This window comes from Cellulomonas sp. P4_A2, assembly GCF_056402515.1.
Window position 1 is genome coordinate 1 of the sequence record NZ_JBFUHG010000020.1, and the last position, 57,671, is coordinate 57,671.

49 protein-coding genes (1 of these 49 running past the window's edge) are annotated in these 57,671 nt (G+C 71.8%); 31 read left to right on the forward strand and 18 right to left on the reverse strand.

The window, feature by feature from the left end:
- Together AC1DUE_RS16670 and AC1DUE_RS16675 are read right to left on the reverse strand one after the other, a co-directional pair.
- The coding region (locus tag AC1DUE_RS16670) for a glycosyltransferase family 2 protein (protein ID WP_477040533.1) at nucleotides 1–1,065 on the reverse strand (1,065 nt) is incomplete at its 3' end.
- A gap of 67 nt (nucleotides 1,066–1,132) precedes the next feature.
- Nucleotides 1,133–1,462, reverse strand: coding sequence for a WhiB family transcriptional regulator (locus tag AC1DUE_RS16675; protein WP_028050199.1), 330 nt, complete (start codon nucleotides 1,460–1,462; stop codon nucleotides 1,133–1,135).
- 246 nt (nucleotides 1,463–1,708) lie between these two features.
- Here AC1DUE_RS16675 and AC1DUE_RS16680 point away from each other — a divergent pair, with 246 nt between their 5' ends.
- Nucleotides 1,709–2,431 carry a TIGR03089 family protein gene (locus AC1DUE_RS16680; protein WP_477040534.1) on the forward strand — a complete coding sequence of 241 codons (723 nt, stop codon included), beginning with the start codon at nucleotides 1,709–1,711 and terminating at the stop codon, nucleotides 2,429–2,431.
- Here the strand turns inward: AC1DUE_RS16680 and AC1DUE_RS16685 are convergent.
- Nucleotides 2,428–3,483 (reverse strand): glycosyltransferase family 4 protein, encoded by a 1,056-nt coding sequence (locus tag AC1DUE_RS16685; RefSeq protein ID WP_477040535.1) that lies wholly within the window; start codon nucleotides 3,481–3,483, stop codon nucleotides 2,428–2,430. The two genes, AC1DUE_RS16680 and AC1DUE_RS16685, sit on opposite strands and share 4 nt — an antisense overlap.
- Nucleotides 3,484–3,539: 56 nt before the next feature.
- On the opposite strand from AC1DUE_RS16685, the gene AC1DUE_RS16690 reads away from it, so the two are divergent.
- Nucleotides 3,540–4,505 (forward strand): lysylphosphatidylglycerol synthase transmembrane domain-containing protein, encoded by a 966-nt coding sequence (locus AC1DUE_RS16690; protein WP_477040536.1) that lies wholly within the window; start codon nucleotides 3,540–3,542, stop codon nucleotides 4,503–4,505.
- 64 nt (nucleotides 4,506–4,569) lie between these two features.
- Nucleotides 4,570–6,675: a hypothetical protein gene (locus AC1DUE_RS16695; protein ID WP_477040537.1), complete on the forward strand. Its 2,106-nt coding sequence runs from the start codon at nucleotides 4,570–4,572 to the stop codon at nucleotides 6,673–6,675.
- Here AC1DUE_RS16695 and AC1DUE_RS16700 read toward each other — a convergent pair.
- Both AC1DUE_RS16700 and AC1DUE_RS16705 read right to left on the reverse strand, forming a co-directional pair.
- The gene (locus AC1DUE_RS16700; protein WP_477040538.1) at nucleotides 6,650–7,594 is read right to left on the reverse strand and encodes a glycosyltransferase family 2 protein; all 945 of its coding nucleotides are present in this window, start codon (nucleotides 7,592–7,594) and stop codon (nucleotides 6,650–6,652) included. The genes AC1DUE_RS16695 and AC1DUE_RS16700 overlap by 26 nt on opposite strands.
- A gap of 70 nt (nucleotides 7,595–7,664) precedes the next feature.
- A complete protein-coding gene (locus tag AC1DUE_RS16705) occupies nucleotides 7,665–8,651 on the reverse strand; it encodes a GDP-mannose 4,6-dehydratase (RefSeq protein WP_477040539.1) in 987 nt (328 codons plus the stop codon).
- A gap of 100 nt (nucleotides 8,652–8,751) precedes the next feature.
- Here AC1DUE_RS16705 and rfbA point away from each other — a divergent pair, with 100 nt between their 5' ends.
- Entirely contained in the window at nucleotides 8,752–9,621 is an 870-nt protein-coding gene (gene rfbA / locus AC1DUE_RS16710) for a glucose-1-phosphate thymidylyltransferase RfbA (protein ID WP_477040540.1), read from the forward strand.
- A 3-nt stretch (nucleotides 9,622–9,624) separates the two neighbouring features.
- On the opposite strand, the gene manA is transcribed toward rfbA, so the two are convergent.
- Nucleotides 9,625–10,809, reverse strand: coding sequence for a mannose-6-phosphate isomerase, class I (manA, locus tag AC1DUE_RS16715; RefSeq protein ID WP_477040541.1), 1,185 nt, complete (start codon nucleotides 10,807–10,809; stop codon nucleotides 9,625–9,627).
- A 164-nt stretch (nucleotides 10,810–10,973) separates the two neighbouring features.
- Here manA and gmd point away from each other — a divergent pair, with 164 nt between their 5' ends.
- From gmd to AC1DUE_RS16745, 6 genes are read left to right on the forward strand one after another with little or no spacing between them, the layout of a single operon-like run.
- A complete protein-coding gene (gmd, locus tag AC1DUE_RS16720) occupies nucleotides 10,974–12,011 on the forward strand; it encodes a GDP-mannose 4,6-dehydratase (RefSeq protein ID WP_477040542.1) in 1,038 nt (345 codons plus the stop codon).
- Nucleotides 12,008–12,820 (forward strand): glycosyltransferase, encoded by an 813-nt coding sequence (locus AC1DUE_RS16725; protein ID WP_477040543.1) that lies wholly within the window; start codon nucleotides 12,008–12,010, stop codon nucleotides 12,818–12,820. Before gmd ends, AC1DUE_RS16725 begins: the two co-directional genes overlap by 4 nt.
- Entirely contained in the window at nucleotides 12,810–13,757 is a 948-nt protein-coding gene (locus AC1DUE_RS16730; protein WP_477040544.1) for a GDP-L-fucose synthase family protein, read from the forward strand. The genes AC1DUE_RS16725 and AC1DUE_RS16730 overlap by 11 nt, the downstream gene beginning before the upstream one ends.
- 57 nt (nucleotides 13,758–13,814) lie before the next feature.
- The gene (locus AC1DUE_RS16735; protein WP_477040545.1) at nucleotides 13,815–15,128 is read left to right on the forward strand and encodes a DegT/DnrJ/EryC1/StrS family aminotransferase; all 1,314 of its coding nucleotides are present in this window, start codon (nucleotides 13,815–13,817) and stop codon (nucleotides 15,126–15,128) included.
- Nucleotides 15,121–16,329 (forward strand): glycosyltransferase family 4 protein, encoded by a 1,209-nt coding sequence (locus AC1DUE_RS16740; protein WP_477040546.1) that lies wholly within the window; start codon nucleotides 15,121–15,123, stop codon nucleotides 16,327–16,329. The genes AC1DUE_RS16735 and AC1DUE_RS16740 overlap by 8 nt, the downstream gene beginning before the upstream one ends.
- Nucleotides 16,326–17,243, forward strand: coding sequence for an NAD-dependent epimerase/dehydratase family protein (locus AC1DUE_RS16745; protein WP_477040547.1), 918 nt, complete (start codon nucleotides 16,326–16,328; stop codon nucleotides 17,241–17,243). Before AC1DUE_RS16740 ends, AC1DUE_RS16745 begins: the two co-directional genes overlap by 4 nt.
- Before the next feature lie 3 nt (nucleotides 17,244–17,246).
- Here the strand turns inward: AC1DUE_RS16745 and AC1DUE_RS16750 are convergent, their stop codons facing one another.
- Entirely contained in the window at nucleotides 17,247–18,527 is a 1,281-nt protein-coding gene (locus AC1DUE_RS16750) for a hypothetical protein (RefSeq protein WP_477040548.1), read from the reverse strand.
- Between the two features lie 136 nt (nucleotides 18,528–18,663).
- On the opposite strand from AC1DUE_RS16750, the gene AC1DUE_RS16755 reads away from it, so the two are divergent.
- Nucleotides 18,664–19,410, forward strand: a complete 747-nt coding sequence (locus AC1DUE_RS16755; RefSeq protein ID WP_477040549.1) for a glycosyltransferase family 2 protein — start codon at nucleotides 18,664–18,666, stop codon at nucleotides 19,408–19,410.
- Complete coding sequence (locus AC1DUE_RS16760) at nucleotides 19,407–19,817, forward strand: DUF2304 domain-containing protein (RefSeq protein WP_477040550.1); 411 nt, start codon at nucleotides 19,407–19,409, stop codon at nucleotides 19,815–19,817. The genes AC1DUE_RS16755 and AC1DUE_RS16760 overlap by 4 nt, the downstream gene beginning before the upstream one ends.
- Here AC1DUE_RS16760 and AC1DUE_RS16765 read toward each other — a convergent pair.
- Entirely contained in the window at nucleotides 19,793–21,820 is a 2,028-nt protein-coding gene (locus AC1DUE_RS16765; RefSeq protein ID WP_477040551.1) for a DUF7657 domain-containing protein, read from the reverse strand. The two genes, AC1DUE_RS16760 and AC1DUE_RS16765, sit on opposite strands and share 25 nt — an antisense overlap.
- A gap of 178 nt (nucleotides 21,821–21,998) precedes the next feature.
- Between AC1DUE_RS16765 and AC1DUE_RS16770 the strand changes: the two genes are divergently transcribed.
- Complete coding sequence (locus AC1DUE_RS16770) at nucleotides 21,999–24,707, forward strand: peptidoglycan recognition protein family protein (RefSeq protein WP_477040552.1); 2,709 nt, start codon at nucleotides 21,999–22,001, stop codon at nucleotides 24,705–24,707.
- Nucleotides 24,708–24,714: 7 nt separating this feature from the next.
- On the opposite strand, the gene AC1DUE_RS16775 is transcribed toward AC1DUE_RS16770, so the two are convergent.
- Nucleotides 24,715–26,688 carry a hypothetical protein gene (locus tag AC1DUE_RS16775; RefSeq protein WP_477040553.1) on the reverse strand — a complete coding sequence of 658 codons (1,974 nt, stop codon included), beginning with the start codon at nucleotides 26,686–26,688 and terminating at the stop codon, nucleotides 24,715–24,717.
- 236 nt (nucleotides 26,689–26,924) lie between these two features.
- Here AC1DUE_RS16775 and AC1DUE_RS16780 point away from each other — a divergent pair, with 236 nt between their 5' ends.
- Nucleotides 26,925–27,473 carry a hypothetical protein gene (locus AC1DUE_RS16780; RefSeq protein ID WP_477040554.1) on the forward strand — a complete coding sequence of 183 codons (549 nt, stop codon included), beginning with the start codon at nucleotides 26,925–26,927 and terminating at the stop codon, nucleotides 27,471–27,473.
- Complete coding sequence (locus AC1DUE_RS16785) at nucleotides 27,470–29,569, forward strand: hypothetical protein (protein WP_477040555.1); 2,100 nt, start codon at nucleotides 27,470–27,472, stop codon at nucleotides 29,567–29,569. Before AC1DUE_RS16780 ends, AC1DUE_RS16785 begins: the two co-directional genes overlap by 4 nt.
- Before the next feature lie 7 nt (nucleotides 29,570–29,576).
- Here AC1DUE_RS16785 and rfbD read toward each other — a convergent pair whose 3' ends face one another.
- Complete coding sequence (gene rfbD / locus AC1DUE_RS16790) at nucleotides 29,577–30,428, reverse strand: dTDP-4-dehydrorhamnose reductase (RefSeq protein WP_477040556.1); 852 nt, start codon at nucleotides 30,426–30,428, stop codon at nucleotides 29,577–29,579.
- 105 nt (nucleotides 30,429–30,533) lie between these two features.
- On the opposite strand from rfbD, the gene AC1DUE_RS16795 reads away from it, so the two are divergent.
- Nucleotides 30,534–31,154 carry a dTDP-4-dehydrorhamnose 3,5-epimerase family protein gene (locus AC1DUE_RS16795; RefSeq protein ID WP_477040557.1) on the forward strand — a complete coding sequence of 207 codons (621 nt, stop codon included), beginning with the start codon at nucleotides 30,534–30,536 and terminating at the stop codon, nucleotides 31,152–31,154.
- Here AC1DUE_RS16795 and AC1DUE_RS16800 read toward each other — a convergent pair.
- A complete protein-coding gene (locus tag AC1DUE_RS16800; RefSeq protein ID WP_477040558.1) occupies nucleotides 31,151–32,275 on the reverse strand; it encodes a glycosyltransferase family 4 protein in 1,125 nt (374 codons plus the stop codon). The two genes, AC1DUE_RS16795 and AC1DUE_RS16800, sit on opposite strands and share 4 nt — an antisense overlap.
- 96 nt (nucleotides 32,276–32,371) lie before the next feature.
- Between AC1DUE_RS16800 and AC1DUE_RS16805 the strand changes: the two genes are divergently transcribed.
- Nucleotides 32,372–33,472: a glycosyltransferase family 4 protein gene (locus tag AC1DUE_RS16805; protein ID WP_477040559.1), complete on the forward strand. Its 1,101-nt coding sequence runs from the start codon at nucleotides 32,372–32,374 to the stop codon at nucleotides 33,470–33,472.
- A 3-nt stretch (nucleotides 33,473–33,475) separates the two neighbouring features.
- On the opposite strand, the gene AC1DUE_RS16810 is transcribed toward AC1DUE_RS16805, so the two are convergent.
- The gene (locus AC1DUE_RS16810) at nucleotides 33,476–36,007 is read right to left on the reverse strand and encodes a glycosyltransferase (protein ID WP_477040560.1); all 2,532 of its coding nucleotides are present in this window, start codon (nucleotides 36,005–36,007) and stop codon (nucleotides 33,476–33,478) included.
- 171 nt (nucleotides 36,008–36,178) lie between these two features.
- Between AC1DUE_RS16810 and AC1DUE_RS16815 the strand changes: the two genes are divergently transcribed.
- Both AC1DUE_RS16815 and AC1DUE_RS16820 read left to right on the forward strand, forming a co-directional pair.
- Nucleotides 36,179–37,084 (forward strand): ABC transporter permease, encoded by a 906-nt coding sequence (locus AC1DUE_RS16815; RefSeq protein ID WP_477040561.1) that lies wholly within the window; start codon nucleotides 36,179–36,181, stop codon nucleotides 37,082–37,084.
- Nucleotides 37,084–38,280 (forward strand): ABC transporter ATP-binding protein, encoded by a 1,197-nt coding sequence (locus AC1DUE_RS16820; RefSeq protein WP_477040562.1) that lies wholly within the window; start codon nucleotides 37,084–37,086, stop codon nucleotides 38,278–38,280. The genes AC1DUE_RS16815 and AC1DUE_RS16820 overlap by 1 nt, the downstream gene beginning before the upstream one ends.
- A gap of 9 nt (nucleotides 38,281–38,289) precedes the next feature.
- Here the strand turns inward: AC1DUE_RS16820 and AC1DUE_RS16825 are convergent, their stop codons facing one another.
- On the reverse strand, nucleotides 38,290–39,888 hold the full coding sequence (locus tag AC1DUE_RS16825) for a glycosyltransferase family 2 protein (protein WP_477040563.1): 1,599 nt from the start codon (nucleotides 39,886–39,888) through the stop codon (nucleotides 38,290–38,292).
- Between the two features lie 110 nt (nucleotides 39,889–39,998).
- Nucleotides 39,999–41,033: a class I SAM-dependent methyltransferase gene (locus AC1DUE_RS16830; RefSeq protein ID WP_477040564.1), complete on the reverse strand. Its 1,035-nt coding sequence runs from the start codon at nucleotides 41,031–41,033 to the stop codon at nucleotides 39,999–40,001.
- 102 nt (nucleotides 41,034–41,135) lie between these two features.
- Here AC1DUE_RS16830 and AC1DUE_RS16835 point away from each other — a divergent pair, with 102 nt between their 5' ends.
- From AC1DUE_RS16835 to AC1DUE_RS16855, 5 genes are all read left to right on the forward strand, one after another.
- On the forward strand, nucleotides 41,136–42,236 hold the full coding sequence (locus tag AC1DUE_RS16835) for a glycosyltransferase family 4 protein (protein WP_477040565.1): 1,101 nt from the start codon (nucleotides 41,136–41,138) through the stop codon (nucleotides 42,234–42,236).
- Complete coding sequence (locus AC1DUE_RS16840; protein WP_477040566.1) at nucleotides 42,233–43,297, forward strand: glycosyltransferase family 2 protein; 1,065 nt, start codon at nucleotides 42,233–42,235, stop codon at nucleotides 43,295–43,297. Before AC1DUE_RS16835 ends, AC1DUE_RS16840 begins: the two co-directional genes overlap by 4 nt.
- 76 nt (nucleotides 43,298–43,373) lie before the next feature.
- Nucleotides 43,374–44,369: a dTDP-glucose 4,6-dehydratase gene (gene rfbB / locus AC1DUE_RS16845; RefSeq protein ID WP_477040567.1), complete on the forward strand. Its 996-nt coding sequence runs from the start codon at nucleotides 43,374–43,376 to the stop codon at nucleotides 44,367–44,369.
- A 162-nt stretch (nucleotides 44,370–44,531) separates the two neighbouring features.
- Entirely contained in the window at nucleotides 44,532–45,701 is a 1,170-nt protein-coding gene (locus AC1DUE_RS16850; RefSeq protein WP_477040568.1) for an LCP family protein, read from the forward strand.
- A 605-nt stretch (nucleotides 45,702–46,306) separates the two neighbouring features.
- Nucleotides 46,307–47,212, forward strand: coding sequence for an LCP family protein (locus AC1DUE_RS16855; protein ID WP_477040569.1), 906 nt, complete (start codon nucleotides 46,307–46,309; stop codon nucleotides 47,210–47,212).
- A 6-nt stretch (nucleotides 47,213–47,218) separates the two neighbouring features.
- On the opposite strand, the gene purE is transcribed toward AC1DUE_RS16855, so the two are convergent.
- Both purE and AC1DUE_RS16865 read right to left on the reverse strand, forming a co-directional pair.
- Nucleotides 47,219–47,758, reverse strand: a complete 540-nt coding sequence (purE, locus tag AC1DUE_RS16860; protein ID WP_477040570.1) for a 5-(carboxyamino)imidazole ribonucleotide mutase — start codon at nucleotides 47,756–47,758, stop codon at nucleotides 47,219–47,221.
- A 108-nt stretch (nucleotides 47,759–47,866) separates the two neighbouring features.
- Nucleotides 47,867–49,012, reverse strand: coding sequence for a 5-(carboxyamino)imidazole ribonucleotide synthase (locus tag AC1DUE_RS16865; protein ID WP_477040571.1), 1,146 nt, complete (start codon nucleotides 49,010–49,012; stop codon nucleotides 47,867–47,869).
- Nucleotides 49,013–49,244: 232 nt separating this feature from the next.
- Between AC1DUE_RS16865 and AC1DUE_RS16870 the strand changes: the two genes are divergently transcribed.
- The 3 genes from AC1DUE_RS16870 to AC1DUE_RS16880 all read left to right on the forward strand — a co-directional run bounded on the left by AC1DUE_RS16870 (nucleotide 49,245) and on the right by AC1DUE_RS16880 (nucleotide 51,241).
- Nucleotides 49,245–50,285 (forward strand): NAD(P)/FAD-dependent oxidoreductase, encoded by a 1,041-nt coding sequence (locus AC1DUE_RS16870; protein WP_477040572.1) that lies wholly within the window; start codon nucleotides 49,245–49,247, stop codon nucleotides 50,283–50,285.
- A gap of 3 nt (nucleotides 50,286–50,288) precedes the next feature.
- Complete coding sequence (locus tag AC1DUE_RS16875) at nucleotides 50,289–50,630, forward strand: 4Fe-4S dicluster domain-containing protein (protein ID WP_477040573.1); 342 nt, start codon at nucleotides 50,289–50,291, stop codon at nucleotides 50,628–50,630.
- A gap of 83 nt (nucleotides 50,631–50,713) precedes the next feature.
- Nucleotides 50,714–51,241, forward strand: a complete 528-nt coding sequence (locus AC1DUE_RS16880; RefSeq protein ID WP_477040574.1) for a GtrA family protein — start codon at nucleotides 50,714–50,716, stop codon at nucleotides 51,239–51,241.
- On the opposite strand, the gene AC1DUE_RS16885 is transcribed toward AC1DUE_RS16880, so the two are convergent.
- Nucleotides 51,238–52,557 carry an ATP-binding protein gene (locus AC1DUE_RS16885; RefSeq protein ID WP_477040575.1) on the reverse strand — a complete coding sequence of 440 codons (1,320 nt, stop codon included), beginning with the start codon at nucleotides 52,555–52,557 and terminating at the stop codon, nucleotides 51,238–51,240. The two genes, AC1DUE_RS16880 and AC1DUE_RS16885, sit on opposite strands and share 4 nt — an antisense overlap.
- Before the next feature lie 3 nt (nucleotides 52,558–52,560).
- Nucleotides 52,561–53,262 (reverse strand): response regulator transcription factor, encoded by a 702-nt coding sequence (locus AC1DUE_RS16890; RefSeq protein WP_477040576.1) that lies wholly within the window; start codon nucleotides 53,260–53,262, stop codon nucleotides 52,561–52,563.
- 132 nt (nucleotides 53,263–53,394) lie between these two features.
- Between AC1DUE_RS16890 and AC1DUE_RS16895 the strand changes: the two genes are divergently transcribed.
- The 4 genes from AC1DUE_RS16895 to AC1DUE_RS16910 form a co-directional block, all read left to right on the forward strand.
- Entirely contained in the window at nucleotides 53,395–54,594 is a 1,200-nt protein-coding gene (locus AC1DUE_RS16895) for a sensor histidine kinase (protein WP_477040577.1), read from the forward strand.
- On the forward strand, nucleotides 54,591–55,292 hold the full coding sequence (locus AC1DUE_RS16900; RefSeq protein ID WP_477040578.1) for a response regulator: 702 nt from the start codon (nucleotides 54,591–54,593) through the stop codon (nucleotides 55,290–55,292). Before AC1DUE_RS16895 ends, AC1DUE_RS16900 begins: the two co-directional genes overlap by 4 nt.
- Nucleotides 55,293–55,409: 117 nt before the next feature.
- Nucleotides 55,410–56,186 (forward strand): ABC transporter ATP-binding protein, encoded by a 777-nt coding sequence (locus AC1DUE_RS16905; RefSeq protein WP_477040579.1) that lies wholly within the window; start codon nucleotides 55,410–55,412, stop codon nucleotides 56,184–56,186.
- Nucleotides 56,186–57,671, forward strand: partial view of an ABC transporter permease gene (locus tag AC1DUE_RS16910; protein WP_477040580.1) — the 5' portion only. 1,037 nt of this gene lie beyond the right edge of the window; only the first 1,486 of its 2,523 coding nucleotides appear in the window; the start codon lies at nucleotides 56,186–56,188; its stop codon lies off the right edge, out of view. The genes AC1DUE_RS16905 and AC1DUE_RS16910 overlap by 1 nt, the downstream gene beginning before the upstream one ends.

Consider the following 57,671-nt stretch of genomic DNA (forward strand, 5'->3'; position numbering starts at 1 on the left):
GGCGCGGGCGCGGGCCCGGACCACGCCGGCCGGCCGGGCCACGGCGACCAGGGCCGAGCGCAGCTCGTCGACGGCGAGCCCGGGCTGCTTCGCGGCCAGCTGCCACAGCGACCGGACCACGGCCCCGACCAGCGCGAGGATCGCCACGACGGGCACGAGCAGCACGGGCGCCGAGACGAGCCGGCTGTGCACGAGCGCCCGGCGGCGCGCGTCGAACGAGCGGCGTGGGTCGGCGGCGTCGTCCTCGCCGTCCCCGTCGAGGTCGGTCGGCACGCTGATCGCGCCGGCCCCGTCGGTGGTGCGCAGCCCGAGGTAGCCGGCCTGTGCGTGCCGCACCACGGCCGTCGGCACCACGATCACGCGGTGCCCCGCCAGGCGGGCCCGCCGCGAGAGGTCGAAGCCGTCCCCGAAGGGTCCGAGCAGAGGGTCGGTGCCGCGCAGGTCGTCCCAGACGTCGCGACGCACCAGGGCGCCGGCCAGGCCGACCCCGAGCACGTCGTCGCGACCGTCGTGCTGGCCCTGGTCGAGCTCGCCCGGCTCGACGTCGGTCATCCGACGGCCGGACCGCGACGTCCGCAGACCGACCTCGAGGAGCCGCTCGGGGTCCGTCCAGGTGCGCTGCTTGACGCCCGCGACGGCGACCGACGGTGCGCGACCGACCGCGCGGAACAGCTCGGCGAGCGCGGTCTCGGCGGGTGCGCTGTCGTCGTGCAGGAGCCACAGCCAGTTCGTCGTGGGCCCGACCTCGCTCGCGAGCGCGCGACGCACGGCGTGCCCGAAGGTGCGCGCGCCGGGGGCGTGCACCAGGTGGAGCGCTGGCGTGGGCGAGTCCACCACGGCGCCGAAGATGCGCCGGAACGCCGGTTCGACCGCCTCGTCGGGAACCTGGGCGACATCGACCAGGAAGACGCGCAGCGGACGACGCGTCTGAGCCGCGAGCGCGGTCAGGGTCGTCTCGAGGTACGGGGTGCGGCCGTGGGTGACGACGACGGCCGACACCGGCGTCGTCACCGGTGTCGAGGAGGTCGCCGTGGGGACGTCCACGGGCTGGAGCGTGTCAGTCATGCTCGGAACATCGTGCGGCAGCGCCTGCGTGAGCCCGGGAGCGACACGCGCCGACGACCTGTGAAGGTCAGACGACACGCCGCTTGAGCTTGCGCCGCTCCCGCTCGGACAGGCCGCCCCAGATGCCGAAGCGCTCGTCGTTCTGCAGTGCGTACTCGAGGCACTCGGAACGGACGTCGCACCCGGTGCAGACCTTCTTGGCCTCGCGCGTCGAGCCGCCCTTCTCAGGGAAGAACGCCTCCGGGTCGGTCTGAGCGCACAGCGCGCGCTCCTGCCATCCCATGGGTCCCTCGTCCTCGAGGGCACCGAAGATCGGCAGCACGTTGGAGGCCTGCGTCTGTGCAGCCTTCCGTGCGTCCGACGGGAAGATCTCGTCGTTGTCGAGCAGGTTCCACATGCGTGCCTCCGTGCGGTGTTCTGTGTGGTGCTGGGTGCTGCTGCGGATGGAACTGCTGTGTGGATGGACTCGTCGTGCCGGGTACGACCAACGGATGTGACGAACTGATGTCTCGATTGAATCCGTTCTATGGAATTACACGCGTGTCGTTCGCGTTGGTCAAGCGGGCAGGTGGTATTTGCCCGGTTCTGCCGGGTGAACTTCGGCGATTCCGGCCCTCCGGGCGTGTCGCCGTAGGGTTGCGGCGTGCCTCCGACGACCATCGCCGACCTTCTCGCCCTGCTCACCCGCGAACCCGGTCGGCCCAGGATCACCTGGTACGCGGCCGACGGAGACCGGGTCGAGCTGTCCGGAGCCGTGCTGGAGAACTGGGTCTCGAAGTCCACGAACCTGCTGGTCGAGGAGCTCGACGTCGAGCCCGGGACGCGGGTGCTGCTCGACCTGCCGACGCACTGGCGCACGGTCGTCTGGCAGCTCGCCGTGTGGCGCGCGGGCGGGTGCGTGGTCCTGCCGGGTGGCACGGGCGCCGAGGTCGTCGTGACGGACTCCCCCGGCGAGCACGCCGACGGTGCCCAGCTCGTCGCGGTCAGCCTGCCGGCGCTCGCCCGGCGCTTCGCGGGCGACCTGCCCCCCGGTGCGATCGACGCGGCCGCGGCCGTCATGACCTACGGCGACGTCATCGGCTGGGCGCCCACGCCGGCGCCCTCCGACCCGGCCCTCGACCCCGGTCCGACGCACGGCGAGCTCGTCGCGTGGGCGCTGGACGGTCAGCCCGAGGGGGCCGGCGAGCGTGTGCTGGTCGCGGCCGGGCCCGGTCGCACGTCCGCGCAGGACGTCGCCCGCGTCCTGGGCGTCCTCGCCCGGGGCGGGTCGGTCGTCCTCGTCGACGACGCCCTCGCGCACGCCCTGGCGGCGGACCCCGACCGCGCGGCCCGCCTGGTGGCGTCGGAGCGCATCACCGTCTCCTAGGAGACGCCGATCAGCCGCCGGAGCTCGGCACCCATCCGGTCCCGGCTGTACAGGTCGCGGCACCGGCTCGCGAACGACTCGGCCAACGGCTCCAGCCGGTCCCCCTCGACGAGCGCGCCGATCTCGCGCACCCACGCGTCCGCGTCCTGCGCCGCCACGACGATGCCGGTCTCGCCGTCGACGACCGCGTCCCGCAGGCCCTCGAGGTCCGAGACGACGACCAGGGGTCCGCGCATGCCCGCCTCGACAGCGACGAGCCCGAAGCCCTCCATGTCGCCGTCGACCGGGATGTTGGGCTGGGCGAACAGGTCGCAGCCGCGCAGCAGGAGCTCGCGCCCCGCGTCGTCCACGCGCCCGAGGAGCCGGACCCGGTGCGGATCCGCGAGCGCGGCACGGGCCGCGACCACGTCCGCCCGGTCCTCGCCGTCGCCGGCGACGACGTAGACGCACCCCTCGGGCAGCCCGGGGAGCACCTCGCGGATGAACCACGCCACACCCTTGCGGCGGACCAGCCGGCCGAGCGTCGCGATCACGACCGTCCCGGGGTCGACCCCGAGCCTCGCGTGCAGCTCGCGGCGGGCCGTGGCCCGGTCGGTCGCCGGGGGGACCTCGACGCCGAGGCGGACCACCTCGACACGATCCCGCGGGACACCCGCGTCGAGCGTCGCGGCCGCCGTCGCCTGGCTGATCGCGACCACCTGGTGCGCGTCCGGCAGCCACCGTCGCACGAGCCACTGGTACGGGCGCGGCGACCACACGACGTCCTTGCCCATCGCCATGGATGACAGCCGCAGCCGCCCGGTCCGGACGAACGGGCGCAGGGCCAGGAACATCAGCACGTCCCCCGCGAGCACCAGGTCGACGTCCCGCCGGGCGCGTCTCGTCGCGAGCACCGCCCGCACGAGGAACAGCGGCAGGGCGCGGTTCGACCCGCCGTGCGCGACGAGCCGTGCGTCGTGGCCGTCCAGCGCGTGCCAGACGTCGGCCGCGAGGGTCTCCATCCCGCCGACCGACGGCGGGAACTTCCTCGTCACGAAGAGCACGCTGGACATGGACCGGACAGTACCGGCGGCACGGGTGCCCGTTCCGCCGCCCCTACGATCGTCGGGTGCAGCCGACCCCGACCCCTCGCCGGACCCGCGCGTGGTGGGTCAAGGCGGCGGCCGTCGCGCTCGTCGTCGGGTTCGTCGTCGTCTTCGTCGTCGGGCAGTGGTCCGAGATCGTCGACGCGGTCCGGCGGCTCGACGCGGCCAGCATCGCCGCCTCGCTCGGGTTCGTGCTCGTCGGGCTGGTGGCCGCGGCCCTGTCCTGGCGTGCGGTCCTGACCGGCCTCGGGTCGCACCTGCCGGTCCCCGCCGCCGCGCGCGTGTTCTTCCTGAGCCAGCTGGGCAAGTACATCCCCGGGAGCGTGTGGCCGGTCCTCGCGCAGGCGGAGCTGTCGACGGAGTACGGCGTCCCGCGCAGCCGGGCCGCGTCCGCCGCTCTGACGCAGCTGGTGGTCGGGCTCGTCGTCGGCATCGCCGTCGCCGGGTCGACCCTGTCGATCGCGTCGGCCGACGCCGTCCGCGCGTACTGGTGGCTCCTCTTCGTCGCCGTCGCGGGCATCGTCATGCTGGTCCCGGCGGTGTTCAACCGGGTCATGGCACTCGCGCGTCGGGTGCTGCGCCGCCCCGGCGGGGACGAGATCTCCGGCGCGACCCTGCTGCGGTCCGCTGCGTGGGCGCTGGTCATGTGGGTCGCGTTCGGGGCGCACCTGTGGCTGCTCGCGGCCGGCTCGGGCGTCTCGGCGGCCAACCTCGGCCTGCTGACCACGGGCGCGTACGCGCTCGCCTGGGTGGTCGGGTTCGTGATCGTGTTCCTGCCGGCCGGCGCGGGTGCGCGCGAGGCCGCCCTCGTGCTCGCCCTGGCCCCCGTCATGGACCGGTCCACCGCGCTCGCGCTCGCGCTGGTCAGCCGCGCGCTCATGATCGCCGGCGACTTCCTGTCCGCCGGGGCGGCGGTGCTCGCCGAGAAGCGGCACCGCACGGTCCTGGCTCGGCGAGCACCGAGCCGACCGCTCGGCGATGATCAATGAGCCCACAGACAGCGCCGATAGGGTCGCGGGTGCCGAGCCGCCGACGAGAGACGAGACCCCGTACGTGAACGTTTCGAGCACGAGCACCGCCGAGCCGCAACGGCTCGCGAGCCCGCCCGCGCCCGTTCCGCCGGAGCCCGCCCGCTGGGCCCGGGTGGTCGTCGGCCTGCCCGACCGGATCGTCATGCTCCTGTTCTGGACGGCGCTGGTCGTCTCGGTCTGCGTCCTCGTCTCCCAGTTCCGGCCCTACGTCGTGCTCCCCCTGCTCGCCGTCGTGATCGTCGCGACGTGGCGCTTCACGCCCGCGGCGCTCCCCGCGACACGCGCGCACCTCGTCGCGTCCTGCGCCGCGCTCGGTGCGGCCGTCGTGTGGCTGGGCCTCAACATCCCGTTCGCGTCGACGTTCATCACCGTCTGGCGCGACCCCGGCTTCCTCACCCTCGAGGGCCTCTGGCTCACCGGCCACGCCTCCCCCGACATCCCGATCGGCACGGCCGCGAGCGTCCAGCACGTGATCCCGGGGCTGTCCGCGGCGACGGGTGCGTACGACCAGGTGGGCGGCACGCTGCAGGTGCAGGGCGCGAAGCTGCTGCCCGGGATGCTCGGCCTGGCCGGCTGGGCCGGCGGCGAGCCGGCGGTCATGCGCGCCAACCTCGTGATCGGTGCGGTCGGCCTGCTGGCCGTCTTCGCCCTGGCGCGCCGGATGGTCCGCCCCGCGCTCGCGCTGGTCCCGGTCGTCGCCCTCGCGCTGTCCATGCCGATGGTCGTCTTCTCGCGCGCCGCGTACACCGAGCCGCTCGCGATGGCACTGCTCTTCGGTGGGCTGACCATGGCGTGGTCGGCGATCGAGACGCGGTCGTCTCCCCGCTACGCGATCGCCGGCGCGATGATCGGTGCGACCGCCCTGGTCCGCATCGACGGCGCCGCGTCCGTAGTCGGTCTGGTCGCCGGGATCGGGCTGACCGCCGCCGCCGCCGTCCCGCCGCGCACCCGGCGGCGCCAGCTCGTCGCCCTCGGGCTCGTCGCCGGTGCCGCGCTGTCGATGGTCCTGCTCGGCTATCTCGACCTGCGCCTCTACAGCGAGGAGTACCTGTTCGAGCACTACGAGCAGTTCACCTCGCTCATCGGCGTGCTCGTCCTGGCCGTGGTGGTCGTCGTCGCGCTCGGCCTCTTCGCGCGGCTCGATCCTGCACGCCGCTGGGTGCTCGCGCACAAGCAGGGGCTCGCGGGCGCCGGGGCCGCCGTCGTCGGCGTCGTGGCCGTCTTCTTCGCGAGCCGCCCGCTGTGGATGGTCAACCACAACGTGCCCGCCCACACGGGCTACTCCCACCACGTCCAGACGCTGCAGGAGAACGCCCACATGGCGATCGACTCCACCCGCAGCTATGACGAGTCGTCGCTGTCGTGGCACGCCTGGTACTACGGGTGGCCCATGGTCGTCCTGGCGGCCGTCGGCCTGGCGATCGTCCTGCACCGCGTCGTGGCCCGACGCGACCCCCGGCTCGCGCTCGTGTTCGGCGTCGTCGTGGCGCCGTCGCTACTCTACCTGTGGGCCGTGAACATCACCCCCGACCAGATCTGGGCGATGCGGCGGTTCCTGCCGGTGACGATCCCCGGGTTCCTGATCGCCGCAGCCGTGACGCTCGACGCGCTCTGGTCCATGCGGTCCCAGTTCCTGCGCATGTGCGCGGTGGTCGGCGCGGTCGTCGTCGCCGTCTTCCCCGCCCTCACCTGGGGGCCGGACATCGTGTCGGTCGAGCAGGACGGACGGCTCCCCGAGCTGCACACCGCCTGCGCCGCGATCGGCGACGACCCCGTCGTCTACGTGCAGTCCACCAACGCGGCACCGCCGTACCTGGCCACGCTGCGCACGGTGTGCGACGTCGAGGTCGTCCGGTCGTTCGAGTTCCTGTCGAGGACGGACCTGCAGGCCATCCGCCAGGCGTGGGGCGGTCAGGACGTCAAGGTGGTCACGTTCGTGCCCCGGTCGGTCGCCTGGCCGGACGGCATCGTCCCCGACCCGCTGCGCACGACGACGATCACGTCGTGGCGCGAGCGCCTGCAGAACCTGCCCTATCGCGCCGACGAGACGGAGTCTGAGCTCTGGGTGGCGACGATCGACGAGGACGGCACGCTGACCCCCGTCAACGGCGATACTGCAGCTCCTTGATGCGCTCGAGCTGGTCCTCGAGCAGCACCCGGTTCACGCGCTGCAGGTCGGAGAGCACGCCGAGCGACAGCGACAGCAGCGCGGCGACCGCCATGATCGACCCGAAGATCAGGGACTGGACGTGCCCGCCCTGGCCGTCGGAGGAGATCCACAGCACGGCGAAGCGCACGAACGGGATCAGCGCGAGCAGCCCGAACACGACGGTGAACGTCGCGAAGATGACGTACGGCTTGAACATCAGGTAGCTGCGCACGATCGCCGACGCCGACTTGAACATGTGGTGGTAGATCGACGTGAAGAGCCGCGACTCGCGGGTCTCGGCGTTCGTCTCGACGGGGACGCTCTCGATCCGCAGCCGCTTGTGGCCGGCCTGGATGATCGTCTCCATGGTGTAGCTGAAGTCGGTGACGATGTTCAGCCGGAGCAGCGACGCCCGCGAGTACGCGCGGAAGCCGCTCGCCGCGTCGGGCAGGTCCGTGTCCGCGGCGCCGTTGACCACGCGGCTGCCCACCCGCTGCATGAGCTTCTTGAACCGCGAGAAGTGCGCGATGGTCGAGGTCTGCCGGTCGGCGATGACGATGTCCGCGCGGCCCTCGACGATCGGGCGCACCAGGTCCGGGATGCGGTCCTGCGGGTACTGGTTGTCGCCGTCCGTGTTCACGACGATGTCCGCGCCGTGCGCCAACGCGTAGTCGACGCCGTCGCGGAACGAGCGCGCGAGGCCCATGTTGCGGGCGTGGTGCACGAAGTGCGTGACGCCCAGGGCACGCGCGACCTCGACCGTGCGGTCGGTGGAGCCGTCGTCGATCACGAGGATCTCGACCTCGTCGGCCCCCTCGATCACGGCCGGGATCGACTCGAGGACGGCAGGGAGCGTCGTCTCCTCGTTGAGGCAGGGAACCTGGATGAAGATCTTCATGACCGTCCTGTCGCCACGTCGCCCGCAGCTCGGCGTGGCCGCCGTGAGGCTCCCCGAGACTACCCGGCCGCTACACCCTCGCGAGTCGACGCTGCTCCTCGAGGTCGTGCGCGACCATGAGGTTCACCAGCCCGGGAAAGTCGACCTGTCGTTTCCAGCCCAGCACCCTGTTCGCCTTGGACGGGTCGCCGACCACGGTGTCGACCTCTGCCGGACGCAGGAACGCCGGGTCCTGCGTGACGTGGCGCGACCAGTCGTCGATACCGACGGCCTGGAAGGCGAGGTCGAGGAGCTCGCCGATCGAGTGGGTCTCCCCCGTCGCGACGACGTAGTCGTCGGCCTCGTCCTGCTGCAGCATGCGCCACATCGCGTCGACGTAGTCGCCGGCGAAGCCCCAGTCGCGCTTGGCGTCGAGGTTGCCGAGCACGATCTCCTGCTGCAGGCCCAACGCGATACGAGCCACGGCGATCGAGATCTTGCGCGTCACGAACTCCGGTCCACGGCGCGGCGACTCGTGGTTGAACAGGATGCCCGACGAGGCGTGCATGCCGTAGGACTCGCGGTAGTTGATCGTCATGTAGTGGGCGAAGACCTTGGCGACGCCGTAGGGCGAGCGAGGCCACAGCAGCGTCGACTCCCGCTGCGGCACCTCCGTGGCCTTGCCGAACATCTCCGAGCTCGACGCCTGGTAGAAGCGGACCTGGGCCGGGTCGTCGCGGGAGTACAGGCGGATGGCCTCGAGGATGTTCAGCACGCCGAGTCCCGTGACCTCCGAGGTGGCACGGGCGTTGTCCCAGGAGTAGGCCACGGACGACATGGCGGCCAGGTTGTACAGCTCGCTGGGCTGGGCGACCTCCAGAGCACGCAGCAGCGACGACAGGTCGCGCAGGTCACCCGTGAGGAGCCTCGCCCCCGGCACCGCCGACTCGGCAAGCAGGCGCTTCGGGTTCCCGTGTCCGCGAACGAGACCGAAGACCTCGTAGCCCTTGGACAGGAGCAGCTCGGCCAGGTACAAGCCGTCCTGGCCCGTGATTCCCGTGATGAGGGCGCGCGGCATGTCGACACCCTAGCTTCGGACCTCACCCGATCCCCCGGACGTCCGAGGGGCTGGTCACACCGGGAGCCCCGCGGTCTCGTCGTAGGGAAGGATGGGGGCCATGCGCGGAATCATCCTGGCGGGCGGCTCGGGCACTCGGCTGCACCCGATCACGCTCGGTGTCAGCAAGCAGCTCGTCCCCGTCTACGACAAGCCGATGATCTACTACCCCTTGTCCACCCTGATCCTCGCCGGGATCCAGGACGTGCTGGTCATCACGACCCCGCACGACGTGGAGCAGTTCCGGCGGCTGCTGGGTGACGGTTCGCAGTTCGGCATCCACATCACCTATGCGGTGCAGGCGGAGCCCAACGGGCTCGCCCAGGCGTTCGTGCTGGGTGCCGAGTTCGTCGGCACCGACAGCGTCGCCCTGGTGCTCGGCGACAACATCTTCTACGGACCCGGCCTCGGCGGGCGGCTCAAGCGGTTCGCCGACATCGACGGTGGCGCGGTCTTCGCATACCGGGTGGCGGACCCGACGAGCTACGGCGTCGTCGAGTTCGACGACAAGGGCCGCGCCCTGTCCCTCGAGGAGAAGCCGGAGAAGCCGAAGAGCTCCTTCGCGGTCCCGGGGCTGTACTTCTACGACAACGACGTGCTCGCGATCGCCCGCGACCTGTTGCCGTCGGCCCGCGGTGAGTACGAGATCACCGACGTCAACCGGGAGTACCTGACACAGGGGCGCCTTCAGGTGGACGTCCTGCCCCGCGGCACGGCGTGGCTGGACACCGGCACGTTCGACTCGTTGCTCGAGGCCTCGGACTACGTGCGCACGATCGAGCACCGGCAGGGGCTCAAGATCGGCGCACCCGAAGAGGTGGCCTGGCGCCAGGGGTTCCTCAGTGACGACGAGCTCGCCGATCGCGCCCACGGCCTGGTCAAGTCCGGGTACGGCACCTACCTGCTTGGCCTGCTGGCCGCGGAGCGCTGACCGTCAGGGGACGTCGGCCTGGACGAGCGTGCCCAGGCCGGTGACCTCGAGCGTGCCGTCGCTAGCCGGCACGAACGCGGCCTGCCCCTGCGCGAGGGTGAGGGTGCCGTCGCCGCTCGTGGCCACCGTCAGGTCGCCGGCGAGGCAGAGCAGGATGCGCGGGCCACGCCCGGGCAGCGGGTGCGCGTCGGCGTCAGAGATCTCGGTCACCGAGAGCTCGAAGTCGTCGACCGGCGCATAGAACACCTGGGTCGCGCCGTGGAAGATCTCCGGTGCGATGCGGATGGGCGGCGCCGCGACGTAGTCGACGTTGCGCAGCAGCTCGGGCACGTCGACGTGCTTGGCCGTCAGGCCGGCACGCAGCACGTTGTCCGAGCTGGCCATGATCTCGACGGCGAGCCCGGACAGGTAGGCGTGCACCCCGCCGGCCGGGACGAACATCGCGTCGCCCGCGCGCAGCGTGACCGGGTTGAGCAGGAGCGACGTCGCGACGCCCGGGTCGCCGGGGTGCGAGCGGTGCAGGGCCACGACGATCCGGTCCGCGCGCGGCGAGGGTGAGCCCTCTGCCAGCCGCCGGGCGCACGCGTCCGCCAGCTCGGCGAGCGCGGCGACGTCGGGTCGCGTGGCCGGTTCGAGCAGCTTGCGGAACGCGGCCTTGATCCCCACTGGCGACGGTTCCGCAGCCAGCACCGCGTGCAGCTCGCGGGCCAGGTCCGAGTCGAGCCCCAGCAGCAGCTCGGCGGCCCGACGCGGTGCCCGGAACCCGCAGAGCGCCTCGAACGTCGTGAGCGCGAACACCAGCTCGGGCTTGTGGTTCCGGTCACGGTAGTTGCGGTGCGGCGCGTCGATCGGGATGCCGGCCAGGTTCTCCTCGTCATGACCCGCAGTGGCCCGCGCGACGTGGGGGTGCACCTGCAGCGAGAGGGGCCGTTCCGCCGCGATGAGCTTGAGCAGGTACGGCAGCGAGCTGCCGAACCGCGCGACGACATCGACGCCGAGCGTGGAATCGCGATCGGCGGCGATGAGCTCGTCCAGCGGCACCGGGCCCGCCTCCGTGGCGCACAGGGCCGGGGCCGAGCTGTGCGCGCCGAACCACGCCTCGGCCCACGGCAGCCCGTCCGGTTCGACCCGGAGCAGGTCGGGGATCGCCGATGTCGATCCCCACGCGTAGGTCTGGGTGGAATGCATCAGGCGGAGCACATCAACCTGTTCCTGTCGGGGCCATGAACGAGCGATCCTACCGATTCGGACGGCAAGGACGGCGCACCGCCCGAAGGAAGGCACCGGGCCGGGTAGGCTTTCTGCGGCCACCGGACCGACGTCCGTGGCGACGATCATGAAAGGTGACATCGGTGACGGTAGGTACGGGCGAGACGGCACGGCGCGCGTTCATCACGGGCATCACGGGGCAGGACGGCAGCTACCTCGCAGAACTGCTGCTCGCCAAGGGGTACGAGGTGCATGGCCTGATCCGTCGTTCGTCGACGTTCAACACGAGCCGCATCGACCACCTCTACCAGGACGTCCACGAGCAGAACACGCGGCTGTTCCTGCACTACGGAGACCTTTCCGACGGATCGCGCCTGGCGACGCTGCTGGACAGCATCCGCCCGCAGGAGGTCTACAACCTCGCGGCGCAGTCGCACGTGCGCGTGTCGTTCGACGAGCCGGAGTACACCGGTGACTCGACCGGTCTCGGCGCGATCCGCCTCCTCGAGGCGATCCGGATGATCGGCCTGGAGTGCCGGTACTACCAGGCGTCCAGCTCCGAGATGTTCGGCGCGACGCCGCCGCCTCAGAACGAGGACACGATCTTCTACCCGCGTTCGCCGTACGGCGCGGCGAAGGTCTACGCGTACTGGGTCACGCGGAACTACCGCGAGGGCTACGGCATGTTCGCCGTCAACGGCATCCTGTTCAACCACGAGTCGCCCCGCCGCGGCGAGACGTTCGTCACCCGCAAGATCACGCGCGCCGTCGCGCGGATCGCGGCCGGCCAGCAGAACTCCCTGTACATGGGCAACCTGGACTCGGTGCGCGACTGGGGCTACGCGCCCGAGTACGTCGACGCCATGTGGCGCATGCTGCAGCACGACGAGCCCACCGACTACGTCGTCGCGACCGGGTCCGACTACACGGTCAAGGACTTCCTGCGGATCTCCTTCGAGCAGGTCGGGCTCGACTGGGAGAAGTACGTCAAGTTCGACGAGCGCTACCTGCGCCCCACCGAGGTCGACGCCCTGATCGGCGACGCCTCCAAGGCCAAGGACCTGCTCGGCTGGGTGCCCAAGGTGCACACGCCGGAGCTGGCCCGGATCATGGTCGACGCGGACGTCGAAGCGCTCTCGCACGCCGGCCGGCCCTGGATCGACACGGTGAAGTGGGCATGACCGAACGTTCGATCCTGGTCGTCCTGCCCACTCTCGGTGACCGCCTGGAGTCTCTCGAGGAGACCCTCGGCACCATCGAGGCCCAGCGGCAGGACGTCCCGCTTCGCCTGGTCGTGGTCCTGCCCGACGGCGCCGACGCCGCTCGCGCCCTGGCAGAGCGCTTCGGCGCGACGATCGTCGGCGACCCGCGCTCGGGTATCTCCGACGCGATCAACGCCGGGGTGCTCGCCGCGGAAGGCGAGGAGTTCTACGCCTGGATGGGCGACGACGACCTGTTCCGCCCAGGCGGGCTGCGCACCCTGCGCGACCTGCTGATCGCCCGCCCCAAGGCGACGGTCGCGTTCGGTGCGTGCGACTACATCGACCCGGCAGGCCGCACCATCGGCACGTCGCGGGCGGGTCGCGCGGCCCGGTGGCTCCTGCCGTGGGGCCCGGACCTGATCCCCCACCCGGGCTCGATGATCCGGCTCGACGCCATGCACTCGGTCGGGCTGTTCGACCCCAAGCTCAAGTACGCGATGGACCTGGACATGTTCCTGCGGCTGCGCAGTACCGGCCCGTTCGCACCGACCCGGACGACGGTGTCGGCCTTCCGGTGGCACCCGGACTCGTTGACGGTGTCGAACCGTCGCGCGTCGAGCGCGGAGTCGGAGGCCGTCAAGCGGCGCCACCTGCCCCGCGTGATGCGCGCCGTCGCCCCGCTGTGGGAGGTCCCCGTCCGCTGGGCGGCGGGCCGGGCGGCCACAGCTGTCTCGGCGAAGGCGCGCCGCATCGAAGCACGAGAGGGAGACACCGCGCATGTTGGCTGATAAGACCGGCACGACGTACGTCGCCGGCCACCGCGGCCTGGCCGGATCCGCGATCTGGCGCCGTCTGGACCAGGACGGCTGGACCAACCTCGTCGGCCGGACGAGCTCCGAGGTCGACCTGCGCGACCGCGACGCCACGCGCCGCATGTTCGACGAGGTCAAGCCGACCACGGTCGTCCTGGCGGCGGCCCGGGTGGGCGGCATCCTGGCCAACGACACCTACCCGGCGGAGTTCCTCTCAGAGAACCTGCGCATCCAGGTCAACGTCATGGACGCCGCCCTGGAGGCCGGGGTCGACAGGCTCCTGTTCCTCGGCTCGTCGTGCATCTACCCCAAGCTGGCACCGCAGCCCATCAAGGAGGAGTACCTCCTGACGGGCCACCTCGAGCCCACCAACGAGGCCTACGCGATCGCGAAGATCGCCGGGATCATGCAGGTCCAGTCGGTCCGTCGCGAGTACGGCCTGCACTGGGTCTCCGCGATGCCGACCAACCTGTACGGCCCGGGCGACAACTTCTCCCAGGCGGGTTCGCACGTCCTTCCCGCCCTGATCCGCCGGTTCGTCGAGGCCCGCGAGTCAGGTACCGAGAAGGTCACCAACTGGGGCAGCGGCACCCCACTGCGCGAGTTCCTGCACGTCGACGACCTCGCCTCGGCGATCGCCTTCCTACTCGACAACTACGACGACGCGTCGACGATCAACGTCGGGACGGGCATCGACCACTCGATCAAGCAGATCTCCGAGATGGTCGCCGAGGCCGTCGGCTACACCGGCGAGGTCGACTGGGACACCAGCAAGGCCGACGGGTCTCCGCGCAAGCTGCTCGACGTGAGCCGACTGCTTGGTCTCGGCTGGGAACCGTCCATCACCGTCGACGACGGTATTCGCTCCACGGTCGAGTGGTACGACGAGCACCGTCGCACCTCGCGCTCGTGACCTCGCGCGACCGCAGCGCCTCCTTGCACACCGTTCCAACTCACGTAGGGTCCCACCGTGTCTGATATCTCGAGCACCGCGTCCGCAACGCTTCTCACCGAGACCGGCACCCCCGGTCGCCGGCAGGAGATCCGGGACCAGATCGACGCTCTCGTCCGTGAGCACTTCGAGCTGATGCCGCCGATCGCCGCCGAGGAGTGCCCCCTGTCGGTGCCGCTGTACGGGGCCGACGAGGTCAACGGCGCGCTGGACGCGCTGCTGACCCAGAACGTCACCATGGGCCGCCGCGTCCGCGAGTTCGAGCACGCCTTCGCCGAGTACGTCGGGTCGAAGCACGCGATCATGGTCAACAGCGGCTCGTCCGCGAACCTGCTCGCGCTCGCCGTGCTCTCCAGCCCGACGCTGCCGGGCAACCTGCGCCCCGGCGACGAGATCATCGTCCCCGCAGTGACCTGGTCGACCACGCTCGCGCCGATCATCCAGCACGGCTGCGTGCCGGTCCTGGTCGACGTGGACCCCGAGACGCTGAACCTGCGCCCCGAGGACCTGGAGAAGGCATTCTCGAGCAAGACCCGCGCGGTCATGCCGGTGCACCTCCTCGGGAACCCCGTGGACATGGAGCCGCTCATGGAGTTCGCGCGCAAGCACGACCTCTGGGTGGTCGAGGACACGTGCGAGTCCCTGGGCAGCTCGATCGGTGGCCGCCAGGTCGGGACGTTCGGTGACTTGGGCGCGTACTCGTTCTACTTCTCGCACCACATCACGACGATCGAGGGCGGCATGCTCGTCACCGACGACGACCGCATGGCGGACCTCGCCCGATCGATCCGCGCGCACGGCTGGACGCGCGACATGATCGACCGCGACGAGATCGAGTCGGCGAACCCGTGGATCGACCCACGCTTCCTGTTCGTGCACATCGGCTACAACCTGCGCCCGATGGAGCTGCAGGCCGCGTTCGGGCTCGTGCAGCTCAAGCGGCTCGAGGAGTTCAACGACCAGCGCCGCGCGAACGCGACCTACCTGCTCGACGCCCTCGCGGACCTCTCCGACGAGATCGACTTCGTCACCGAGCAGGCCGGCGCGCGCTCGACGTGGTTCGGCTTCACGGTGATGTGCAAGGACGCCCAGACGCGCAAGGCGCTCAGCGACCACCTCGAGGCGCGCAAGATCGCCACGCGTCCGATCGTGGCCGGCAACCTCGCGGTCCAGCCGGCGTTCCGGGACAACCCGCACCGCACTGTGGGCAGCCTGGCCGGCGCCACCCGCGTGGGCGAGCGCGGTCTGTTCGTCGGCAACCACCCCAACCTCACGCAGGGTCACCTCGACCACATCGTGCAGGGCTTCCGCACCTTCTTCGGTCGTGCCTGAGGCGCGCAAGCCGGTCCTGTGGCTGCACAGCCACTTCCTGCTGCCGGCCGGGGGCACCAAGTTCATATTCGAGGTGACGCGTCGGCTCAACGAGCGTCGTCCCGTCGAGGTGATGGTCGAGGGCGCGTCCCCACTGTGGCGCGAGCGCTACGCGGACGCGGGCGTGCCGCTGCGCGAGATCGGTGGAGCCACGTCGATGTCGATGGCGTACTGGGGCGCGTTCCCGGCCTACCTGGCCCGCGACCGCAAGGCCGTCACCGCGGCTGCGGCGGGCGCGAGCGCGATCGTGTCGAGCTTCTTCCCGATGCCGGACATCGCGGCGAAGGCGGCCACGGAGCACGGCCTGCGGCACGTGAGCCTGTGCTTCGAGCCGTTCCCGTTCTTCCACGACGCTGAGGTCATCGGCATGTACCCGAAAGGGAAGCAGGCGCTGCTGGCGTTCCTGCGGACCGCCTACGGCAACGTGGACCGCCGGGGCATCGAGGCGGCCGACGCGCTGCTGACGCTCAACGAGGCGACGGCCAAGCAGCTGAGGCTGGCCTACGGCCGCGACGACGCCGTGTGCACGTACGCGGGCGTCGACACCGACTTCTTCAAGCCGTACTCAGCGGACGAGACCCGAGAGCTGCGCGACCGCCTCGGCGACGGACCGCTCGTCGTGCACTCGACCGACTTCTCGCCGATCAAGCGCACCGATCTCGCCATCGAGGCGTTCGCCGTGGCCGCCCGCGCGGTCCCGGAGGCCCGGCTCGCGATCACCAGCACCCGCGAGGACCCGCCCGAGCTCGATCGCCTGATGGCCCGGGCTGCGATCCTGGGCATCGCCGACAAGGTCACCTACCTCGGCTTCCTGCCGTTCGCCGACCTGCCCCGGCTCTACTCCGTGGCGGACGTGCTGCTGCAGACCGGGACGTCGGCAGTCTCCGGTGCGACCACGATGTCGCTGCCGGTCAAGGAGGCCCTGGCCTGCGGCACCCCCGTCGTGCGCTCCGGCGTGACAGGCGAGGACGTCGAGGACGGCATCAGCGGCTACCTGGTCGACCCGACCGACAGCGCCACGACCGGGGCGCGCCTGGCCACGATCCTCGGCGACAAGGCCCTGGCGACCGCGATGGGCGAGGCCGGGCTGAAGCGCATCACCAGCATGTACACCTGGGACCGCGTCGTCGACGTGGTCGAGAACGCCCTGGAGGCACGGTGACCCGACGCGCACTCGTTACGGGTGCGAGCGGCTTCGCCGGCAAGCACCTCGTGTCGCTCCTGCTCGCGCGGGGCTGGGACGTCGCGGGCATCGTCCGGTTGCGCTCGACCGGGATCGACGGCGTCCAGGAGCGCACCGTCGAGATCGACGACGTCGCCGGCCTGACGCGGGTTGTGGGGGCCTTCCGGCCAACGCACGTCTTCCACCTCGCGGCCGTCGTCGACACGATCACGACCCCCGACGTCATGGCGCTCTACCGGACGAACACGCTCGGCACCGTCGCCGTCCTCGAGGCCGTCGCGGCGGTCGGCGGCGTCGAGCGTGTGCTCGTCGCCAGCTCGGCCTTCGCCTACGGTCGCCCACCCGAGGGGGCCCGCCCGGTCCGCGAGGACGACCCGCTCGTCCCGCTGACCGCGTACGGCTCGTCCAAGGTCGCCTCGGAGGCCATCGCGCGGCAGTGGTCGACCGCGACCGGCACCGAGGTCGTGGTCACGCGCGCCTTCCAGCACACCGGACCGGGGCACGTCGGCGCCTACGCGTTGTCGGACTGGGCGTCGCAGCTGGCGTCCGGCGCGACGACCCTGCGGGTGGGATCACTCGACGTCGCCCGCGACTACCTGGACGTGCGTGACGTCGTCGAGGCCTACCTCGCCCTCATGGAGCGCGGCACGGCGGGCGCCGTCTACAACGTCGCCAGCGGCGTGCCGGTGACGATGCGCGAGCTGCTCGACGCGCTCGTCGTCGCGTTCGGTGGGACTGCCGAGGTCGTCGTCGACCCGGCACGGGTCCGCGCGGTAGACACCCCGGTCTTCGTCGCCGACGTCACGCGCCTGCATACCGACACGGGTTGGCGTCCCCGCTTCTCGCTCGAGGAGACCATGGCCGCGCTCGCCGAGAGTCGACGCACCGCCTGAGGCTCAGGCGGGCTCGACCACCTGACGGGAGCTCCGCAGGGCGAACAGGTGCACGCCGACCCCGACCACCGGCCCGATGGCGAGCGCCAGCACCGCGCGCTCGTCGAGGGGCAGGTCGGTGAGCAGGATCGCGATCGAGACCACGGTGGCGACGAACCAGCCCGCGGCGTACCAGAAGTGCCGTCCGAGCGCGAGGACGCCCGAGCCGGTGAGGGTCAGGACGGCAAGCGCGGCGGATGCGAGCGTCAGGGCACCGAGCAGCAGGCCGCTCACCGCGTACTTCGGTCCGAAGATCGTCATGAGCCAGGGGCCGATCAGCGCGGCGACGACGGCACCGACGAGTCCGACCGCGACGATGATCAGGATGATCCGAACCAGCGCGCGTGCGCGGCTGCGGTGAGGGTCGAGGAAGTAGCTGATCGCCACACCCTGGTAGGCGTTCAGGGGCAGGAGCAGCGGCGCCCGCGTCAGGCTGATCGCGAGCACGAGCGGTGCGGCGTCGGCCCATTGCGCCTCGCTCGTCGTCGCCCGCAGCAAGGCGGGGAAACCCACGACGAGCGCCGCTGCGGCAGCCGAGGCCAGCATCGCCTGCAGCACCCGCGGCACCATGGCGCGCACCGCTCCGTCGCCGCGCGCGCGGGCCGCCCGGCGCAGGACGGCCGAGAACGGGATCGCGAGCAGCCAGACCGCCGCCGAGGCCGCCGCCGCGACCTCGACGCCGACCAGCCGGGCGCCGAGCAGGACCGCGGCGCAGACGAACACCAGGCGGAGCGCGGACTCGCCGCCGATGAGCACGGACGACGCGGTCCACCGTCGCTCCCCCGACAGCGTCCCGACCATCGCGAGGTGTCCGGAGTACGCGACGCTGGCCAGCGCGAGCACGGCGACGATTGCCGTCGAGCTGTTCTGGCCAAGCAGCAGGGGTCGCCACCAGGGCGCGAGCGCGAACGCCACCAGGGCGGCCCCCGCGCCGATCACGATAGACCAGGGCAGCACCCGTGCACCGGTGCGCGCCGTGCCGAGCCGCTCCGCGGTGCCGACCGACCGCGTCGCCTCCTGCTGCACGCCCCCGAGTATCCCGAAGCCCCCGAACAGGAGCGCCCAATACACGAGGAAGTCGGCGTTCACGGCCGGGCTGAGGTGCCGAGCGACCACGAGGAGGACGACGTAGCCCGCCCCGGCGGCGACGATCGAGGCGACGCCGACCGAGGCGAGGCCGCGCCCACCGATCACGCCGGAGGACGGTCCGTCGCCGGCCGGCAGGTCGGGGACGGGAAGGGTCACGACGCTCCTTGCACGATGTTCTGGGGCCCGGACAGGCCGAGAGATCCTCTCACGGGCCGTCCGCGGGCCCGAACCGCGTGTCGCGACGCCTCCCGAGTGGGCCGGGGCAAGCCCCGGCGGTCGGTAGGATTCGGGGATGCCCGTCACCCCGGAGCCACGGCTGCTCATCATCGTCCCGGCGTGGAACGAGCAGGAGACCGTCGCGTCGATCGTGACCGAGATCCGCACCACGCTCCCCACCGCCGACGTCGTGGTGGTCAACGACGGCTCGACCGACCACACCTCCGACGTGGCCCGCCGCGCGGGCGCCCGCGTCCTCGACCTGCCGATCAACCTCGGTGTCGGCGGCGCGATGCGCGCCGGCTACGTGCTCGCGCACCGCGAGCGCTACGACCTCACCGTCCAGCTCGACGCCGACGGTCAGCACGACCCGGCCGAGGTGCCGCTTCTCCTGGAGACGATGACCGCTGAGTCGGCCGACATCGTCATCGGCGCGCGCTTCGCCGGCGTCGGCGACTACACGGTCCGCGGGCCGCGCAAGTGGTCGATGTCGATCCTGTCGACGGTCCTGTCGCGCGTCACCGGCACGCAGCTCACCGACACGACGTCGGGATTCAAGGCCTGCGCCCGCCCGGCGATCGCGCTCTTCGCCTCCAACTACCCCGCGGAGTACCTGGGCGACACCATCGAGTCGCTGGTGATCGCGTCGCGCGCAGGGCTCCGCGTCCGGCAGGTCGGGGTCAAGATGCGACCCCGCGCCGGCGGCACTCCCTCGCACAGCCCGGTGAAGGCCGCGGTCTTCTTGGGCCGGGCCATCCTGGCGCTCCTGATCGCGCTGTCGCGGCCGAGCGAACCGGTCGCCGTCGAGGGAGCACGCGCATGAGCGGCCGCCTGTTCGCGCTCGCGATGTGCGTCTTCGTCGTCGCACTGCTGTTCTTCCTGCTGCGCACACGCCGGATCCGAGAGAAGTACGCCGGTATCTGGATCGCGATGGCCGGCGCCGTCATCCTGCTCGGCGTGTTCCCGCAGGTCGCGTTCTGGCTGTCTGACCTGGTCGGCGTCGAGACGCCGGTGAACCTCGTGTTCGCCGCGGCCTTCGTCGTCCTCCTGCTGGTCTGCATCCAGCTCTCGGCCGAGGTCTCGAACCTCGAGGAGGAGACGCGCACGCTGGCCGAGGAGATCGCCCTGCTCCGGCTGGACGTCAGTGAGCTGGCGGCACGCGTCGACGGGGCCTCGACGACGCAGGACCCGACCGACCGCAGCGGTCAGGACGCCGGCACCACGTCGTAGATGTAGAACGTGCTCGGACCCTCGGGCACTGACTGGACCTCGCGCAGGCACGGCTGGTCGACGGGCGTGTCGCTCAGCACGTGGGCGATGTGCTCCTGCGCGATGGCCCCGCACGAGTCCAGCTTGACCTGCACCACGTCGGCCTGGACCAGCACGATGTCCGGCGCGGCGAGGTCGGCGGTCCAGTTCACGTGCGCGTACCGGTTCCACGCCTGCTCGTCGGACCCGTCCGGGTCGAGGTCGTGCCACATCTCGAGCGACGGCCAGGCCTGGACGCCGCTGTACGACTCCACACCGGTCTCGCGCAGCACGGCCGTGGATGCGAGGCCGCTGACCGAGACCCACGCTCCCGGGTCCTGCGCGTCAACCTCCTGGATGGCCTGACCGACGCCGGTCTCGCGCATGTCGAACACCCCGCGGTAGATCGGGTTGACCCACCCGCCGACGACGATCGCCACGAGCGCGATGAGGACTCCGGGCACGGTCGCGCGCCCGCGCGAGAACATCGCCATCGCGAGCGTGAGGGCGAGCAGCAGAGGCAGCCAGGCGACCGTCGCCTCCAGGACCGTCGGTGCGTGACGGGCCAGCCCGACGTAGACGGCCCAGTGCGTCAGCAGCACCGCAGCAACGGTGGCGGCGGTGGTCCAGACGGGGATCCGGACGTCCTCGAGGTTGCGCAGGCGCGCGACCACGAGGACGAGCAGCAGGACCGAGCCAAGTCCCATCCCGATGACGATGCGTGGGAGGACGACCCGGTCGAGGAACATCAGGTGTGCGAGCGCGTCCCAGCCCGGCAGGTAGACGAACACGAACATCACGACCATCGAGGCCAGGACGCCGAGGATCGCCCAGTCGGCACCGGCTCCGCGGCGCCAGCGCGACCAGAGCAGCCAGAGGGCCGACGGCACCAGGTAGAGGCCGAAGAAGACGAAGCTCGACCCCTCGGAGGAGTTCGGTGCGAAACCGGTCAGGTCGGCACCGCGCAGACCGGTGGCGAAGATCCCGGCGTACATGGCCAGCCACGGGAACGAGGCCTTGCCGCCCGTCAGCGTCAGGCGCTGACCCGGGTACACCGTCGACAGCACGGCATCGATCGTGTCGCGGCGCGTGAGCAGGAACGCGACCAGCACGATCACCACGACGACGGCCCCGACCCCGAGCGGGGCGAGCCGGCGGAGCCGATCGCGCGAGGGCAGCGCGCGTGCGGTGAAGAACCAGCCGGCAACGAACCCGACCGCCGGGTACAGGCAGGGCACCAGGTAGGGCGGGTAGAGCGCGACGACGGCCACGATCACCAGGTATGAGACGAGCGCCGAAATGACCCAGCGCACCCACGTCCGGCTGGTCCGGATCATGAGCACGGTCCCCGCGCAGGCCGCGATCGCGCAGGCCGGCGGCCAGAAGCTGCCCGAGCCGAACCACCACTGGAAGAACGGGGACAGGGCGAACGCCCCCGCCACTGCGAAGGCCGCGAGCGGTCGGCGCCAGAGGGTGCACACCAGCACGAACAGCGCGGCGGTCATGACGAAGAACGGCAGCCACCACTTGAGCGCGAACGCGTTGTCGAGCGGCAGGAAGAAGAAGGCCCACATGTGCGGCCGGAGCAGCACGGACCACTCGTGGTACGGCAGGTCCCACACGATGGAGGTGTCGAAACCGCCCGGGAACAGGCTGCTCATTCGTGGGAGCCCCTGCTGCACCTGCGCGACGGTCAGCGGCGCGACGACCAGCCACTCGTCGCTTCGGATCGAGCGCGGGATGCCCTTGATGATGTTCGGGTCACCCGTGCCGAACATCTCGGAGTAGAGCAGCCCCATCGACGAGCCGTTGATCCCGGTGGCGACGAGAACGACGAGCAGCAGCGCGTACGCGGACAGCCCGAGGAGCAGCTGACGGCGCAGCGGCATGCGGCTCGGCTGGATCAGCCGGACGTAGTGCAGCAGCAGCCAGTGCCGCACGTCGGCCACCCGACCGGAGCTCTTCGTCGCCTCGACCTCGGTCATGGGTTCGTCGGGCTCCTCGCGTTCCAGGGTGGGCGCCCCGTCCAGAGGCCCCCGTGAGGATACCGGTCAGCCCCGTCCCCCCCGACCGCGCCACGACGGCAGGGATCCACGGGTCGGTCGCGGTGGCATGGTCCAATGGCTCGTTCGGCGCTCGGGCGTCGGTGGGGGAGGTACGGACATGTTCGGGTCCTTGGTACGCCTGGTCGTGGTGACGGTGCTGGCGACGACAGGGTCGTTGGTCGGCGGGCACGTGAGCGAGGGGGCTGCGATCGCGAGCGCCACCGCACCGGCGCCGGCCGCGAAGGTCTCCGTCAAGGAGCTGAACCTCAGCGGCATCGACGAGGACGCCGTCGAGGAGCTCCCCGAGGTCGCACCGGCCGTCGCCGAGGACGCCCCGGTCGAAGCCCTGCCCGACGATGCGGCGGCTCCCGCGTCCACCAGTACCGGCGCACGCGTGACCAACGCCGCGTTCAGTACGCCCGCCGAGGTGGCCGACCCGCCCTCGCCGTCGGCCGAACCGACGCCGACGCCGACATCCACGCCCACAACCACGCCCACGGACCCCGTCCAGCCCGCACCCGAGCCGAGCGCGTCGGCCACCCCGGACGAGCCCGTCGATCCCGACGTCCTCACCGGCGAGCTCGACACGCCCGGCTTCTCGGTGCTCGGTGTGACGTGGAAGGACACGGCCGGGCTCGTCGACCCGGTGATCCGCTATCGCGTCCGCCAGGCCGATCAGTGGAGCGACTGGGAGGCCGTCGGCGAGTCCGACCTCGCGCCGGACGCCGGCGGTGCCGACGACCGCGGAGACGGGGGCCGCGGCGCGACCGACCCGATCGTGGCGCTGCATGCCGACGGGCTCCAGCTCTGGGCACAGGCGGCGGAAGGAAGGGTCACCGGCCTCAAGGCGGTGCTCATCGACCCGGGCAAGAACCCTGCGGGCACGAGCGGCCAGAGCTCCGCGACCGCCGGCGCAGCCGTGATCCGCAACGCCGCCGTGCTGCCGGCGGCTCCGGCCGCGGCGCCCGCGATCATCACGCGGGCGGGCTGGGGTGCCGACGAGTCGATGCGGACCTGCGACGCGGACCTCGCGCCGGTCACCCGGGCGGCGGCGGTCCACCACACCGCCTCGACCAACGACTACTCCCCCAACGACGTCCCCGGTCTCCTGCGCGGCTTCTACGCCTACCACACGAGGCCCGAGGCGGCCGGTGGCCGCGGCTGGTGCGACATCGGTTACAACTTCCTCGTCGATAAGTTCGGCCGCGTCTTCGAGGGTCGCGCCGGAAGCATCACCAAAGCCGTCGTCGGGGTGCACACCGGCGGGTTCAACAGCCGGACGATCGGCATCGCGGCGATCGGCGACTACAGCACGGCCGCCCCGTCGGGAGCTCTGCTCGAAGCCCTGAGCCAGGTCATCGCCTGGAAGTTCAAGACGTTCCGCATCCTCGCGGGCACCGCGGTGACGATGGTGTCCGGCGGTGGGGCGTCCAAGTGGCCCGAGGGAACTCTCGTCACGTTTCAGACAATCTACGGGCACCGGGACGCGCAGCTCACGGCCTGCCCCGGTCAGTACCTCTACGACCAGCTCCCATACCTGCGCGCGCGGGTCTCGGAGCTGGCGAACAACGCCGTGTACGCGTCGCCCACCTGGTCGCTGGACTCGTTCAGCGCCGACTCCTCCGGCATCTCCGGCGGAGGCTGGGTGCTGGACCCGGAGAGCACGGCCTCCCTCGATGTCGTCGTCACCATCGACGGTGTCGACACGGTGCTTTCCGCGTCCGGCTCCCGCCCGGACCTCGCCGGTCCGTTCCCGGGCAACGGGATCCAGCACGGCTTCAGCTTCACGATCCCGGCCGCCGGCGGTGCCCACCAGGTGTGCATCTCGGCCCGCAACGTGGGCAACGGCAACGACGTGATGTTCGGGTGCGACTGGAAGACCGTCGTGAACCAAGCCCCGTTCGGTTCGCTGGACATCGTCGCGTCGACCGCGACGACCATCCGGGTGGCGGGCTGGGCGCTCGACCCCGACACCACCGGCCCGGTCACGCTGCACGTCTACTTCCGCGACGCGCTCACCGCGATCACCGCCAACCTGTCCCGGCCGGACGTCGGGGCCGCCTTCGGCAAGGGCGACAACCACGGCTTCGACTCGACGCTGCCAGCCTCCCCCGGTGACCACCAGGTCTGCGTCTACGCGATCAACCAGCCGGTCGGGATCAACCAGCTGATCGGCTGCCGCAACGTGCGGGTGGGCAACCCGCCGGTCGGCGTCGTCGACTCGGTCGTCGCGGTCGGCAGCGGGTCGGTCACGGTCAGCGGCTGGGCGTTCGACCCCGACACAGCGGACTCGATCGGCGTCCACTTCTTCGTCGACGGCGCCTGGACCACGGCGACGACCGCGGCGACCCCACGCGCGGACGTCAACGGCGCCTACAAGATCACGGGCGCGCACGGGTACTCCGCCACCTTCCCGGCCAGCGCGGGCACACACCGCGTCTGCGCGTACGCGATCGACGCGACGGGCGGCAGCGCCAACCCGGAGATCGGCTGCAGGTTCGTCACCCTCGTCAACAAGCCGCCGGTCGGCGTGATCGACTCGGCGACCGCTACACCGGGAACCGTGACCTTGTCCGGGTGGGCGTTCGACCCGGACACCACGGCCCCGATCGGTGTGCACTTCTTCATCGACGGCCGCTGGACCGGCGCGACGACCGCCGCATCCTCACGACCCGACGTCGGCGCGGTCTACGGCTCGGGCGCGAACCACGGATACAGCCTGACGCTGCCGATGACCGCGGGCACGCACCGCGTCTGCGCCTACGGCATCGACAGCGCGGGCGGACCGAACCCGGAGATCGCCTGCCGCGTCGCCGTGGGGCAGTGAGCCCGACCTACCAGGTGGACACCCGGCCGCTCCAGCCCATGTGCGCGACGCCCGCCCTGACGGCGTCGTAGAACTCGGGTCCGACGACCACGATGACGTTCGGGTCCTTGGCGAGCACCTGCTTGGCGTAACGGATCGCCTCGGCGTTGCTCTGCGACGCCGGGGGGTCGAACTCGAGCAGGTGCTGGGTCTCGTCGGTCCAACGGCTGGTCAGCGCGTTGAACCACTGGCCCATCATCATCTGCGGTACGGCGCCGCTCGCGGGGAACGGCAGCAGGATCGTCGGGACGTCTGAGTCGTCGACGTGCGCAGCCGCCGCGTCGAGGACGGCCGTCGCATCCACCGCCGGCAGGGGCTGCAGCGCCACCGCGACGAAGTCGGCCCGGGCCGCACCGCCAGGAGCGAGCCCGCTCCCGAGGGCCGTCGGGTACACCTTGGGCAGCCCGTAGATCCCCACGAGCGCCACGCCCAGGAGCACGGACGCGCCGACCGAGATCGCCCGCGCCCGACCGCGTCGGCGCTCCGGGCGCAGCACGAGGGAGAGCGCGGCGACCAGCACGACGGCCGCCACGAGCTGCAGCGCGATCGCGTACTTCCAGAAGTAGTACCCGACGCCGCTCCCGGCGTGGATCTGGACGACGGCGATCATCGTCGCGACCCCGAGCCCGGCGAGCGGGACGAGCCCTGTCCAGCCAGCGCGGAGGGCGTCGCCGCGCCACGGTCCGCGGCGACCACGGCCGACCACCAGCGCTGCGCACGCGGCGATCGCGCCCGCGACCACCAGGGCGAGCTGGCCGACCGGGATCGACGTGACACCGCCGCCGACAACGACGATGTCGGCGAGGTCGGGCTGGTAGCGCAGCATCGTCCACGCCTCGAACAGGCCCACGAACGTGACAACGACGACGACCCCGGGTGCGACCCAGTCGATGCGCCGGGACGGCCAGCGTGCCTTGCTCCAGGGGAAGAGGACCGCGACGACGACGAAGCCGCCCATGGTGAGCAGCAGCGACCAGTTGTGCACGACGCCGAGGGCGGCGGCGCCCAGCGCAGCCAGGAGCGGCGGCGACATCGGACGGGTCATCTGGATCGCGATCAGCGGCAGGCACGCCAGCATCGCGCAGGCGACGAGGAAGTTGGGGAAGCCGTCGTGCAGGACCATTCCGCCCGGACCCAGCGTGAAGGTCGCGACGACGAACAGCGCGGCCGGGAACGCGATCAACGGACGACGGCGCACGGAGGGCAGCGAGCACACCCCGGCCAGGACCGTGACTACGGCGACGACGATCACGAAGGTCATCGCCCTCGCATAGGTGGCCAGCAGGACGCCGGGGTCGTTGGTGCCGGACCCGATCAGCGCCTCCATGACGGTAGCCGTGACGGCGTGGAACCCCTGCGGGTAACGCGCGTACGACCACTGGCCCAGGGCACCCGGCTCGATGTGGCTGATGACGGACCCGTGCTTGAGGATCATCGCCGTCATGTCGAAGTGTGCCGAGTGGTCCCATCCGCGCAGGAACCGCGTCAGGGTCACCCCCGGGCTGCTGACCCGCAGCGTCGGCAGGTACACCCACACGGCGACCAGCGACGCGACCGCGGCAGCGCCGTCCGACCAGCGCACCCTCGGCAGCAGGAGCCGAGCCCGCCCGGCGCCCGGCGCGACCGCGAACCAGGCGGCGATACCCGCGAGGACGAGCGCGAGCACCAGGCCAGCGTGACCGGCGTCGCCGAGCGGCAGCTTCCACCACCAGAGCAGCGGGATGCCACCGATGAGCACGGTGCCCGCGATCAGGACGCGTCGCGACAGCTCCCGCGACGTCGGTGCGAGGAGGACCACGAGACCGAGCACGCCGAGCAGCAGCTTGGAGTCGAGCACCGTGGCCGCCAGGACCATCCCGACGACGAACGCACCGAGACCGGCGAGCGACGCCCGCAGCCAGCCGCGGGAACCGCGACGACGAGAGTTTCGGGTCTCTCTCACGCGCGCGGGGCGCGTGGGCACAGGGACGGGCGACGCGGGGGTTGGCTGCACAACGAGCCAGAATATGGCACGGACCACGGGCCTCGGGCTCGGTTCCGTCCCCCGACGACCAGGCAATCGGACGTTCCGGGACATCTGCGACGGCCCAGATACGTGACACGCCGCAGGATGCCCTCGACCGCGGGTCGGATCGCTACGGTAAGGCGTCAACATCACCCCGACGACGCTGAGGCGACATGCGACACCCCGCTCGTTCACTGGGCGCTGCCTGGCTCCTGCCTGCGCTCCTGCTGATCGGTGCGTGCTCGCCCGACGCCGCTGACGCCCCCGCGACGTCGTCGAGCGCGACCGTCGCGGCGCCGACCCCGGAAAAGTCGACGCCTCCGCCCGCACAGACCACGGATCCCGCCGCCGGACCGACCGCGACGGCGAGCGAGCCGCCCGCATCGCCAAGCACGACCCCGGCCGCACCGCCGCCGGACGCCCGCAAGCGGACGAGCCTCGTCGTGACCTCGCTGGCCTGGAACGCTGGGACCAACGCCGTCGAGGCGAGCGCGTTCGTCCTCGTCGTCGAGAGCGACGGGAAGTGCGCGCTGACGCTGACGCTCGGTTCGACCACGGTCACCGCTCACTCGATCGGCTACCCCGACGCGAGCTCGACCTCGTGCGACCTCCTGTCGATCCCCCGTGCTCAGCTCAGCCCCGGAACGTGGCAGGCCGCCCTGGACTACGAGTCGTCGTCGAGCGTCGCCACGAACTCACCCCTGACGATCGAGGTCCCGTGACGATGTCCCTCTCCCTGCCGCGCGCCGTGCGCCTGCTTCTCGGTGCTGCGCTCGCGGTCACCCTCGGCGTCGGGCTCGTCGTCGCGTCGCCGGCCGCGCCGTCGGCCACGGCCGCCGACGTCGGCGCCTTCGACCCCAGCCTCATCATCAGCGACGCGATCTTCTACGACTCGACGACGATGAACGCCTCAGACATCCAGGTGTTCCTCGACCGGATGGGTGCGTCCTGCGTCGCCGGGACCGACGGCACGCCCTGCCTGAAGGACTTCCGCCAGGACACCGCGTCACGCGCCGCGACCGACAAGTGCCCGGGCGGGTACGCGGGGTCCGGCGCCGAGAACGCGGCCACGATCATCGCGAAGGTCTCGCGTTCGTGCGGCATCAACCCGCAGGTGATCCTGGTGACGCTGCAGAAGGAGCAGGGCCTCGTGAAGGGCTCGGGCACCGGTCTGTACGCCAACCGGTACCGCAGCGCCATGGGCTATGGCTGCCCCGACACCGCGGCGTGCGACGCGCAGTACTACGGGTTCTTCAATCAGGTGTACTCAGCGGCGTCGCAGTTTCGGAACTACGCGATCAACCCGACGCGCTACAGCCACCGGGCCGGTGTGGTCAGCAACGTGCTGTTCAACCCGAACAGTGCCTGCGGCGCGACCGCGATGGTGATCAAGAGCCAGGCGACCGCAGGCCTCTACAACTACACGCCGTACCAGCCCAACGCCGCGGCTCTCGCCGCGGGGTACGGCACGGGTGACGCCTGCTCGTCGTACGGCAACCGGAACTTCTGGCTCTACTTCACCGACTGGTTCGGGCCGACCACGCAGCGCTCGCCGATCGGGGTGCTCGACTCCGTCACCGGCGGACCGACCACCGTCACCGCGAACGGCTGGGCCCTCGACCCGGACGTCACCAGCTCGATCGCGGTGCACATCTTCGTCGACGGCGGCTGGGCTGGTGCCGCGACCGCGACCATCCCCCGCGGCGACGTCCAGGCGGCCTACGGCAAGGGCGAGGCCCACGGCTACTCGATCAACGTCCCGGCACCGGCCGGGACGCACCAGGTCTGCGCCGTCGCGGTCGACGGCACCGGTGGCGGCAACACCGAGCTCGGCTGCCGGACGGCGACGGTCGTGAACCGGACGCCCACCGGCGTCATCGACGCCATCGGCGTCACGGGCACCGAGGTCACTCTGTCCGGTTGGGTGTTTGACCCCGACACGAGCGGTTCGATCGGCGTGCACGCCTACGTCGACGGCGGCTGGGCCGGGGCGGTCGACGCCAACCGTTCGCGGCCCGACGTGGGGGCGATCTACAAGAACGGCGACAACCACGGGTACTCGATGACCCTGAACGTCGCACCGGGGACGCACTCCGTCTGCATCTACGGTATCGACAGCAGCGGCGGACCCAACCCGGCGCTCGCCTGTCGGTCGTTCGCGACGATGACGACGGTCCAGAAGCCGCCGATCGGCGTGGTCGACACAATCTCCGTCAACGGCGCGACCGCGACCGTCTCCGGCTGGACCTTCGACCCGAACACCGTCGCGCCGATCGGCCTGAAGGTGTACCTCGACGGCGCCCTGGCCGCGAGCGGGACCGCTAACATCTCACGTCCGGACGTCGCCGCCGCCTACGGCATCGGTGACCTGCACGGGTACAGCGTCGCGTTCGGGGCGGCGCCCGGCGCCCACACGGTGTGCGTGCGCGGCCTCGATTCGACGTCGAGCGCCGAGACCGAGGTCGCGTGCCGGCAGTTCACCGGCGCGGCCCCCGCGGCCGTGAACGCGCCGCCGACCGGCGTGATCGACGCGATCACGGTCTCGGGCACGACTGCGACGGTCTCCGGGTGGGCGTTCGACCCCGACACCACGGCGGCCATCGGCGTCCACTTCTACATCGACGGCGGCTGGGCGGGCGCGACGACGGCCGACCAGTCACGGCCCGATGTGGGCGCCGTGTACGGCAAGGGCGACCTGCACGGGTACTCCACGCCGTTGCCGACGACCGCGGGCCAGCACACGCTGTGCGCGTACGGCATCGACGCGAGCGGCGGCCCGAACCCCGCGTTCGCCTGCCGGGCCTTCACGGTCGGCTGACGGCAGGTCAGCCGGCGGCGAGGACCGCCGGCGCCGCCGCGTCCCAGCGCTTCTCCCAGTCACCGATCGGCTCGACCCCCGCGGCACGCAGCGCGTCGTGCCCCAGGACGGAGAAGGCGGGACGGGGCGCGGGACGCACGAACTGCGCGCTCGAGGTCCGTCCCACCGCCGCGGCATCGAGCCCGGCCGAGGCGACGGCCGCCGACGCGAAACCGTGCCACGACGTCCGGCCCGACGAGGTGCCGTGATAGGTGCCTGCGGGTGCCTGCGCCTCGACGAGGCGGACCACGAGGTCCGCGAGGTCGACGGTCCACGTCGGCTGACCGAGCTGGTCCGTGACGACGTCGATCGCGCCGCGTTCGCGGAGGACCCGCACGATCGTCTTCGGGAAGCACGCGCCGTGCGCCCCGTAGAGCCAAGCCGTCCGGACGACGAGGTGGTCGGGCGCCTCGGCGCGCACGGCCCACTCCCCCGCCGCCTTGGTGCGGCCGTACGCCGAGCGCGGGTCGGCCGGGGCGTCCTCGGCGTAGGGGTCGGTCGCCGAGCCGTCGAAGACGTAGTCGGTCGAGATGTGCACGACGCGTGCACCGGCCGCGTGCGCCGCGCGCGCGACGTTCGCGGCGCCGACGCCGTTGACGGCGAACGCGGTGGCCTCGTCTGACTCGGCCGCGTCGACGGCCGTGTACGCGGCGCAGTTGATCACGACGTCGTACCCGTGGGCGATGCCCGCGGTGGCGTTCGCGTCGGTGATGTCGACCGTCGACCGGTCCGCCGCCGACACGTCCCGCCCGCGCTCGGCGAGCAGGGCGGTCAGATCCTGGCCCAGCATCCCGTTCGCACCCACGACCAACCAGCGCACGCTCACTCCGTCTCCTCGACCGTCTACCGGCACCTCGGCGACCCGGACAGGCTAGTCGACCTCTGTACGCTTCTTGCGGCCCACCACCTGTCGAAAGGACCCCTCATGCCCTACCGCGAGCTCCGAGTGCCCGGCGCGTGGGAAGTCACACCCCGGCAGTTCCCGGACCCGCGCGGCGTGTTCCTCGAGTACTTCCAAGGGGCGCCCTTCGTGGAGAACGTCGGGCACGCGCTGAACGTGGCACAGGCGAACTGCTCGGTCTCTGCCGCGGGCGTCCTGCGCGGGATCCACTTCGCCGACACCCCGCCGAGCCAGGCCAAGTACGTGACGTGCGCGAAGGGCGCGGTCCTCGACGTCGTCGTCGACGTGCGCGTCGGTTCGCCGACGTTCGGTCAGTGGGACTCGGTCCTGCTCGACGACGTGGACCGCCGCGCGATCTACCTGAGCGAGGGTCTCGGGCACGCGTTCCTGTCGCTCGAGGACGACTCGACGGTCCAGTACCTGTGCTCGACCCCGTACACGCCGGGAGCGGAGCACGGCATCCACCCGCTGGACCCGGAGATCGGCATCGAGTGGCCGACGACCGCGCGGGACGGCTCGCCCCTGACCCCGCTGCTGTCGGACAAGGACCTCGCCGCCCCGTCGCTGTCCGACGCCGCGGCGAGCGGTCTGCTGCCGACCTTCGCGGCCGTCCAGGCCTACCGGGCGACCCTGCTCGGAGCCTAGGACCTCGCGAGCGCCGCCTCGTACGCGCTCAGGTGCGTGCGGGCGGCGCCGCGCCAGGTGAACTCCTCGGATCGGGCGACCGCGGCCACGGCCAGCTCGGCGCGGCGCTCCGGCTCGTCGAGCAGGCCGCGCAGTGCGGACGCGATCGACGCGTCCTGCGTCCCGCAGTAGTCCACCGCGTCACCGCCGACCTCCGGCATCGAGAGCTCGCGGGTCGTCAGGACCGCGGCACCGCACGACATCGCCTCGAGGACGGGCAGGCCGAAGCCCTCGCCGAGCGTCGGGTATGCGACGACCTGCGCCGCCGACAGGTAGCCGGCGAGGTCGGCGAGCGGCAGGTACCCCGTGCGCCGTACGACGAGGCCCTCGGGGACGCGCGCGATCTCCGGGTCGACGTGCTCATCCCAGCCGGGCGCACCGGCGAGCAGCAGCGCCGGCGGTTCGGGCCGGTCGCGCACGGCCTCGACCCAGCCGCGGACGAGGGCCGGGACGTTCTTGCGCGGCTCCAGCGTGCCCAGGAAGGCGACGTACGGGCGGTCGCCCAGGTCGAGGGTCTGCCGGACGCGCTCCTGCTCCGCCGCGCTCACCGGGTGGAAGAGCGAACGGTCGACCCCGTGGTAGGCGACGAAGAACGCGTCGGGCGTGCCGTGCGTGTACCGGACGACCTCGTCGCGAGTGGCGCGGGACGGGACGACCAGCGCCGCGGCCCGTCGCACGGCGTTGCGCGTCGCGGCGCGGAAGAAGCGTGCCTTCACGGCGGAGTGCAGCTCGGGGTGGCTGAAGAACGTCGCGTCGTGCAGCGTCACGACGACGGGCACCGGTGAGCGCTGCGGCATCGTGTAGTGCGGGCTGTGCAGGACGTCGACGCCCGTGGAGCGCACGAGCGAGACGAGCCCGGTCTGCTCCCACAGGAGACGGGCGGGCCGGCCGGCCACACGTCCGGGGGCGGGGACGACCTCGGCGGACGGCACGAGGCCCGAGACGACGTCGGTGTCCCGCGGCTGGCAGACGACGACGAGCTCGGCGCCCTCCGCTGCGAGGGCCGGGAGCAGCGCGTCGACGTAGCGTCCGACGCCGCCGCGGTCCGCGGGGATCGCCGTCGCGTCGATCAGGATCTTCATGTGCTCCGCCTTCGCCCTCCGCACCGCGACCCCACGCGACGCAGAGGCGAGGCTACCCACTCGTCCGGACCCCGTGGCACACCCTAGGCTCGGCCGGTGCCCCAGAACCTGTCCCCGACCGTCCGCGTCGCGCTGACCATCGAACAGCTCTGGCAGCCCGTCCCGGGCGGTTCGGGCACCTACGTCCGCGAGCTGGTGGGCGCCCTGCGCGCGGGCGGGGGCGTCGACATCGTCGGGATCGCCGCCCGACACGGCGGTCCGCCTCCGTCGGGCGCGCTCCCCGTCCCCGTGCGGACCGCCCGCCTGCCGCGCCGCCTTCTCTACGACGCGTGGCAGGGCCGGCGGTCGCGCCGCTCCGTGCCGCCGGACGTCGACGTGGTGCACGCGACCACCTGGGCGATCCCGCCGCGGACCGCGCCGCTCGTCGTGACCGTGCACGACCTCGCTTTCCTGCGTGCGCCCGAGCACTTCACGCCGCGCGGCAACCGCTTCTTCCGGCGCGCGCTCGAGATCGTCCGCGACGAGGCCGACGTCGTCGTCACACCGTCGGAGCTCACGGCGCTCGACTGCGTCGAGCAGGGCATCGAGCGCGACCGGCTGCGGGTGGTCCCGCTCGCCGCGGAGGTGCCCACCGTGACCGCCGAAGAGGTTGCCGCGTTCCGCGCCGAGCACGGCCTCGGGGACCGCCCGTACGCGTTGTGGTGCGGGACGGTCGAGCCGCGCAAGAACGTCGCGACCCTGCTGCGGGCGTTCGAGCAGGTCGACGCCGCCCTCGACCTCGTCCTCGTCGGCCCCACCGGCTGGGGCTCCGTGGACCTGGAGGCACCGGCAGCCCGGCTCGGCGACCGCCTCAGGGTGTTGGGCCGGCTGCCCACCGACCAGCTCCACGCGGCGTACGCCGGCGCCCGGGTGTTCGCGTTCCCCTCGACGTGGGAGGGCTTCGGCCTGCCGGTGCTCGAGGCGATGGCGCACGGCGTCCCGGTGGTCACCAGCCGCGGGACGTCGATGGCCGAGTTCTCCTCCGACGCCGCGCTGCTGGTCGACCCGCTCGACGCCGACGCCCTGGCCGGGGCGATCGTCGAGGCGGCCGGGCCGCGGCACGACGACCTGGCCGCCCTCGGCCTGGTGGTCGCGGGCGCCCACACCTGGGCGCAGACGGCCGCACGGACCGCCGAGATCTACGGCGAGGTCCGCTGAGGGCTAGACGTCCAGCTGCTCCGGGCCGTCGTCGGACTGCGGGTTGCGCAGACGGCCCACGCGGCCCTTGGCCCGGCGCACCAGCTCGGCCGGTCCCCCGTCGGCGAGGTACTTGCGCGCGAGCGCCACGTCGGCCCTGACCGAGAGTCGTGGCCCCTTGTCCCGGCGGCGCTTCTTGCCCACCTCCGGCAGGGCGGCCGCGAGGTCCGCGGCGCGACGCGGGAAGCGGCAGAACGCCAGCACCGGTTCCAGCACCGAGCTCCAGTGATAGGACTCGGCGAACGCCCGGACCGCGGTGCGAGCGCTCGTGGCCGCGTCGTCGTCGAACAGGAGCTCCTCGAGAGCGGCCTGCAGCGCGTCGACGTCGTTGGGCGGGACCGTCCGGCCGAGCCCGTGCCGCTCGATGAGGTCGCCGAACGTGTCGCCGGTCGTCGCGACGATGGGCAGCGACGCCCACAGGTAGTCGAGGATGCGCGTCCGGAAGCTGAACGCCGTCTCGATGTGGTGGTGGTGGGTCGAGACGCCCAGGTCCGCGTCGAGCAGGTAGTCCCCCCGCTCGTCGTACGGCACCCAACCCTCGTTGAAGAAGACGTGCGTGCCCACCAGTCCCAGCTCGACGGCCACCTCGCGGGCCTCGGTGGCGACGCGCATGGCCGGGACGCCCGGGTTCGGGTGCTTGAGACCCATGAAGAACAGCCGTACCTCCGGGTGGTCCTGCGCGAGCCGGCCGACGGCGCGGATGAGCGTGACCGGGTCGAACCAGTTGTAGATCCCGCCGCCCCAGAGCAGGACCTTGTCGTCCGGCCCGATGCCCGGGACCGTGCCCCGGATCGCGTGCCGACGCTGCACCGGAGGCTCGTCGGGAATGCCGAACGGGACGACCGCGAGCAGCGACCCCATCGCCTCGTCCTCGTCGTACGTCGCCGGGTTGACCCGCCCCTGCCCCGCCAGCTGGCCCAGCCAGAAGTCGCGCTGCTTGTCCGACGCGCAGAGCACGAAGTCCGCGCGGCGCAGCTGCGCGTTGAGCACGCGCGTCGTCTCCATCACGGCGTCCACCCGGCCCGCGGGGCCGAGGTCGCGCGCCTGCTCGAGCTGCTCGAGGTGCATCGGGTCGTACACGTCGGCGACGAGGATCTTCGACGAGCGCGCCAACCACGGGGCCTGCGAGAGCAGGAACCCCTGGAAGATGATCACGTCGGCCCAGTCGGTGGGCTCGCGCAGCCCGGTGCCGCCGGCGTACTCCACGGAGAAGTCGGGGTGCGACGTCTCGGCCGCGACCGTCGAGACGAGGCGCACGTCGTGCTCGGGAGCCAGCGCGGTGGCCAGCTCCCACGCGCGGATCGCGGGCCCGGCCATCGTCGTCAGGAGCGGCTCGCCCGTCACGACGAGGATCCGGTGGCGCGTCGAGAACGTCTCGGTGATGTCGAACGCGTCGACGAGCGCCTGGTACCCCTCGACGTAGTGCGGCTGCGGATAGGCGGGCTCCATGACCTGCCGGAACAGCGGCAGCAGCTCGTGGTCGCTGCGGCGACGGTGAGCCTGCAGCTCGCGGCGGGTCACGGACAGCGACGGGAGCTGCTCGACGAAGTAGTCGATCGCGAGCGGACCCGTCAGGGCCATCTTCGGGATCGTGACGTCGGGCTCGGTGTCACCGCCGGGCGAACGCTGCAGGTCCAGCTGGGTCGCGTCGAGGTCCGTGCGCGCCACGGACCGACGGACGGCGAGGGCCATCGCCGCCGGGAGCGCCTTGGCGAGCGCCTCCTCGCCGAGGTTCTTGTACATCGAGAGCAGGGCGTTGCGCTCGAGCAGGTAGCTCTCGCGGTAGTTGCCGAACTTCTTCATGGTCACGTGGTGCCGGTGGAACGCGACCGAGCCGGGCACGTAGCGCACCTTGTGGCCCAGCAGGTTGAGCCGCCAGCCCAGGTCGACGTCCTCGTAGAACATGAAGAAGCGCTCGTCGAAGCCACCGACCTCGCGGAACGTCGACGCGCGCACGAACATCGCCGCGCCGGTGCCGAACAGGACGTCTTTCGGGATGTCGAAGGCGGGCGAGTCGGGCTGCTCGACCTCACGCTTGTAGCCCATGCCGAACCACGTCAGCGAGCCGTCCACGTAGTCGACCTTCGTGCCCTCCCAGTCGAGGACCTTGCTGGCCACCGAGGCGACCGTGGCGTCGGCCTCGAACGCGTCGACCGCCGCGGAGACCCAGCCCGCGCCGGGCCGCGCGTCGTTGTTGATGAACGCCACGTACTCACCGGTCGCGTGCTCGACGCCGAGGTTGCAGCCGCCGGCGAAGCCCGTGTTGCTGCCCGCCTCGACGACCGTCACGCCGGGAAGCTCGGCGCGCAGCTGTTCCGCGCTCCCGTCACCCGAGTCGTTGTCGACGACGATGAGCTCGAGCCGCTCGACAGGCCAGTCCACGTCGGCGAACGACCGCAGGCAGACGATCGTGTCGTCCGCGCCGCGGTAGTTGACCACCACGACCGAGACGACGCCGGGTCGGGTCTGCGGAGGTGCTGCGGACGGACGGCTCACGGGACCTCCAGGTGGGTGGGCGGCACCGCCGGATGCTGGCGCGACCCGCCGTGCATCCTATCGGCGCGCCCGCGAAGGCCCCGTGGCGGTTCGGGGAGCACGGGCTTTGTTGGTTACCCTGGGGCCGATCCTCGCTGCCCATCCGGGCACCGAGACGTCACGAGGGGACCGATGGACACCACTGCGGAAGACCGTGCGGCAGCCCTTGCGCTGGAGCCGATGCGGTCCGCAGGGCCGACCTCAGGGTTCTTCCGAGGAACCGTCCAGAGCGTCCGCGACATCGTCGCCCAGCGCGAGCTGCTCCACCTCCTCGTGCTGCGTGAGCTCAAGGCGCGCTACAAGGACAGCGTCTTCGGATTCGCGTGGAGCCTCATGCGCCCGCTGGCACTGCTGCTCATCTACTACGTCGCACTCGGCCAGTTCCTCGGTGCGGCCAAGCAGATCCCGTCCTTCGCGATCTTCGTCTACACAGGTCTGACGGCCTGGACCCTCTTCAACGAGATCGTGCTCATCGGCACCGGCTCGATCGTGATGAACGCGGGGCTGATCAAGAAGGTCTACCTCCCGCGCGAGGTCTTCCCGCTCAGCGTGGTGGGCTCGGCGCTGTTCAACTTCGGCATCCAGCTCGTCATCCTGCTCGGTGCGACTGTTGTGGCGGGCCAGTTCCCGCTCGGCCAGCGCTGGTGGTACTTCCCGCTGTCGTTGCTCGTCCTGGTGATCTACGGCACCGCGTTCGCCCTGCTGCTGTCCGCCGTGAACGTCTACCTGCGCGACATCCAGTACATCGTCGAGATCTTTCTCATGGTCTTCTTCTGGGCCTCGCCGATCGTCTACTCGTGGGGGCTGGTCAGCCGCCACCTGGAGGGCTCCGCGCTCGAGTCGGTGTACCTGGCAAACCCCGTGACCCTCGCCGTGCTCGGCTTCCAGCAGACGTTCTGGGTCGCTGGTGACGGCCAGCCCGTGCCGTCCGACCTGGGCGCCCGGCTCGGGGTCGCCGTCGCCATCGGCCTCGTGCTCCTCTGGCTGTGCCAGCGTGCCTTCGCGCGGCTCCAGAGCAACTTCGCCCAGGAGCTGTGATGAGTACCCCCGTCATCCGCATCGACGACCTGTCGAAGCGATTCGTGATCCGCAAGGAGAAGTCGCTCAAGGAGCGGGTCCTCAACTTCGGCCGGTCGAACCTCCACAAGGAGGACTTCTGGGCCCTGCGCGACGTCGACCTCGAGATCGAGGCCGGCACCACCGTCGGGCTCGTCGGACCCAACGGCTCGGGCAAGAGCACGCTGCTGAAGACGATCGGCGGGATCATCCAGCCGACCACGGGCAGCGTGCACCTGCGCGGTCGCCTGGCGGCTCTGCTCGAGCTCGGCGCGGGCTTCCACCCGGACCTCACCGGCCGGGAGAACGTGTACCTGAACGCGGCGATCCTCGGCCTGTCCCGGCAGACGACCGACAGGTACTTCGACGCGATCGTCGACTTCTCCGGCATCGAGCGGTTCATCGACACGCAGGTCAAGTTCTACTCGTCCGGCATGTATGTCCGGCTGGCCTTCGCTGTGGCCGTGCACGTCGACCCGGACATCCTGCTGGTCGACGAGGTGCTCGCCGTCGGCGACGAGCCGTTCCAGCGCAAGTGCCTCGAACGCATCCGTACGTTCCAGAAGGAGGGCCGGACGATCATCCTCGTGTCGCACGGCCTGGACCAGGTGGCCGAGTTCTGCGACCGCGCCGTGGTGCTCGAGGCCGGGCGCGTCGCGGCCGATGGTGTGCCCGAGGACGCGCTCATGGTCCTGCGCGCCGACTTCGAGGAGGCCCGTCAGGCGGACCTCGCCCGAGCCGCGGCCGCGTCGCCTCAGGAGGCTGCTGCCCGGGCCCGGTTCACCGGGATCAGTGTGCGGTCGGCCGAGGGCGAGAGCGCCCGACCGGTCGTCGAGGAGGGCGAGTCGATCGTCATCACGATGGAGGTCCGCTCCGACGCGGAGATCCGCGACTGGATCATCGAGGTCGGCATCGCGACCCCCCTGGGCAACCCGCTGTACACCACGAACACGGAGATGATGGGGATCACCCTGGAGCCCCTGCTGGGCACCCGGCAGTACACGCTGACGCTCCCGCACGTGTTCCTCGGTCAGGGCGACTATGCCGTCCGCACCACGCTGCGCTCGGGCGACGGCGCCGAGATCCAGTACGTGCCGGTCGCGGCCCAGTTCAGTGTCCGCACGGCCTCGACCAGCCGCGGCCACGTCTACATGCCGGGACTGTTCCAGTCCCACTGACGACGGGGCTCAGAACTCCGCGCGGTAACCGACCGGGAAGTACGGGTCGACCTCGGGCGTGCCCCAGCGGCGCATGATCGTGTCGTACTCCCACTGGTGCACGGTCGAGTCCCGCGTCAGCGACTCGAAGTGGTACAGCGTGACTCCGACCATCCAGAGCAGCCGCAGGTCCCGCGAGCCGATCTTGCGGGAGAAGTCGACGTCGTTGAAGTTGCCGGGCAGCCCCTCGCTGAACCCGCCGATGTCCTCGAACGTCTCGCGCGTGACCGCGATGCACGCCGCGGTGAGCCCCGAGCACTCGCGGTTGACCAGGTACGCCCGGAACGGGCCGTCGTCGTCGCCCGCGCCCTTGAAGCCCGCGTGCGTCAGGTCCCCGCTCGCGTAGACGTGGCCGCCGTGCTGGAGGCTGCCGTCGGAGAAGAGCAGCCGCGCACCGGTCGCGCCGACGCCCTTCTCGAACAGCGGGGCAGCGAGCTCGGCCGCGAAGTTCGGAGTGACGAGCTGCATGTCGTCGTTCATGAACACGACAACGTCGCCGGAGCTGGCCAAGTAGCCGACGTTGCACTTGGCGCTGAAGTTGAACGGCTCGGCGAACAGGACGAACGTCGCCCGGTCGCCGGCGATCTCCCGCAGCTCGGCGAGCACGGACTTGGGTGTCGGCTCGTCGTAGACGATGACGAACTCAAGGTTGTCGTGCACGCTGAGCGACACCAGGGACCGCACCAGCTCGACGACGAGGCACCGGGTCTCGCCCCAGACGAACGCGCTGCCGCCCCGGGTCGGGATGACGATGCTGACCTTCACCGACGGGTCGAGCTCGCGCTTGATCCGGTAGGTGCCCGGCTGCGGGCCGTGATGCGCCTGCCCGCGGATCCCCCGCCGGTCGAGGCTGCGCTGGACCGCGGCCACCCCGGCATCCCACGCGTAGGGCTTGGCCTCGCTGTCGTGCGCGGTCGAGCCGGCGATCGCGCGCCAGTGGTAGTAGACGCCGGGCAGGTGCACGATCGCGCGAGCCTTCTCGGTGACCCGCAGCACGAGGTCGTGGTCCTGCGACCCGTCCGTACCGACCGCGAACCCACCGACCTCTCGCACGAGGGACGTGCGCAGGAGGGACAGGTGACCCGTGTACATCTGGCCGAGCAGGCGCTCGGGCGACCACTCAGGCTTGACGAACGCGTCGTAGAAGTCGCCCTCGTCGCTGACCTTGTCCTCGTCGGTGTAGAGGTAGTCGAGCTCCGGCTCTTCCTCGACGGTTTCCGCGAGCGCGGCCAGCGCCCCCTTGGCCAGCATGTCGTCGTGGTCGAGCAGGGCGACGAACTCGCCCGTGGCCAGCCGGAGCGCGTCGTTCGACGCCGCCACGATCCCGCCGTTCGTCTCCCGGGTGTGCACCGTGATCCGATCGTCGGCCGCTGCGAGCTCGCGAAGCAGCGCCTTGACCTGCGGCGACGGTGAGCAGTCGTCCACGAGGACGAGCTGCCACGCACCGTAGCCCTGCGTCCGGACGGACTCGACCGCGGCGCGAAGGGCGGCAATCGGTGGGTTGTAGACGGGTGTGAGGACGGAGATGACCGGCGCTCGTCCCGCTGACCGAACTCCTGTCGTCTCCACGATGTCTGAGTCTGTGCTTGTTTCCGTACTCGTGCCTGTAGCTGTGTCTGTGTGCGTGCTCGTCATGATCTCCCCCGCCTTGCCACCCCCTGCACTGCCAAGTACAACCGTCACGCGCTTCCCCGGATCGCGCGGCGAACCCTGCTGAGCGGTGCGACCACGAACTGGCCGACACGCCAGCTGGCCGACGCGCGCAGCTCGGCGACGTCGTGCTCGGCCCGCGAGAGCTTGCGCTCCGCGATCGAGCGCTCCCGACGCGCGGTGCCGAGCTCGGCCTCCGCGCCCACGGCGTGGTCACGCAGCGTGAGCACCTTGCGACGCAACGTCGTGTTCTCCTCGAGCAACCGATCGGCCTCTAGCATCAGCAGCACCCGCCCTCCCTCTTGTGCCTCGGCCATCTCGGGCAGCACGGCCGCCGGCTCCAGCTCGGGCGTCGGTGCGACACCCTCGTCGCCGGCCTTCTCGACGACGAGCACGTACTGGTAGTTGAAGCTCTCCGGCCGTGACCGCACCCAGTCGACGACCACGTCCGGCAGCGCCTCGCGGTCAAGCTCGACCTCGGAGGCCAGCGGGTCGACGACCGTCGAGCGCAGTCGGGTCACCTGCAGGCCCGCCTCGTCGGCCAGGGCCAGGATCGAGGCGCGCGTGAAGAACCGGATGTGCGTGCGGTCAAGCAGCCCGGTGTCCCGGTAGTCCCACCGCCCTTGCAGCAGCGCGAGCCGCAGCGAGCCGTGCGTGACGTTGGGGACGGAGATGACGATCTGGCCACCAGGCGCCAGCAGTTTGGCCGCCGAGGCGAGCACTGCGGCCGGACGCATCAGGTGCTCGAGGACGTCGGCGAGGATGATCCGGTCGTAGAGCTCTCCATCGAGCGCTGCAGCCACGTCCTCGCGGTCCAAGTCCATCACCGTGACCGTGCGCAGGCCACGCTTGCGCGCCAGCTCCGCGGCATCGGGATCGACCTCGACCCCGTCGACCGTGCAACCGCGCTCGATCAGGACCTCACCGAGGAAGCCCGTGGAACAGCCGATGTCGAGAACCCGCTGACCAGCACCGACGAGCTCGACGACGAGCGCGTGGCTGGTGTTCGCGGCCTCAGGATCGATCGACTCGAGGTCGTAGACACTCACTGCGAGGCGCTCCATCCGATCGAAGATGACCACCATAACGGGGGCTCGCGACGATGGTAGTCGGTGGTCCGGGCGTGCGGCTCTGCTGCGACAACGAGCCGTGGCACGATGTGCGGCGTGCGGATCACCCTGGACGCGACCCCTCTCGTCGGGCTCCGCACGGGCATCGGTCGATACGTGGAGCATCTGGTCGCCGAGCTGCCCGCCGCGCTCGAGCGCCGGGGCGTCGACGGCGACGTGCGGGTCTCGACGTGGACCGCCCGCGGCGGAGCGGTCCAGGACCTGCCCGGCTCCGTCGTGCAGGTGGGCCGACGCGTGCCGGCCCGGCTCGTGCGCGCGCTGTGGCGGCACGGCACGTGGCCGCCGATCGAGCTCCTGGTCGGCCGCACCGACGTCTTCCACGGGACCAACTTCGTGTCACCTCCGACGCGGCACGCGCGCGAGGTCGTCACGGTGCACGACCTCACCTACGAGGTGCACGCCGAGACAGTGGACGAGGCGAGCCTGCTGTACCGCGAGCTGGTTCCGCGCGCGATCGCCCGCGGGGCTCACGTGCTCACACCGACCGCAGTCGTCGCGGCCGACGTCCGCGCGCGCTACGGCTTGTCCGACGAGCGGGTCACCGTCACGCCGCTCGGTGTCGACGAGTCGTGGTTCGACGCCACATCCGTCGCGACGTCGTGGCTGGTCGAGCGGGACCTGCCGCGGCGGTATCTCGTGTTCGTCGGCTCGCTCGATCCCCGCAAGAACCTGCGTCGGCTCCTGGACGCGCACCGGGACCTGCGAGCGCGCGACCCCGAGACCCCCGACCTGGTGCTGGCCGGACCGGCGGGTCGAGAGGTTGGCCTGGCCGGCCGGCCGGGCGTGCACCTCACCGGCTGGCTGTCCGACGAGGAGCTGGCCAGCCTGGTCACGGGCGCCGCTGCACTCGTGCTCCCGTCGCTCGACGAGGGGTTTGGCCTGCCCGCCCTAGAGGCGCTCGCCGCGGGCCGGCCCGTCCTGGCCGCCGATATCCCCGTCCTGCGAGAGGTTGCTGGGGAGCACGCGGTCTACGCGGCGCCCACCGACGTCGACGCTCTCGCCGAGGGGCTCCGCGCTGTCCTCGCCATAGCGGACGACCCCAGCGTGCGGGCCGACCGGCAACGGCACGCCCGAGGGTTCACCTGGGCGCGGACCGCCGACCGCTCGCTCGACGCCTATATACCGGTGTCGTCGTGACGGCGGACGTCACCGTGGTCACGGTCTCCTGGGAGGGGCTGGCGCTTACCCTGACCTGCCTCGACGCCCTGCACGCGCAGGAGCTCGGCGACGTCACGATGGAGGTCGTCGTCGTCGACAACGGCTCCACCGACGGCACCGCGGCCCGGGTCGCCGAGCTGCACCCGTGGGTCCGTGTACTGCGCTCCGAGGTCAACCTCGGGTTCACGGGCGGCAACAACCTGGCGTTCCGGCAGGTGCGGACGCCGGCGGTCGTCCTCCTGAACAACGACGCGACCCCCGAGCCCGGCTTCGTCCGCATCCTCGTCGAGTCGCTGCGCGCGGCGGACGACCGGGTCGCCGCCCTGGCCGCGACCGTGCTCCTCGCCGAGCACTTCCGGCCGGCCGCACCGGGCGACGACCCCTCGACCGTCGTGACCGGTCCGGACGGTGCCTGGGTCGCGGCACCCGCCGGCGAGGTGCGCCTGGTGAACTCGACCGGGAACGAGATCCGGACCGACGGCTTCGGCGTCGACCGCGGCTGGCTGTGCGACGCCAAGAACCACCACCCGCCGGCCGACGTCTTCGGGTTCAGCGGCGCGGCCGCGATCCTGCGCACGTCCGTCCTGGACGAGGTCGGCCTCTTCGACGAGCGGCTGTTCATGTATTACGAGGACTCGGACTACTCCTGGCGCCTACGACTGGCCGGGTACCGGGTCCAGCACTGCCCGGACGCCGTCGTCTCGCACGTGCACGCCGCCTCCTCCCACGAGGGCAGTGACTTCTTCCGGTTCCACGACGGCCGCAACCGGCTCGCGATCATGACCAAGGACGCGACTACTGGCCTGGCGTTGCGCTCGTGGGTCGCGTTCGCCATCACCACCGCATCGGTCGGTCTGCGCCGACGCCAGCCCTGGCCCGTGGTCCGCACACGCCTGCGCGTGATGGCGTCGGCCGTCCGGCTGCTGCCGCACCTGCTAGCCGAACGCCGCCGCATCGGCCGCAGCGCCGTCGTTCCGCGACGCGTCGTCGAACGGCTGCTCGTGAGCCCGTCGACGACCAGCGGCGGCTACCGTCCCTGAGGACACCTCTTGAGCGGCGCAGGGAGGCGGCACGTTAGGCTCACTGGCTGATCCATGACACAGGAGGAACGTCCGAATGCGCATGCTCGTGACCGGCGGAGCCGGTTTCATCGGCTCCAACTTCGTCCACCAGACCGTCCGCGAGCGCCCCGACGTCCACGTGACCGTCCTCGACGCGCTCACCTACGCGGGCGACGAGCGCAGCCTGGACCCGGTCGAGGGCAAGGTCGTGTTCGCCAAGGGCGACATCGCGGACCCCGACATCGTCGACACCCTCGTCAAGGACGCCGACCTGGTCGTGCACTTCGCGGCGGAGTCGCACAACGACAACTCGCTGCACGACCCGTGGCCGTTCCTGCGCACCAACGTGATCGGCACGTACCAGCTGCTCGAGGCGGTGCGGCGGCACGACGTGCGCTACCACCACATCTCGACCGACGAGGTCTACGGCGACCTGGAGCTCGACGACCCCGCCAAGTTCACGCCGGACACCCCGTACAACCCCTCGAGCCCGTACTCCTCGACGAAGGCGGCCTCGGACCTGCTCGTGCGCGCATGGGCCCGGAGCTTCGGGGTGCGCGCGACGATCTCGAACTGCTCGAACAACTACGGGCCGTACCAGCACGTCGAGAAGTTCATCCCGCGCCAGATCACGAACGTCATCGACGGCGTCCGTCCGAAGCTCTACGGCTCGGGCGAGAACGTGCGCGACTGGATCCACGTCGAGGACCACAACAGCGCGGTCTGGGCGATCATCGAGCGCGGCCGGCTGGGCGAGACCTACCTCATCGGCGCGGACGGCGAGGAGAACAACAAGACCGTCGTCGAGGACATCCTCGAGATCATGGGTCTCGAGAAGGACGCCTACGACCTGGTGAGCGACCGCCCGGGCCACGACCTGCGGTACGCGATCGACTCCACCAAGCTGCGCGACGAGCTGGGCTGGGAGCCGCGGTACCCGAACTTCCGGGCCGGTCTTGAGGCGACGATCGCCTGGTACCAGGAGCACGAGTCGTGGTGGCGGCCGCAGAAGGACGCGACGGAGGCGAAGTACGCCCAGCTGGGCCGGTGAGCCGCTTGGGGCGCTGATCTGCACAGATCCTCCACCACGCCAGACCGTGTGCTCCCCGTCGACGAAACATCCGCCTCCTACGATCGTCCGGTGACTGTTCGCCACGCCTCCCCTTCGCGCCCCCGTGCCGCCCGACACGCTCGACGTGTCCGGACGCACGGCGTGCTGCGCTCCGTCGCCCTCGTGGCGGTCGCCGTGCTGACGTTCACGGTCGCGGGCGGAGCTGCCGTCGCAGCCAAGCTGCAGGGCAACATCGACCAGGTCGACGTCACCGCGCTGGTGAACCCCGTTCCGTCGCCGAGCAAGGAGCCGGACCCGGACGACCCCAACAAGGGCAGCCCGGTGAACATCCTGGTCCTCGGCTCGGACCAGCGCGACGGTGAGAACGGCACCATCGGCGGCGAGGCCGAGGGCATGCGCTCGGACACCGCGATGGTCATGCACATCTCCGCGGACCGCACCCGGATCTCCGTGGTGTCGATCCCCCGCGACTCCCTCGTGGACATCCCCTCGTGCACGATGACCAACGGCAAGACCACCCGCGCGACCCACGCGATGTTCAACACGGCGTTCGCGACGGGCTGGGACAACGGTGGCGACATGGCCTCTGCCGCGGCGTGCACCATCAACACGGTCCAGCAGAACACCGGCGTGACCATCAACCACTTCATCGTCGTCGACTTCGCGGGCTTCCAGAAGATGGTCGAGTCGATCGGCGGGGTGCCGATGTGCATCCAGAGCGAGACGCGGGACAAGGACGCCGGGCTTTACCTGGCGGCGGGCAACCAGGTTCTCGACGGGCCCACGGCGCTCGCGTTCGCGCGCGCCCGCCACAACGTCGGAGACGGTTCGGACATCAACCGCATCGGCAACCAGCAGCAGCTCGTCGCCGCGATGGTCCGCGAGGTGCTCTCGCGCGACGTCCTCACCAACCCGTCGAAGCTCGTGTCCTTCCTCAGCGCCGCGACGAGCTCGCTGACCACCGACACCGAGATGTCGATCACCGACATGACCGGCCTCGCCTACAACCTCCGGAACATCGACCGTGGCAACATCACGTTCATGACGATCCCGTGGGCAGCGGCCAAGTCCGACAAGAACCGCGTCGAGTGGACGTCGGCCGCGAAGCAGGTCTGGGCCGACATGGCGAACGACGTGCCGCCAGCCAGTTATGTGCCGCCCGCACCGACGGCCACCCCGACGACCCCCGGCGCCACGACGCCTCCCGCGGTCGCGGACCCGGCCGCACCCGTGGTGCCCGCGCCGGCCGAGACCAAGAAGGCCGGCCGCGAGGAGTTCTCGGTCGCCGACACGACCGCCGTCTGCGCATGACGTCGGACGACCGAACCGTCCGGACCCCGCCGCCGAGCTTCGCTCCGGCGAGCGGCGCGCGTCCTGCCGACCCCGCGGAGGCGCAGCCGATCGTCGTCGGTCGGTTGTCGCGGCCGCCTGCACCGCCTGCTGCCCGTCCGGCGTCCCCGGCCCGTCCCGACTCGCGGCCCGCGTCGCCGGGGATGCCTGCGTCCATCACCCCGTCCTCCGCCGAGGGGGTGTCGCGACCCGACGCCGCGGCGATCGAGGTGCCCGGCACCCGACCCCCGACCCGCCCCGCCTCCCCCGTCCGGACGTCGACCTCGTCCGCGTCTCGCACCTCCATGCCTGCGGCCGTCCCACCCGGCTCGGCGCGCACCCCTCCGCCCGCTCCCCTCCCGCCGGGTTCGGCACGCACCGCGACGGCCTCGGGTGCGGCGCGCACCTCGACGCCGGCATCGGTCCCCCCCGGTGCGACGCCTCCACGCAGCACGTCGTCGCGACCCTCCGGGCAGCGCCCGCCCGTCCGGCCCGTGCCGGCCGGTCCGCGCGGACCCGCGACGCCGGAGGCCGCCACGCCGCGCCGACGTCGTTGGCCGCTCGTCGCACTCGTCGCGGTGATCGTCGTGGCTGCCCTCCTCGCGTGGCCCATCGGGCTGACGATGTGGGCGAACGGCAAGGTCCAGCACACCGCCGCGTTGAGCGGTGCCGCCAACACCCCGGGCACCACGTACCTGCTGACTGGCTCGGACTCCCGAGCGGACGGTGCGGTGGGCGAGGACGGAACCGAGGGTGCGCGGACCGACACGATCCTCGTGCTCCAGGTCCCCGACAGCGGGCCCGCCGCGCTCATCTCGCTGCCGCGCGACACGTACGTCGAGATCCCGGGGCACGACGCCGCGAAGCTCAACGCCGCCTTCTCGTGGGGCGGCGCACCGCTGCTCGTCCAGACCGTCGAGGGGCTCACGGGCCTGACCGTCGACCACTACGCCGAGATCGGCATGGCGGGCGTCGAGCAGATCGTCGACGCGGTCGGCGGCGTGAACCTCTGCTACAACGCGGTCGTCAGCGACCCGGACTCGGGCATGGTGTGGCCGACGCCCGGCTGCCAGGACGTGGACGGCACGCAGGCCCTCGCGTTCGCACGCATGCGCAAGTCGGACCCCACCGGCGACGTCGGTCGCGCCGAGCGCCAGCGCCAGCTCATCGGCGCCGTGATGGGCAAGGTCACGCCCGCCTCCCTCGTGCTGCACCCGGGCAAGCAGGTCGATCTCATCGACGCCGGCACGGCCGCGCTGACGTTGAGCGACGGGACGGGCATCGTCGACATGGGCAAGCTCGCGCTGGCGTTCCGCGCGGCCAACGGTCCCGGCGGCATCACCGGCACCCCACCCATCAAGAGCCTCGACTACCGTCCGGGCGGAGTCGGCTCGACGGTCCAGCTCGACCCGGACCTGACGCCGGCGTTCTGGGTCGCGGTGCGCGACGGGACGTTGCCGCCCGGTCCCGTCGGCGGGATGCCCGGCGCTTAGCACCTTCTACAGGCTGAAGCCGATGCTCGGCCGGCTCGCCGTGTGCGAGCGGAGCCGCTCCCCCTTGGACTCGGCCTGACCCTGCAGCTCGACCTGGAACGCGGCCAGCGCGGTCCGGATCCGCGTCGCCTGGGCACCCTCGCCCGCGGCCAGGATGCGGGCGGCGAGCAGGCCGGCGTTCTTGGCGCCGCCGATCGACACGGTGGCCACCGGGACGCCGGCCGGCATCTGCACGATCGACAGCAGCGAGTCCAGGCCGTCGAGGAGCGCCAGCGGGACCGGGACGCCGACCACGGGCAGCGTGGTGACGGACGCGAGCATCCCGGGCAGGTGGGCCGCTCCGCCGGCGCCGGCGATGATGACCTTGAGGCCGCGGTCCGCTGCCGTGCGGCCGTACTCGATCATCTTCTCGGGCTGCCGGTGCGCGGAGACCACGTCGACCTCGACCGGCACACCGAAGTCGGCCAGGACGTCGGAGGCGGCCTGCATGACCGGCCAGTCCGAGTCCGATCCCATGACGATCCCGACGAGGGCCTGCGCTGCCATCACGTTCTCCGTCTGCTCAAGCTGGTCCGACCTGCGACGACGTCGCCGGTTCCCATCATGACCCAGGGCGTTGCCGCAATCGGTCCGTGTTCGCGGCCGGCAGACAGCTCAGGCCGGCTCGCCGCGCAGGAGGGCCGCCGCGGCGGCCGCTCGCGCGCGGACGTCGGCGAGGTCGTCCCCGCTGACGTTCACGTGCCCGAGCTTGCGGCCCGCCCGGACCTCCTTGCCGTACAGGTGCACCTTGGCCGTCGGGTCGAGCTGCGCGAGAACGTCGGTCGGATCGGCGAGCGTGCTGCCGAGGACGTTGGCCATCACCGTCCAGGTCGCGGTCGGCGACGTGTCGCCCAGCGGGAGGTCGAGGACCGCGCGCAGGTGCTGCTCGAACTGGCTGGTGACCGCGCCGTCGATGGTCCAGTGCCCCGAGTTGTGCGGCCGCATCGCAAGTTCGTTGACCAGGACGGTCGGGGTGCCGTCCGCACCGCGCACCTCGAAGAGCTCGACCGCGAGCACCCCCGTGACCCCGAGGCCCTCGGCGATCCGCGTGGCCACGTCGAGCGCCTGCGCGCGGGTCGCCGGGGCGAGGTCGGGGGCCGGCGCGACGACCTCGGCGCACACCCCGTCCCGCTGCACCGACTCGACGACGGGCCACGTGCGCACCTCGCCGCTGGGCCGGCGCGCGACGAGCACGGCCAGCTCGCGCGTGAACGCGACCTTCTCCTCCGCCAGCAGCGGGGCGCCCGTCCCAGCGGCGGCCGCCGAGAACCAGTCGGCGACCTCGCCGGCCGACCGCACGACGCGGACACCCTTGCCGTCGTAGCCGCCGCGGGACGTCTTGACGACCGCCTCGCCACCGCCGAGGAACGCGTCCAGGTCCGCGGGCGACGTGACGGCGGCCCACCGCGGGCACGGGATGCCCAGCTCGGTCAGCCGCGCCCGCATCACAATCTTGTCCTGCGCGTGCACCAGGGCCGTCGCGCGCGGCTGCACCGAGACGCCGCCGGCCTCGAGCCGGTCGAGGAGCGCGTTCGGGACGTGCTCGTGCTCGAAGGTCAGGGCGTCGGCACCGACGACCAGCCGCTCGATCGCCGCCTCGTCGGACGCGTCCCCGACCGGGGCGTCCACGACCACCTGAGCCGCCGACGAGGTCGGGCTCTCGACCAGGACGCGCAGGTGCAGGCCCAGGGCCGCCGCCGCCGGCGCCATCATCCGGGCCAGCTGGCCACCGCCCACCACTGCCACCACGGGTGCCGTCACGGGCGACGACACTAGTCGAGGCCTGGCTCCTCGGTGGAGGCGTCCCGCCGGGACACGGGTGCACGGGGCGCGAACGACCCCGGAGATATGCTGATCGCCGCCGCCGACGCGACCCGAGGAGTTCTGTGAACGACACCCTGCCCGCACGCCGTGAGGCCGGCCTGGCCGCCGTCCACGCGGACCTGGTCGCACCGTCGGAGCCGACCAGCCCGAGGGCGAGCGGGCGACGCGCGTGAAGGACCACGACGTCTTCGCCCATCGGACGGCCTGCGACCTGACGGTCGTCGGCGCCGGACCGACGGGCCTGTTCGCGGCGTACTACGCCGGCTTCCGCGGCCTGACGGTGACCGTCGTCGACGCCCAGCCCGAAGCCGGCGGCCAGGTCGCGGCCCTCTACCCGGCCAAGACGATCCACGACGTCGCCGGGTTCGCGGGCGTGTCGGGCGCCGACCTCATCAAGGGGCTCTCGGCGCAGGCTGCCGCCTACGCGCCGCGCATGGTCTTCGGTCAGAACGTCGTCGACGTCGTCCGCGACGAGCGCGACGCAGGGCTGTCGGTCTCGCTCGAGGACGGGTCGGCGATCGACACCCGCGCGGTCGTCCTGGCCACCGGCGTCGGCGGCATCCGCCCGCGCATCCTGCCGCTGGGGCACGGCTGGCACGGGCGCGGCGTCACCTACGTGGTCACCGACCCCGACTCCCATGCCGACGAGGACGTGGTGGTGGTCGGCGGCGGCGACACGGCCCTCGACTGGGCGATCCAGCTCTCGCCGATCGCCCGTTCGGTCACCGTGGTGCACCGGCGCCGACTGTTCCGCGCGCACGCCTCGCAGATCGCGCGCGCCGCGGCGTTGGGCGTCACACTGCTCACCGAGAGCGAGATCCAGGCCATCCACGGCGACGACTTCGTGCGCGCAGTCGTGGTGCGCGACAGCGCCGGCTCGGAACGGGAGATCCCCGCGGACACCGTGGTCGGTGCGCTGGGGCTGATCACGGCACCGTCCCCGTTCGGCGCGTGGGGACTGGAGCTGCAGGACCGCAAGCTCGTCGTGGACTCCGCCATGCAGACCAACGTGCGCGGCGTCTTCGCCGCGGGGGACGCGTCGACCTATGCGGGCAAGGTCGCGCTCATGGTGACGGGCTTCGGGGAGGCCGCCACGGCGGTGAACAACGCGGCGGTGCTGATCGACCCGGACCTGTCGCTCTTCCCGGGGCACTCGACGGACGAGGACCTCGCCGCACCCGAGGCAGTGCCTGCCGGAAGCGAGGCCTGAGCGATGGTGTACGTCATCGGCAAGGAGTGCATCGACGCCCAGGACATGTCGTGCATCGACGTGTGCCCGGTCGACTGCATCTACGAGGGTGGCCGCAAGAGCTACATCAACCCCACCGAGTGCATCGACTGCGGCGCGTGCGAGCTCGCGTGCCCGGAGGCGGCGATCTTCCCGGCACGCAAGGCCAAGGGTAAGCCGGAGCTGGAGGAGTTCACCACGGACAACTCCGCCTTCTTCACGCTGCCGCTGCCCGGCCTGGCCGGTCCGCTGGGCGACCCGGGCGGCGCTGCAGGGATCGGCAAGCTCGACGCCGACACCCCGCTCGTCGCCGCTTGGGACGGCTGAGCGCTCGACACCGCGCGGCGAGATATCCTCGCGTTCTCACCGGTCGAGAGCGAGCGGGGACAGCGCGATCGGTGGGAGTCGGTGTGAACACGAGCGACGAGCTCTCCGAAGGGGTGACGATCCCCCGCGGGACCACCGCGGCCGTCGGGCCGTCGGTCTCACCCGAGCCCGCGCTCGCCGTCTCCGCAACCCGGGCCCACACCTACGAGATCCTGCGCTTCCTGTCGGTGGGCGGGATGGCGTTCGCCGTCGACCTCGGCCTGTTCAACCTGCTGCGGTTCGGCCCCGGGCACCTGCTCGAGCACAAGCCCGTGACCGCCAAGATCATCTCGCTCGTCGCCGCGACGCTGGTGTCGTGGATGGGGAACCGGCACTGGACGTTCTCCCGGCAGCGGACCGACCGGCAGGCCCGCGAGCTGTTCGTCTTCGCGACCATCAACATCGTGTGCGCGGGCATCCCCGTGCTCACCCTGGCGCTGTCGCACTACACCCTCGGGTTGACCAACGCGTTGGCGGACAACGTCGCGACCGTCATCGGCATCGGGATCGGGACCGTGCTGCGGTACGTCGGCTACAAGCGCTGGGTGTTCACCGGCCACCCTGCGGCCTAGCGTCGGCGGTGGTCCGGCCGGGTCACCACGGCGCCCATGGGCACGACCACGTCCGGGCGCAGCGACGTCGGCACGCCGGACAGGAACAGGGCGAACACGGCGGGTCTGCGCTGGGCGAGCTCGAGCCGCCCACCGTCGGCGGACGCCAGGTCGCGGGCCAGCGCCAGGCCGAGCCCGGTCCCCCGGCCCGACGTCACCTCCCGCTCGAAGATGCGAGGTGCCAGGTCGTCGGGCACGCCGGCGCCCTCGTCGGCCACCTCGACCACCACCGCACCGGACGGCCCACCCGTGCGGGCGCGGACGGTCGTCGTGCCGGCGCCGTGCTTGAGGGAGTTCTCGATGAGCGTCGCGAGCACCTGCGCGAGCGCGCCCGGCGTCGCGAGCACCTGCGTCGCGGGGTCCACCTCGACGACGATGTGCCGGCCGGCCACGTCGAACGTCGGCTGCCACTCCTCCTCCTGCTGGCGCACGACGTCGAGGAGCATGAGTGCCTCGGTCGTGCCGCCCTGCGCGCGCCGCGAGCTCGCCAGCAGATCGTCGACCACGCGGACCAGGCGCTCCACCTGCTCGAGCGAGATCCGCGCCTCCTCGCTGACGTCCGGGTCGTCCGTCGCGAGCATGATCTCCTCGAGCCGCATGGTGAGCGCGGTCAGCGGGGTGCGCAGCTGGTGCGACGCGTCCGACGCGAACTGCCGCTCGGCGGCGAGGCGCGCGGCCATCCGGTCGGCGCTGCGGGCCAGCTCGGCGGCGACGAGGTCGATCTCCTCGACGCCCGACGGCTCGAGCCGCGGCCGGACCTGCCCGGCGCCGAGCTGCTCGGCGGACGCGGCGAGGTACACGAGCGGCGCGGTCAGGCGGTTGGCCTGCCAGATCGCCATCGCGATCCCGGCCGCGAAGGCCACGACAGCGGCCGCGACGACGAGCGCGATGACCCGGGCGCTGAGCCAGAACACGTCCCACCACGACACGTACAGGTCCACGACGGCACCGGCCTGGGACGTGACCTGCACCGACAGGCTGCGGCCCTCGACGTGGTCCCCCGACTGGTAGAGCTCCCCGTCGGGCGCCTTGACGCGCACGGAGGCAGGGACCTCTCCCGGGCCGCCGGTCGCGTTCTCCAGCATGCGGTCGGTCAGCGGGATGTCCTGCTGGATGCGGAAGTCGACCGAGCGGGCGACGGTGTCGGCTCGGGCCTTGAGGGCCTGCATCTCGTTCTCGCGGACGAGCTGGGCACCCAGGAACGCCAGGGGGAAGCCGAGCAGGACGACCGCGACGGTGACCGCCGCGATCGTCGCCTGCAGGACGCGACGACGCACGGGTCAGCCGCCGGTGCTGCTGCTCGCGCCGCCGGTCTCGAAGCGGAATCCCATGCCGCGGACCGTCGTGACGTACCGCGGCGCGTTCGCGTCGTCGCCGAGCTTGCGACGCAGCCACGACACGTGCATGTCGAGCGTCTTGGTCGAGCCGGTCGGGTCGGAGCCCCAGACCTCGCGCATGAGCGTCTCGCGGGCGACGACCGTGCCGGCCGCGCCGACCAGGACGCGCAGGAGGTCGAACTCCTTGGCGGTCAGGTGCAGCTCGCGCTCGCCCTGGAACGCGCGGTGCGCGGCGACGTCGACGCGGACGTTCTGGGCGTGCACCTCGTCCTCGTCGCCCGGGTCCCCCACGCTGCGGCGCAGCAGCGCGCGGACGCGCGCCAGCAGCTCGGCGAGGCGGAACGGCTTGGTCACGTAGTCGTCGGCACCGGCGTCGAGCCCGACCACCAGGTCGACCTCGTCGGCCCGTGCCGTGAGGACCAGGAGCGGCGTGGTCAGGCCGAGGTTGCGGATCGCGCGGGCGACGTCCAGCCCGTCCATGTCGGGCAGGCCGAGGTCCAGCACGATGAGGTCCGCCGCCGAGGCGCCGTCGATCGCGCCTTGACCCGTTCCTTGCACGCGCACGTCATAACCTTCACGCCCGAGGGCCCGGGCCAAAGGCTCGGCAATCGCGGGATCGTCCTCTGCCAGCAACACCTGGGTCATTCGCCCATGCTAGGTCACGGGACGGTGTTGTCCGCCAGTGGGCACGTGTGATCCCTGCCTGCATCTGTGGGGGGACGCGGGGTCCGTCCGCGGGGGCACGACGAGCAGCGGCGACGCACCTACCCTCGGGGGGTGACGAGTTGGGAGCGCCTGCTGCGCTGGGAGGAGGCGCACCGGTTCGTCGTCGACGCCACCCTCGCGGCGCTCATCCTCCTCGTCGTCTTCCCGGCCTCGATCGCGTTCGGCGCCGCCGCGGCGATCGCCGACCCCGTGCTCGCGCCCGTCTTCTCCGTCGCGCTCGTCGTGCCGATCGCGTGGCGGCGGGTGCGCCCCACGGCCTCGGCCGCGACGATCTACGCCGTCGCCCTGCTGCAGGTCCTCGTCGGCGCGCCGATCGTGTTCCCCGCCGACGCGATGGTGCTCGTGGCGCTGTACTCGGTGACCGTGCACGGTCCTCGCTGGGCACATCGGGTGGCGATCGCGGGGTCGCTCGTCGGCTCCGTGGTGCTCGGCGTCGCCCTGTACGGCTGGTACGACACCCCGGCCGCGACCGCGACGGCCATGTTCACCGGCGTCGCGGCGCTCGCCGTCTGGGCGTTCGGCCTCGTGCGCAGGTCGCGGCGGGAACGGATCGAGGCGCTCGAGGACCGGGCGCGCCGTCTCGAGATCGAGCGCGACCAGCAGACCAAGATCGCGACGGCCGCCGAACGCGCCCGCATCGCCCGCGAGATGCACGACATCGTGGCGCACTCGCTGACCGTCATGATCGCGCAGGCGGACGGTGGTCGGTACGCAGCCGATGCCGATCCCGGCGCCGCGACCCGGGCGCTCGGCACGATCGGCGAGACGGGCCGCGCCGCGCTCACCGACATGCGGCGGCTGCTCGGGGTCCTGCGCGGGTCGGACTCACCCGCGCTCGAGTTCGAGCCGCAGCCCGCCGAGGCGGACGTCGGCGCGCTGGTCGACCAGATGCGGGCCAGCGGCATGCGGGTCTCGCTCGTCCGCATGGGCACGCCGCGCAACCTCCCCCCGGGCGCCGGCCTGACGGTCTACAGGATCGCCCAGGAGGCCCTGACCAACGTGCTCAAGCACGCCGGTCCCGACCCGCTGGTCTCGGTGCTCGTGCAGTGGCTGCCCGACGCGATCGTGCTCGAGGTGAGCGACGACGGCCGCGGCGCGGCGGCCGACTCCGACGGGCTCGGCCAGGGGCTGCTCGGGATGCGCGAGCGCGCGACGATGTTCGCGGGGACGGTCAGCGCCGGTCCGCGTCCAGGCGGCGGCTTCCGGGTCCGCGCGCAGCTCCCGACACCCCCAGGACAGGACCTCTCATGACCATCCGAGTCGGCCTCGTCGACGACCAGCAGCTCGTGCGGGCCGGCTTCCGCATGGTGATCGACAGCCAGCCCGACCTCGAGGTGGTCGTCGAGGCGGGCGACGGTTCGCAGGCGGTGCGCTCGCTGGACCCCGTGGCGCACCCCGGTGTGGTCGACGTCGTGCTCATGGACGTCCGGATGCCGACGATGGACGGCCTGGCGGCGACCGCGGAGATCGTCGCGCGCGGTACCGAGGCCGGACCGGCGCCCAAGGTCATCGTGCTCACGACGTTCGACCTCGACGAGTACGTCCTGTCCGCGATCCGTGCGGGCGCGAGCGGGTTCCTGCTCAAGGACGCGCCGCCCGAGGAGATGCTCGCGGCCATCCGCACCGTGCACCGTGGGGACGCCGTGATCGCCCCGTCGAGCACGCGCCGGCTCCTGGAGCACCTCGTCGTCGCGCTGCCGCCCGAGGAGCCGGGCACCCCGACGGATCCGGCGCGTCTGGCGGTGGCGGACCTCACCGACCGCGAGCGCGAGGTGCTCGTCCTGATGGCCCGCGGCCGGTCCAACACGGAGATCGGCCAGGACCTGTTCGTCGCCGAGGCCACGGTCAAGACGCACGTCGGTCGGATCCTGGCCAAGCTGCACGCTCGCGACCGGGTGCAGGCCGTCGTCGTCGCCTACGAGACCGGGCTGGTACGACCCGGATCGTGATCGCGCAGGCCCGGCGTGCGACCACGGGATGACGCGCGACGACACCGTGGCCTGATGTGGTGGACGCGGCCTGCTCCGTAGCGTCGAGCACGTCACCGACCGAAGGAGCCGCACCCCGTGGACACCACCGTCTTCCGCCCGATCGACCCGGTACCCGCCGCGAGCGCCCGTGCCCTCACCAAGGTCTACGGCCGCGGTGCGGCGGCCGTGCACGCCCTGGACGGCGTCGACGTCGACTTCGCGGCCGGTGCCTTCACCGCGATCATGGGCCCGTCCGGGTCGGGCAAGTCGACGCTCATGCACGTCCTCGCCGGCCTCGACCAGGCCACGTCGGGGATGGCTCTGCTGGGCGACACGGAGATCACCGCGCTGGGCGACGACGAGCTGACCCGCCTGCGTCGCGACCGGGTCGGCTTCGTCTTCCAGTCCTTCAACCTCCTGCCCATGTTCACGGCCGAGCAGAACATCCTGCTGCCGCTCGAGCTGGCGGGCGCCGCGGTGGACCGGGAGTGGTTCGACACCCTCGTCGAGACGCTCGGCCTCGGTCAGCGGCTGACCCACCGGCCCAGCGAGCTGTCGGGCGGGCAGCAGCAGCGCGTCGCGATCGCGCGGGCGCTGATCGCGAAGCCGGAGGTCGTGTTCGCCGACGAGCCGACGGGCAACCTCGACTCGCGCTCGGGTGCCGAGGTGCTGAGCTTCCTGCGCCGGTCCGTGCGCGAGCTGGGTCGCACGATCATCATGGTCACGCACGACCCGACGGCCGCGGCCTACGCGGACCGGGTGGTCCTGCTCGCGGACGGACGCATCGCCGGGGACATCGAGAACCCGACGCCGGAGTCCGTGCTCATGGGCCTCGAGGCCCTGCGCACGCTCGACCAGCCGGTGGCGCGCTGATGCTGCGCCTCACCCTCGCCCAGATGCGCCGCAGCCTGGGCCGACTCTCCGCCGCGGCGGTCGCCGTCGCGATCGGCTCCGCGTTCCTCGCCGCGACCCTCATCGCCGGCGGGGTCATCACGCGCACCGGCTACGACGCCCTCACGGCGACCTACGGCCACGCCGACGTCGTGGTGCGCGGCCAGCTGACGGCGACGGAACGCAACGAGGCCGCCCGCGATCCGCACGTCGCAGCCATGACGGTCCTCGACCCCGTCACCCTGGAGGTCCGCGCCAACGGCCGGGTCCGTGCCCAGAACGTCATCACCGCGCCGTCCGACCCGCGCCTGGGCTCGCTGACCATCGCCGAGGGGTCGGCTCCGACCGAGGTCGGCCAGCTCGCTCTGCCGTCGGACACTGCGTCCGCGCTTCGGGCCGAGGTCGGCGACACCGTCGAGGTCGCGTCCCTCGGGTCCGGCGGGGACCACGGACGTTCCTTCGAGCTCGTCGGCATCACGGCCGACCCCACCCGCGCCTGGTCCCAGTCCGGCGGCGCCGGCCTGGTCACCGCCGACGAGGCCGCGAGGTTCGTCGATACGTCGCAGAGCCCGATCACCCTGGTCGCGGCCGCCGACGGGGTCAGCGCCGCCGACCTGCAGGCCGCCCTGACCCCCCTCGTGGGCGACGCCCGCGCGCTCACCAAGGACCAGGCCGCCGCGGAGGCGGTCGCCGAGCTCTCCGGCGGCGGGAACCTCCTGGTCACGGTCGTGCTCGGGTTCGCGGCGGTCGCCATGCTCGTCGCGGCGCTCGTCATCGCCAACACGTTCCAGGTGCTCGTCGCCCAGCGGACCCGCACGCTCGCCATGCTGCGCTGCGTCGGCGCCAGCAAGCGCCAGCTGCGGCAGTCCGTCCTGCTCGAGGCGGGGATCCTCGGCCTGGGGTCGGCGCTCGCCGGGCTGGTCGCGGGAGCCGTCCTGGCGCAGGTCGCGCTCACCGTGCTCAACCGCGCCGACCTCGGCGTCCCCCTCCCGTCGACCATCCCGATCACGCTCGCGGTCGTCCTCGTGCCGCTGCTCGTCGGCACGCTGGTCACCCTTCTCGCCTCGCTCGTGCCGGCCCGCGAAGCCACGCGGGTCGCTCCGATCGCCGCGCTGCGCCCCGCCGACGCACCCGCCGTGTCGGCCAGGGCGGGCCGCGTCCGCCTGGCCGTCTCCCTGCAGCTCGTCGTCGGCGGCGCCGGGGTGCTCCTGCTGACCGCGGCGGCGTCCCGCAGCGGCTCGGGCAGCGCGAACCTCCTGCTCGGGGTCGGCGTGCTCGCCGGTGCCCTGTCGTTCGTCGGCGTCCTGCTCGGCGCCGTCTTCTGGGTGCCGAGGATCGTCGCCCTGCTGGGGCGCGGGCTGGCGTCCACCGGGACCAGTGCCCGGATCGCCGCGGCGAACACCGTGCGCAACCCGCGCCGCACGGCCGCGACGAGCACCGCGCTGCTCATCGGCGTCACGCTCGTCG

Excerpts from the sequence above, each read along its gene's own strand:
- AC1DUE_RS16800 (WP_477040558.1), bottom strand. The coding sequence starts at position 32,275 with ATGAAGATCCTGATCGACGCGACGGCGATCCCCGCGGACCGCGGCGGC.
- AC1DUE_RS16700 (WP_477040538.1), bottom strand. The coding sequence starts at position 7,594 with ATGAAGATCTTCATCCAGGTTCCCTGCCTCAACGAGGAGACGACGCTC.
- rfbA (WP_477040540.1), top strand. The coding sequence starts at position 8,752 with ATGCGCGGAATCATCCTGGCGGGCGGCTCGGGCACTCGGCTGCACCCG.
- AC1DUE_RS16765 (WP_477040551.1), bottom strand. The coding sequence starts at position 21,820 with ATGACCGAGGTCGAGGCGACGAAGAGCTCCGGTCGGGTGGCCGACGTG.
- AC1DUE_RS16730 (WP_477040544.1), top strand. The coding sequence starts at position 12,810 with ATGTTGGCTGATAAGACCGGCACGACGTACGTCGCCGGCCACCGCGGC.
- AC1DUE_RS16890 (WP_477040576.1), bottom strand. The coding sequence starts at position 53,262 with ATGACCCAGGTGTTGCTGGCAGAGGACGATCCCGCGATTGCCGAGCCT.
- AC1DUE_RS16770 (WP_477040552.1), top strand. The coding sequence starts at position 21,999 with ATGTTCGGGTCCTTGGTACGCCTGGTCGTGGTGACGGTGCTGGCGACG.
- AC1DUE_RS16705 (WP_477040539.1), bottom strand. The coding sequence starts at position 8,651 with ATGCCGCGCGCCCTCATCACGGGAATCACGGGCCAGGACGGCTTGTAC.
- AC1DUE_RS16815 (WP_477040561.1), top strand. The coding sequence starts at position 36,179 with ATGGACACCACTGCGGAAGACCGTGCGGCAGCCCTTGCGCTGGAGCCG.
- rfbB (WP_477040567.1), top strand. The coding sequence starts at position 43,374 with ATGCGCATGCTCGTGACCGGCGGAGCCGGTTTCATCGGCTCCAACTTC.
- AC1DUE_RS16675 (WP_028050199.1), bottom strand. The coding sequence starts at position 1,462 with ATGTGGAACCTGCTCGACAACGACGAGATCTTCCCGTCGGACGCACGG.
- AC1DUE_RS16685 (WP_477040535.1), bottom strand. The coding sequence starts at position 3,483 with ATGTCCAGCGTGCTCTTCGTGACGAGGAAGTTCCCGCCGTCGGTCGGC.
- AC1DUE_RS16780 (WP_477040554.1), top strand. The coding sequence starts at position 26,925 with ATGCGACACCCCGCTCGTTCACTGGGCGCTGCCTGGCTCCTGCCTGCG.
- manA (WP_477040541.1), bottom strand. The coding sequence starts at position 10,809 with ATGCATTCCACCCAGACCTACGCGTGGGGATCGACATCGGCGATCCCC.
- AC1DUE_RS16795 (WP_477040557.1), top strand. The coding sequence starts at position 30,534 with ATGCCCTACCGCGAGCTCCGAGTGCCCGGCGCGTGGGAAGTCACACCC.
- purE (WP_477040570.1), bottom strand. The coding sequence starts at position 47,758 with ATGGCAGCGCAGGCCCTCGTCGGGATCGTCATGGGATCGGACTCGGAC.
- AC1DUE_RS16725 (WP_477040543.1), top strand. The coding sequence starts at position 12,008 with ATGACCGAACGTTCGATCCTGGTCGTCCTGCCCACTCTCGGTGACCGC.
- AC1DUE_RS16820 (WP_477040562.1), top strand. The coding sequence starts at position 37,084 with ATGAGTACCCCCGTCATCCGCATCGACGACCTGTCGAAGCGATTCGTG.
- AC1DUE_RS16875 (WP_477040573.1), top strand. The coding sequence starts at position 50,289 with ATGGTGTACGTCATCGGCAAGGAGTGCATCGACGCCCAGGACATGTCG.
- AC1DUE_RS16830 (WP_477040564.1), bottom strand. The coding sequence starts at position 41,033 with ATGGAGCGCCTCGCAGTGAGTGTCTACGACCTCGAGTCGATCGATCCT.
- AC1DUE_RS16900 (WP_477040578.1), top strand. The coding sequence starts at position 54,591 with ATGACCATCCGAGTCGGCCTCGTCGACGACCAGCAGCTCGTGCGGGCC.
- AC1DUE_RS16760 (WP_477040550.1), top strand. The coding sequence starts at position 19,407 with ATGAGCGGCCGCCTGTTCGCGCTCGCGATGTGCGTCTTCGTCGTCGCA.
- AC1DUE_RS16755 (WP_477040549.1), top strand. The coding sequence starts at position 18,664 with ATGCCCGTCACCCCGGAGCCACGGCTGCTCATCATCGTCCCGGCGTGG.